Raw genomic sequence first — 57671 nt, 5'->3', positions numbered from 1 at the left:
AATTTCTAACTACAATCCTTCGGCTATTTATAACATTACAATTGTTGCTATTGCCGCAAATAATTTTGTTCCTATTCCTGGTGGTGAAGGAACAATGCAAATTGTTTTACAACGCTTCATTACAGCATTTGATTCAAATTTTTCAGCTGCTGGATCAGTTTCTGATTCGGCGATTTTAAATCAACTAAACGTTGCGATTTTCGTTTGAAGATCTTTCTTATATTATTTACCAACCGTTGTCGGAGCATTTTTCTTTCCAATCATTTTATATAAGCATTATCGCTATAAAGACCACTGGCGCGAAAAGATATCTAACAAAAAATCCACTAAAAATAATTGTTAAACAAAAGTTACTTTTGCTTAGTTTTAAAGTTTATTTATCTTAGATAATTTAAATATAAATCGACAGTATTCTGGTGTTTATTTGAAACATCTTTTTTAAAATTTTTAAAAATTTTTTCTTACTTTTAGACCATTTTTTGCATTTTATTTATTGGGAAACCAAAACCATTAATTTTAGAAAGCAAAAAAGCAACCTAATTAGTCGTGTTAAACGTGGCTTTCCAAAAACATTTTTCTAATAAAGAAGGGATTTTAAAATGGAAAACATTTCATTCGATGCTAAGAATAGTGAAACATTATTAAAAAAATTAAAAAAGGTCTTGTCAATCTACGAAGACTTTAACTGTACGATAGTTTTTAACGAAAAAGACAAACTACAAGTTAAAATAATATCAAACCAAATGACATTCGTTGATACAACCGGTTGCGGAGGAAATAAGATGACAATTGAAGAATTAGCTGCAATCGTTCGCGAAGGATTCGCGCAAACCAACAAGAGAATTGATGATGTCGAACATAAAGTTGACAAACTAGATGCCAAAGTTAAAGACATAGATCAAAAAGTCGATAAACTAGATACAGAAGTTAAAGACATAAAGCAAAGAGTCGACAAACTAGATACAGAAGTTAAAGACATAAAGCAAAAAATTCAAAACCACGACAAATTGTTTAAAGCACATGGTTGGATATAATTTTAGTTTATTTTAAAACTAGACAATAAGTATAAGCTAGTTCAAATTAGCTTTAACGAAAAAGACAAACTACAAGTTAAAATAATATCAAACCAAATGACATTCATTGATACAACCGGTTGTGGAGGAAATAAGATGACAATTGAAGAATTAGCTGCAATCGTTCGCGAAGGATTCACGCAAACAAACAAGAAGATAGATGATGTTAACCAAAAAGTTGACAAACTAGATCAGAAGGTTGATGATGTTGAAGAACACCTCAATAAAAAGATAGATGAGGTCAACCAAAAAGTCGATAAACTAGATACAGAAGTTAAAGACATAAAGCAAAAAATTCAAACCCATGACAAATTGTTTAAAGCACATGGTTGGGTGTAATTTAAAGATTTTTGAATTGATCTTTTAGTTCCATATTTTTTTATTATTTGGGTTAAACTAATATTGTTATTTCTATAGATTCATAGAAACCTAACACAATATAATTTTTGAGATTTTTGAGAGAAAATAGAAAGCTGATAAATTCTGTGAAATTTAATTTATATCAAGCGCCTTAGTTAAATCTTGATTAGCCACTACAATTAACTATGAGTGAAATTGAATCATGATTTTATAAGATAATTATGACTAAATTAGTGTTCATATTTTTAGGAATTTTTCCCTAAAAAAGCTTTTTGTTTTTATTTTAAGAGCTAGATTTTGAAAAGAAGGCCGCCTATTTAAACCATTCTTTAGTTTCAATTGGTTTGTTGCATATAATTATTTAATAATAAATAATATGTAAAAAAGGCCAATTTTCCACACCCTTAAAGAGTTTTCCACATTTTATTTATGTTATACTTTAACCCGATAGACGTAGCGTTTGTCAACAAATAGTAACCGACTTGTTTTGGCTTTACACCTTGTAAAACCGATTCAAACTCTTTTACTTTGGGTTTTTATCCATACATAATAAGGACATTTTTACTATATGAAAAAAAGAATCCGATATACATTTGCGTTCCTAGGAAGTGCTGGATTAGCTGCAGGAATCGGGTTGTCATTTTTAGGATTACCTAATAATGGTTCAACTTCGCACAATCAGCCGCAATTAGCGCCGCAAAGTTCTTCTTTAAGCTTGTCCAATCAAGCTGCTGTCACCCCAGCAATCAATTCAACAATCGGGCAAATCCGTCATTCAGCTAATAACAATTTCTCTGGAACTCAGTTAGCTGATAGCGGATTTGCCGTTTTAACGGGTACAAGTGCCGACCAAGGTTATTCAGCAACCCGCACCAATTCATTCGGTGGTGTTTTGTGGAGTTTTAATCCACAAGCTGCTCAAACTTCGTTTGCACCAGGTGTTCAAGCAGTTTACAATCAACAAGGGATTGTTGCGAATGGTGCTGACACTGGTAAAGGTGCGATTGAAATTCGCCAAGACTCACAATTATCTAATGTGTTCTATGTCTTGTTAGTTCCAACCCAAGCAATTCAAACTGATGCTAACACGGAATTAACAACCCCTACATCTGGACATACTTACGCAGATATTAATAGCAATGTTAATTTGCAAGCCACAGTTGTTCAAATTATGGAAACACCAGGACAAGAAAATCCGTACATGATTACCAATGTTGCTTCGATTCCTCCTTCAGCAATGGTAGATAATTATCCAAGCCAATGGAAAACTCCGAATGGAATGAGTTCGTTCTCAAAAGATCAACACCCGTTATGGTTCGATAATAATGCTAGTTCTACAATGGTTCTTCCGTGAGAAATGTATATTACTAATTTAGGTAATATGTTTGCTACAAACGGAACTGTTTTAATGTTTGGTGGTAACGGAACCGTTTTCAATGAACCTGCTGCTTTATCAATCGGAATGTTCCGAATAAATTTTGATACTAACGTTATTCGAAACAATAACTCAACACGGGTTATTCCTAAATTAACTGGTATTCCTTATGCTTATATATTAGCCGGAATTACTTCAGGACCTAATTCGGATTCAAACTTTGCATTTACAAATGCTCCATTAGGACAAGACGCTACTTTCTCATACGTTCCTAGAATGGCTGTTGGCGGTGTACAAGGTGCCGTTGGCAATATCCAAACAGGTAATTACATTTATATAGCTGGATCAATTACAGTTGGTCAAGATATTACAGTTCAAAAATTTGAAGGCGGATTAAATTCAACCATTGTTGGGGCAGCAGTCGAATCCAGTAGTATGGGTAGTGGAACAAATAATGCAGGTAGTCTCACTACTCCTACATCATTAGATACTGCACGAGGATTAGGAAGTTTAAATGACCCTAACTTCTTTAATAATACTACTGCTACAAATCAAGCAGACGATGGCGGTGGTTCATATGATCCTGCCGGAGAAAATGGTAGTCCAAGAACTCGATTCTTTAGACGTCTAAATGATGTTAAATCAAACAATATTCCTTCGCTTCCACAATTAGCTAACGCTACAACTGGAAATTCTGTAAACCCATTATCTGTGTTTGGGACACAATTGAATATTGCTTCATTATTGAACATTCGCTCAACTGCATCAACAACTCAACCAGCTAATACTCCATCAGCTGAAATCGACACTTTGGTAAGTGGGGATAATTCTTGACTTTATTCATTATTAAATAGTTCTTCATACAGTTTAGGTGTTAATCCTGGATTTGCATCAGCATTCTTATCGCAAAATAGCGACTTTGGAACTTTAAACCATTCAGAAGACTATGACCGAGTATCTCGTGGTTCTATTGTGGCTCGTCCCCAACAATTATGAGATTCTGGTTTAGGAATGTTTACCTCATTATTTGGATATTCTCCTAAAGATGTAGGTAATCTTGCTTCTTATTCTTCAAATGGAGCACAAGATGGTTATGTGATGCAAATTGGCGCATTCACTTATTACTTTAGTTTAAGCGGATCAGATGGTTATGTTCAAAATCAAGGAATGACTCCGGTGGTTGATACTACGCCCCAAGCGCTCCCGACTGATCCAACTACAGGAACTGATTCAGCCCAAATTGGAAGTGATAACGCTAACAAATGATGAACATTACAAATGATGCCTCAAAGTGCATACAGTTATAACATTGCGGTTTCTAAACAAACTCGGGTAACATTTGTTCAAGATGCTACTCCAGCAATTGGAAATAATCCTTTATGAATTAATTTTGTAGGTACAGCAACAACTAATGGAACATTAGCTTCTGCTACTTCATTCTGAGGTGGTGCAAGTGTTGGCAGTACAACTTTAATTAATAACTTCTCAGGTAGTGCAAATATTCCAAGAACCCAATACCAAAACTTCAGAAACGGAAGTATGCGTGTAAATGGTAACAGTTCTGGTAATTTTGCAGTTACTGTAAATACCGGTACCGCAGCAACTACTAATAATGCTCCAACAACCGTTTTACAATCATCTGTTCCAACTTCAGTCTTTGCTCAAAAAGGTAATTCTGGTTTATCAATCTTAAGTTTTAGTCCAACTACTTTAAGAGAAACTGGTTCATTTACAAATGCTGCATCTGATATTACAGCATCACTAGGATCAGGAGAATTTAATGCTAATCCTCCCGAATCATTTACAACTTTAAATGTTAATAACATTTTTGATACTGTAACTGAAAATGGAGTAACACTTAATTTATTAAAATCTAATTTAATTAGTTCGTTCTTCACTTACCATAAACCAACTCTTCAAAATCAAGCAGCTGCCACTAATAATGGTGAAGGCTTAAAAATTCGGATTGTAGTTACTAACATTAATCCAGTAGATCAATCAGCTACTTTCACTGCTCAAGTTCAAAACCCATTGAACCCTGAACAATGAGATATAATTCCATCTTCAAATGGAGTTTCTAATCAAAATTTCCCAGCTCAACCAGGTTCATTTAACCGTCAACCAAGTTATGTAATCGCTGTTGCTGTTGCTGTTCCAATTATTGCTGTAGCCATCATTATTGGTCTTGGTTTGGGTATTGGAATTCCAATGCAAAAAAACAAGAAAGCCTTGAAACAAGGATTTGAAATTTCCAACAAGAAAGTTGACACATTGACAACCGCTGTTGGTAGTGTATTTAAACAAATTATTAATCGTACCCAAATTGGTAACATTAAGAAGTCGCCTCAATTATTAAAGAAAGCTTCTCCAAGTCCAGCTGCCAAGCCAGCCGCACCAGGTGCTAAACCTGTTGCTCCAAGTGCTAAACCAGCTGCGCCTGCTCACAAGCCAGTTGTTCCAACTGCTAAGCCAGCCGCACCAAGTGCTCCAACTAAACCAGCAAGTCCGACTAAGCCGACGGCCCCGAGCAAACCAGCTAATCCAGGAGTTAATGCATAATTATGACTAAGAAATTTAAACAAAAGAAATGAATCTTTAAATTAGTTGCAGTTGCTAGCTTCTCAAGTTTACTTGCAGCCGGATCAGTATATGGAATAGTTAATCAAACTACTCACACTTCAGCTAGTCCATTTGTTTCAAATCAAGATAGCATTTCTTTAAATAACCAAGACTTTACTTCAGAATCTCAACCAACTGTTAATGACATTTATTTAGCTCCAACTAATAATCGGTTTACTCATGTCTCTACAGGAGCTAACCAACATTTAACTGATCCAAACAATAACTTTGTTTTGTCAACACAAACTCATCAAAGTATTACTACACAAAATTCTAGTGACTTCGATACTAATGGAACATTAAATGACTTTAATTCTCAATTATCCGCTGAAACAGTTCCGGGGTTAATTAAATTAAATTCATTTGGTCAAAGAATTTACGGAATTGATTTTAGTGGATACACTGGATATACAATTCGCCAAGTTGTCCAAAACTACAATAATAAAAACCAATACTTTGTTTTAGTGGTTAACGAAAGAACAGTGAATGTTAATTATGCAAACGGAGCATTTACAGTGACCGCAGGCCATGCTGAAGTTTTACAAGTTATGGATAACGGAACGGCTTTTGGTGTTACTCGTGCTTATACATTAAATGGTCCCGTGATTGATTCTAGTTTGACTGATACTTACAAGAATTTGCAATTTGATGCGCCATGAGATCCTAAAATTCAAAATGAACCAGCAAGTTTCACTCCTAATTTATTAGGTGCAAATGGTGCTGCTACTGCGGTAAATTTAACCGGTACTTGACAACCAGGAGCTAAAGTTAGTCCAAATGCTGGAACTCCTGGTCAAAATGATAGAAATTCAGTTGTCGCAGGTACACAAAGTGGAAGCGCTTACTCTTATAGTAAAAACGTTGCAACCCACTTGTATTTAAACAATTTAAACAACATGACATTTATTCGGGATGATCGAACAAATAAAGATGCTATTTACATTTTTGGAGGTTCTGATTTATCAAACCTTTGATTCTATGCATTTGATGTAGATCAATCAACTAATAATGAAAATACAATTCCAAAAACTCCTGTTAGTGCTAAATTATACGCGCAATATAGTTTGCCTTTTACAGTTCCTTTGGTAACCGCTTCTAACAGAACTCTTGTTGCAAATGCTCGAAGCCTTTCATCTACATCGTATACTGACTATTTAAGAGAAAATATTAGATCCTTCCCTCAAAATGCTTCTTTTCCAGCATATCAAGTAGCTGGCGCAAGAACTGTAACTGTTAATGGGACAACATCTATTAAATTAGAACTTATTGTTCCTAATGTTAATAATAATGGTGCAACATCTAGTGGATCATTTACAATTCGAACTACTAACTATAATGTGGTAACAGGTAAAACCGATAGACAAGTTAATTCATTTGTTAGCCCTTCATTAGATTTATCAATGTCAGTTGACCAAGCAATTCAAATCGCTGGAAACAATTCTTCCGCTCTTCAATCTAATACTGCACTTGCTACTGTTGAACGTTCATTTGTAAAATATTCAACATACAATGTGACTCCATCTAATAATGACGGTTGAGATTCGACTCAATCTAATAAGTATTTAGTTTATGACACTCGTGTAGGTTCTAATAACTTCACATTATCATTCAGTTATACAAGAACTGATTTCACAGTAACTCGTTCAGGTGGTGGACAACCAACTGTTAGTGACTCAACCACTCCACCAGCATTAGATAAAAATGCTCGTTTCACTAATTTAACTGGTGTTTCATATAGTAATGATTCATGATTTTTAACTTATCGAACTCAACAAGGTTCAGCAACTTACATTTTAAGTTATGATCCGATTTTAAATCGAACATCTTTAAACCCAACTAACTTAGGTTCAGCTAATGGTTCTACATTCGGAACAACTGATGGATCACAAATTGTTGGAATCGTTCCATTAACAAATAATTTTGTTTATGTTATTACTCGAAATCAAGCTAATAACCAAAACCAAGTTAATTTGTGAAGACAGCAAGGATCAACTGGTAATTATGTTCCAGATACTGCGTTCCAAAATGCCGTTCGTAATGGTCAAGGGACTTCAGTTGCTGGAGTACCAACCTATGCAAATCCAGATGGAACTCATACAGTTGACCAACAAGAAATTTGGGGAACTGTGGAAGGATTTAAACCAAAAGAATATTTGGAAAAAGCCGGATTCTTCCAAAACCCAGCTTCACAATTAGCTAGTCAATCCCAAGCTGTTTTAAAAACTTTAGTTGATTACAAACCATCACCTAACCGTCAAAACCAAGATTATCAAGTTATCGCTAAAGTTGTTAATGGAAATGATTTGCAATTAGAAGTTCGCTTGCAATACTACAATGGCGAATTCTTTAATCCAGATCAAATCGTTAGTGTTAACCAAGGGGTAACTAATCCGTTAGTAATGGTTTACAGTGGCTTTAGTGCTCAACCAAGTTGGGTAATTCCAGTTGCTGTAGCAATCCCAATTTTATTAGCAGCAGCAATCGTTGGTCTTGGTCTTGGTATTGGTATTCCAATGCGTAAAGCCAGAAAAATCCAAGACAAGGGATTCATTTCAACATTCAAAAAAGTTGACACTTTGACATCTGCGGTTGGTAGTGTATACAAGAAGATCATTACCGAAACTGCTTCTGTTAAGAAGAAACCACAATTATTGAAAACTGGGAAGAAACCAACTGTTCCTGCGGGTAAGCCTGTAGCACCAGTTGCTAAGCCAACAACACCAGCAGCAAAACCAACTGCTCCAACTGCTAACCCAACAAAACCTGTAGCTAGCCCAACAAAACCAGCCGCCCCTAAAGCACCAACAGCAGCACCTAAAAAACCAGTGGCTCCAACTAGCCCTGCGAAGCCAACTGCTCCAGCTAAACCAGCCTAAGCTGCGATTACCGTTCAGGAGATAGAAAATGCCTAAATCAAATAGAAAAAACAAATATAAAATCCTTGCCATCAGTGGCGGTGCCATTCTCGCCGGTGCTGCTTTTGGCGCTGGGTTTGGTTCACTAGCAACATCAAATAGTAAACCAGCCTTAAACCAAAATACTCAATCTAGTATTGTCAACCAAGCTGGTGTTACTGACAATCCGGCTTTGGGTGCGACTCGGGTTTTCAAAAATACAAGCTTTAGTGGAATTCCTGTTAAGGGAACTAATCCTGGTGCTTTAGTATTAACTGGAACTGATGCTATTACACGAACAGATTATTACGGAAACGTTTTATGACGGTTTAGTCCATCTGTTGCAGATGATGCAGCAGCTGGTGCAATTAATCCAAACGGATCATTACAACGAGGTGATCGTGGTGCATTAGTTTCACCTAATGGTGTAGCAAACTTTAGAAGTGATATCCAAGGGAAAATGGTGGTCGAAGCAAGACAAGATGCTTCTTTACCCAACATTTTCTATTTGTTATTAATTCCAAGTAATTATGAAACAGTAAATGCTGAATCAACCACTATTGATCAAATTGATAGTGCTGTTAATATGCAAGCAACTGTTTTAGTTTTAAGTGAAGATTTATCAAACCCAAACATTCCGTTCGGAGTTGTAGCTGCAAGTAATATCAAACCAAGTGATATGATTAAAAATTATCCTTCTGCTTGAACACAAAACACATCTAAATCTTATTTCAGTTTAACTAATCACCCAAACTATTTCGATGGAACATCAAATGATATTTCATTACCTTGAAAAATTTATTTAGCTTCTGTTGGTAACATGTACGCTAATAATGGGCAAGTAATTATGGCTGGCGGAAACGGAACTATTTTTGATGCAGCGAACGATCAAGATGTTTTATCAATGGGGATGTTCCGTGTGAACTTTAATTTCGCCACCATTAGTTCGAACCCATCAAATGCTAGTTTGCATGTAACGGCTGATGGTTTCCCATACGCTTTAATTCTTTCTGGAATTGTAAGTCCATTTGGTAACACAACTTTAACTAATTTACCAATTGGTCAAGATCAAAATTTCCAATATGTACCAAGAATGGCCGTGTCAGGTTTAGTGCCTGCTACTGATCCTAATACTGGTGCAGTAAGTAGCTTAAGTTTAGTTGGAACAATTACTATTGGGACAAACGCTGACCAAGGGGCAGATTCTTTTTCCGCTACTAGAAGCGGAATTACAGGTGCTGTTGCAACTAGTGATTTAGGATCCAACGCAGTTACTAACACTGCTTTATCTGCAAGTGCTGCTGCTGGTAACAGTTATACTGCTCAAACTTTATTTGAAACCTACATTAGTATTCCGTCATTTGAAAATATTCAATCTGGTTTTAACACTACTGGTAACGGAATTACTGCACAAGAATATGCTCAATTAATGTTATCTCCTACTTGATTTAGCACAGGTACATATGCAGGTTCATGAATGCCGGCGACAGCAGGATCAACAACTGCGGATTCTGTATTTAGTAGTCAATACTTGTACTTATTAACTAACGTTGGTGGTTTCTCACCTCGTGATGTTGGTAACTTAATTCCTTATACTACTCGTGAACAATCAAGTTTACGCCGTTCTTATTATTTCCAATTAGGTTCATACTTAATGAAGATGTATCAACCTAATGTGACTAATCGAAATGTAATGACTTCAATTCCTTCAATTGCCAACTCAGATTTTGCAACTACATCAGCTGCCGGTAATGGTTCTGCTAATTACAAATGAGCTGACTTTAAAGGATCATTTGCAATTGGTGCAGATAATAACACTAAATCTGATGCAAATTCTGGAAATACAGCTGGACAAGGGACTGTCATTGGATCAGGTTGATCTAACACTTCAGCCGGTGGAATTTATTACAGTAACTTTAACGGTAATTCAGCAACAGTAATTAATAATACAAACGTAATTAATGGAGCACAAACTGTTCCTAGTACAATTACAACTCCTGCCCAACAAATTGCAGGTATCACTATTAACACTGGATTGCAAACCTTGCAAGCTCCTAATTTAAGTTCAATTTTCTCATCAACAGGGATAGCCCAAACTTATTACACTGATAGTGATGTAAGTTTAAAGATTAGTGATTTCACTAACAGTGGTCTTGCATTATCAACAGCTATTTCTCCAGTAGCTTTGAGAAATGCTGAATTAGGTTTTGGACGATTTAAAACTAGGGATGAAATTAGTCAAAGCTTCTTTACTAATTCATTAACTGATGTTTTAACTCGTGATGCTAACGATGGAAGTACCATTTTACAAGTTGGGTTTAGAGGAGATGTATTTGATTATACTCTTCCAACTCGTGGTAATTTCAATCCTGATGATTGACGAATTTTAGCAACTAATGTTGACCCAGTTGCCCAAACTGCAACATTAACTGCTCAAGTTAAAAATCCCGCAACTGGTGATTATGTATCAATTCCTCAATCAGATGCTAATATTGCTGCATCAACATCCATTTCTGGATTTGGTCAATTACCAACTTACGTAATTCCAGTAGCCGTTGCTGTTCCGATTGTAATTGTTGCAATCGCTTTAGGTCTTGGATTAGGTATTGGAATTCCAATGCAAAAAAACAAGAAAGCCTTGAAACAAGGATTTGAAATTTCCAACAAGAAAGTTGACACATTGACAACCGCTGTTGGTAGTGTGTTTAAACAAATTATTAATCGTACCCAAATTGGTAACATTAAGAAGTCACCTCAATTGTTAAAGAAAGCTTCTCCAAGTCCAGCCGCTAAGCCAGCCGCACCAGGTGCTAAACCTGCTGCTCCAAGTGCTAAACCAGCTGCGCCTGCTCATAAGCCAGTCGCTCCAACCGCTAAGCCAAGTGCACCAAGTGCTCCAGCTAAACCAGTAAGTCCGACTAAGCCATCAGCGCCGACGGCCAGTGCTACTGCAGGGGGTAAATAATATGAAAATGAATAAGAAAACAAGATTAGCTAAAAAGCTTATTTGAACTCTTGCTAGTGTTAGTGCAGGGACTGTTGTTGCCGGAGTATCTTACTCGTTGATTTCAAATGTTCAACAAGTTAATAATTTCAATTCATCTAATGTTGCATTAAGTAATCAAGCTGCTTTGACAAATAGTCAAATTTCATTAGACTCATTGAATTTAGGAAACCAAACTACTGGTAGTTTAGCTAATAAGCCAATCGTAACTGCTAATGATGGATCATATATTACAACATTTGCCCAAGCAACTAATAATGGCCAAAGCGGAATAGTAAAAATTAGTCCATTCGGTGGAATCCTATACGGATTTGATTTCACATCTGAAGCAGTACCAACTGCTTCAACAGGTGTAACTTTTACTAATCAAACATTATCTGGTTACCAAGCACGACAAGTTGTTCAAAATTACCAAGATCCTAGCTTGTTCTATGTTTTGGCTGTTAATCCAACTGCAACTGTATCTGGGACGTTAAGTGCAACCACAGATAATTTAACAGTTTCAAACCCTGGTGTTATCTTGACATTCAAAGATGACACAGCTACTAACTCCTTTAGTCAAGTTGGTTCTCCAATCATTTTAGGATTACCAAACATTCCTACTGGTGAATTGTTAACTTTCTTCTCTTCTGTGCAAGTGAATCGTCCGTTCTTAACTAATGATTCAGATGGTGCAATGATTTCTAACCAAGATCCTAAAACATTTACACAATCGTGAGATGCTAATAATAGTTTTGCTTACCAAGGAATTGATACAACTAAAAACGTTGTCAGCAACTTGTATTTACAAAACTTAAAGAATATGGTTTATGCTGATGGCGCAATTGCTATCTACGGTGGTAATATTTTACCTGCATTCTGGTTCTATGCAGTTAATGTATTTAACACTCAAGATAATACGCCTGATACAAATGTGACTTCAACACGAGGTCGATTATATGCTCAATACAATTGAAATAATAGTTTAAATGCCACAAATAACGCTGGATTCATTCCTTCATCAAATAATCCACAAACTGCAGCAACTAATATTCCAATGCCTACTGGGTTAACTACTACTGGTGGAAACCGTTCTTACTATCCAGCATATTTAATTGCTGGTGCAACAACTACAGTTCAACAAACATTCTTAAGTAACGGAAATTTATCACCGAATTCAACTCCAAATGCAACAGTTCACGTTGGTGCGACAAATGCAGGATATACTGTAACAAATGGTACTACCAACAGTGTAGCTTTTAGAAACACTGCTTACTTTAGTTCAACTAATGGTTCAGACGCCGCAGTTACTTTACCTAACGGAATCTTGCCAGTTATTTCAGGTGATGGTTTAGTTTCTTCTGTTTCTGCTGTTGCAGGAATTTCAGATACTTCAACTACTTCTTCATCTACTTCGATTTTCCAACAAAGTAGTTCTCGAGCAGTTGTTTCAAGTATTAACGGTACAGCTGCAGACGGTTTAACTGAACACAATGTAAATATACTATATGCTTATGATGCTCAAGTATCTGGACCAGATTTAGTCAATGGCCAAACATTATCTTCAATTAATGCAATGTACTTAACTCGCGATCAAATTCTTCGTTCATCATATGTTTCGCAAACAGCTTTCCCTGCTTCAGTAAGAAATACATCAAATGCTGGAATCAATGCGACTACATTAGTTGCAGATCAACTTAACCCAGCTCCCGGATTTAATCAACGTAATTTATCACAAATTATGGTAAGTAATAATACTTGGTTCTTATTATTCAATAATGGAACCACATCTCAAGTCTATGCTGCAACATTGTCTCGTAGTGGAAACTTATCTGCTCCCGCTACAACTGATCCATTATTTAACAGTGATAACATTAATATAAATAATTCTGGTATTAGTGCTGGTTCTCAAAGAATCATTCACGCCTTGTTACCTTTAGCTAATCAATTTGTTTATTCATTAGATAGTAATGCAAGTGGACAAGATACTCGGGTTCGATTGAATGAACAAAAAACCGTTGATGGAACATTTGATCGCTTAGCAGCATTTGACCAATTTAACGGACAAGTACCATCTTACACTGACAATAGTCCTATTTGGGGTAACATTGTTCGTCGTGATGTTAGTGATCCATCTTATTTAAGCAACAATGGATACTTATCATTAACATCATCAGAACTTGCAGGTGATAATAACCGTTTACAAAATTTAGTTGAATACTCACCAGCGTGAGATGGTCAAAGAATTAACGTAACAGCCGGTTCTACATCTAATAACAGATCTTTACCGATCACCATTAATGTTGAATACTATAATGGTCACATGTATAATAACCAATCGTTCCAAGATGCTAATTTAGCTTTCCCAAGTAATCCAGTTGATGGATTAGCTAGCTTGCCTTATTGGGTTGTACCAACAGCTGTCGGTGTTACGATTCCATTAGCAGTAATTATTGCAGCAGTGGGATTAGGTATAGGAATTCCAATGCGTAAAGCCCGTAAGTTACAAGACAAGGGCTTTACAAGTACCTTCAAGAAAGTTGATACCTTGACATCAGCGGTTGGTAGTGTATACAAGAAGATTATTACTGAAACTGCTTCTGTTAAGAAGAAACCACAATTATTGAAAACAGGTAAACCTACTGCTCCTGCAGGAAAACCGACCGCACCAAGTGCAAAACCAGCCGCTCCTACTGCTAAACCATCTGCTCCAGTAGCTAAGCCAAGTGCACCTGCTAAACCTGTTGGTGCTCCAGTTAAGAAACCAACAGCTCCAACAGCTCCAACTAAACCAGCCGCTCCAAAAGCACCTAGCAAACCCGCTTAATCGCTCGCGTTTAATAGTTATTAATTAAATATTCTTCTAATTCTGGTCAAACTTTTTGATTAGATGATGAGGAATATTTTTGTTTTTAAAATTACCACAATAGTTTATTAATACAAATCCTGAAAGTTTAGATTTGAAAATAGAACTATTAAGGCATCACTTTTAATAAATATTTTTGGGTTTGTAGATCAAAATATTTATCTAAAGCTAACGGTTTTTTATCAAAGCTAAGAAAATGAATATTTTTCAAATTTATTAGTGTAATACAAAAAAATGAAAAATTTTTAAATATTTGTAATACGATACAAATTTTTAAATATACTTTTTATATTATGAAAACACTAATCCGACAGGTTTATTTAGATCAACTTATTTCTCTCAAAAACTAATCGTTAATCAAAATCATTACAGGCGTAAGACGTTGTGGGAAATCCTTCTTATTACTATCGTATATTGATTATTTAAAGGCTAACGATTCTAAGGCTAATATCATTTTTATTGACTTCACGAAAGTCGAATTTGAAAATTTGTTAGAGTATCACCAATTACTTAAATTTATTTCTGAGAACTGAAAACCAAATAAAAATAATTACGTTCTTATTGATGAAGTACAGATGTGTAAAAATTTTGAAATTGCTGTTAATGACTTATTTTCTTCGAATAAATATGACATTTACTTAACCGGGTCAAATGCTTTTTTATTGAGTAGTGATCTTGCTACTTTATTTACTGGTCGTTACATGAGCATTAATATTTTTCCATTCTCTTTTCAAGAGTATTTAGATATTTTTGAGATTAAAGAAAATTATCAACAAGCTTTTGATGAGTACGCTCGTATTGGTAGTCTTCCAGGCGTTTATCAATTTGAAAATGATCGTGAAAAATCAGATTATATTGAAAATGTTTTTCAAGTGGCAATTTTAAAAGATATTATTCAAAAGTATAAAATTAGAAATATATCTGTCTTGGAAAAGGTCTCAGATTTTTTGATTAATAATATCTCTAATATCACTTCAATTCACAACATCGCGCAAACTTTAGCTCAAGAAAAAACCCCAATTAATTACAAGACCTTATCTTCATATGTTAATTATTTATGTCAAGCATTTGTATTTTATTCATGCAAAAGATATGATCTAGTAGGGAAGGAATATTTAAAATCTGGAGAAAAATTCTATTTATCTGATCATGGAGTTAGATATGCAAAACACGGATTTAAAAACCTTAATTTTGATAGGATGTATGAGAATATTGTCGCAATTGAATTAATGCGTCTTGGTTATAAAGTTTATGTTGGTAAACTTTATAAAAAGGAAATTGATTTTGTAGCTGAATCCCGAAATGAAAAATTTTACATTCAAGTAGCAGATAATATTTCCAATGAAGAAGTTTTTAATAGAGAAGTCAACTCCTTGTTGCAAATTAAAGATGGCTTTCCAAAGATTTTAATTGCTCGAACTTTTCATGAGACGGCCACTTATGAAGGAATTAAAATAATTGATTTAGTCGATTGACTCAGAAAAACAAACAATTGAACAAATTAGCATTTTTTGAAGTTTTCAAATATTAGTTTTAACTAGGATTTAAGCTTCTGTTTTTTCTAATTTATTGGCTAGTTTTGCTAAAATTTAATACAACAAATAAATCCTGTTAAATGAATTACAGAACTATTTAAATCTTTCTAAAGGAAGACGATATGAGAAAAAAGCATTTTAATATGAAAGCCTGAATTGGGACTTGGAGTACACTAGGAGCGATTGGAATCATTGTTCCAGCTGTCATGGTTGTAGATTCTCGATTTAATCCTAATTCAATTTTGATTAATAATGAAGTTTTGAACACTGCTTCAGGTAACCAAGATAATCAATCTCAAAGCGCTCAAATTGCTGACTACTATGCTAAACTTCCAGCAAATTTACATTTAAAAAATAACGCTAATCAAAACCTTTTTCCTTCAGATAACTCTTTTCGTGAAATAAATACTTACGAAAAATTGAATTCTATTTTAGCTGAGGATAGTCAGATCCCTGATTTACCAGATAGCATTAGTGCAGACAATAATTTGCAAATCGTTTTACTTGCCCCGAACGATAATTCTGGGTCGATGTCAGTTCGAGTTTTAGTTCAACAATCTAGTTTTAGTCAACTTCCTTACCAAATGAATGGTGAACTTGGAACACCTAATAACTCTGGTAGAATTATTTCTATTTCTGGTTTTAAAAATGTGAATGCTGTTGCTACTTCTTGATATTCTCAACTGAAACAAGTTTTTGCTAATAATACTTCTGAAATTAATGCTCACGGAAAAAATATTACAACTCAAGTATTACTTTTGCAATTGAATGCAGAACTGATGAATAGTTCATCAGATCCGGTTAATGTAATTAACAATTATTTAGATAATAAAATTGCTGCATTCCCAAGTGATTTAACTTCACGAGGTTATAAGCCACATTTAGCCAATATCACCGCTAACCAGGACGATGGAACTTTATCTTTTAATTTAGCCATTGTGAATTCAAATGAGCAGCCTCTTAGTGTGGTTATGAATCAAGAAACTATTGCTAATGGATTAGATTTAAAACTTTCAGGTATTAAAACTGGTGTTTCTTTTGCATTGGCTGACAATTTAACCTTTACTACATTTACTACAGGTAATAGTATTAATTGACAATTTGCAGTTCCTGGAGTTAGTACTAAGGCTCAAGCTTTGTGATACTTGCAGGCTGTTGTGCATTACGGATTTACCGACCAATTTATAAATCAGGTTATAGCTAAATTAAACGAGACTAGTGAGTTAACAAATCATACCAATGGTTACATAATAACTTTTGATCCATCAAACCCTTTACCTACTAATCTCGCATACTCAAGTGATGGTTCTTCACTAGTAGCAGGAGGCCATGGTCCAAACGGAACAGCAAATGCTCCGTCTAGTTCTAACAACGGAATGAATGGATCTTGAAAACTTAATGGCATCTCCGGGGTTCAAACTGAACTACGTAATTTGTTATCATTGAGCTCATTTCAAACTATGAGTCGTGATAATCCCCATCAATCAAATCCAACTATTAGTAATGAATCAAGGATTATTGATTATTACAAAAATCTTGCGGATAGTTATGCCCTTAATCCAAACCCAGGTGGTGAATCAGATAAATTACCACAGCAATCTGGGATTACCAACCAAAGTACTTTAACTAACGTCAATAATGCATTAAATTTACAGAAAATACCAGATCTCGCTTCTGCCTTAGAAGGTTATGAATTAAAATTTGTTCCAGGGTCATTTGATAATAACGCTGGTACTTTAAAACTTCGTATTATGATCGCTGATGCTAGTGGGAACTTATATGCAACTAATGGTGGCATAACTAACACTGCAAATGCAGGTAAAGAATTAACTTTAACTGGTTATAAAGCTTTCCCAACTATTACTAAGCAATTTTATGATTCGCTTAATGTTCTTGCTAATGGTGGAAACATTTCAGTTCTTAGTACAACAACTGATAGTGCACAAGTTGCAGCTAATAATTTATTAACCACTTCAGGAGATAAGATATTAACTACGATTAATAATTACTTACCAGATGATAAGAAAATTAGAACTTTTATTCCTCCATTCACAGCAAACGGATATAAGTTATCAATAACTGATATTTCACCAAATTATACTACTGGTACTGTTTCGTTTAATTTACAAATCGTGAATGGTGCAAACCAAATAATAAAACCAGACGGAACAACCGAAATCACATCAACTGATAACAGTTTTAAAGGTCCTAAGATAACTCTTGCTGGATTAAAAACCGGATTTAATCAATTACAAGCAACCTTAGATCCAGTTATGGTCAGAATGGCTGGAGATAATTGATCTCGTTGAACAATTTATATTCAGGGAATTACAACCAAACAACAAGCATTATGGTATTTACAAGCCATTGTTGCAACTAATAAACAAAATGAATTTATTAATCAAATCGTCCAATTATTCACTAATGGACGTTCATTTACTAATGATGTTTATATGGTTTCGTTTAACCCTTTAGATAGATCAAACAGTATCCCCAATCAAGCTCCATACTCTGCAACTGGAGATAGTCTTGTTGCTGGCGGTCGTTCTTGAAATACTTCTGATCCTAATAATGGTATGAATGGAAGATCCAAAATTGATCCAAACAATAATGTTGCTGGATTGCGAAAAGAATTAACTAATTTGTTGAGTTTATCAGCATTTAAAACAGTAGATTCGAATAATCCGTTCGTACAACCTAAACAGTAAATTTTTAGTTTTGTTTTTTTGTGTTTTATACAAAAGAAACATTTAAAAAAACAATATGAATGGCTTTCATAAAACGATTTCTTTCTTAATTTTCAATGGTGTTTTTTAAAGATTTGTTTTAGGTGTTTTTGTTAAAAATCATTTTTTCTTTACAAACAATATTAATTAAAACCATTTATGCGATATAATAATATACGTATTTTTAACCCGATTTTATAGATAGTGAGCAATATTATGGAAAAACCAACAACCAAAAAACAAGGACATCCAGCCATGCACGAAGTATCTTTTACTTGTGCTTCTTGTAATGCAAATTACAAAATTACCTCAACTTTAAAAACCACAGAAACTGGCTTAGATATTTGCAGTAACTGTCATCCATTTTATATTGGATCTGGTGGTCAACAAGTTGTTAAAGGTCGGGCTGAAAAACTTTCGTCTAAATTTGAAGCTGGGAAACACACAGCAGCTACAAAACCTACTAAGCCTGTAGTTAAACAAAGTCCAAAAGATAATCATAAAGCGAAGTCTTTAGCTGATCTTTAGATTTTTGTAAAACGATGATCTGACAGGAAAATCCTTGGCGGGATTTTCTGTGCGTCAAATCATCGTTTTTTTTATGTTAATAGCCATTTTTACATTAAGGAAAACTTATGCAATATAACAAACAACTTTATGAAGCCTTAAATAAAATCGCATCCAATGCCAAAAGTTTAGAAGAAGAACTAACAACGGTTGGTAATGATCTGAAAAGAATGCGAGACATCAACCGAGAATTAAAACACAAAAAAGCGGTTTTAAATGTTTTTAATCAATACCAATCATATTTAAAACAAGCCGAAGAAGCTGAAAACATCTTAAATGATTCTGCTCAAAAAGATTTACATGATTTAGCTCAAGAAGAATTATCTGCTGCTATTCGGGAAGTTCCTAGACTTGAAGAAGAATTAAAAGTATTGCTATTACCTGTAGACCCTAATGATGATAAATCAGTAATTGTGGAAATTCGAGCAGCGGCTGGAGGAGATGAATCTAGTATTTTTGTTGGTAATGTTTATGATATGTACAAATCTTATTGTGATGCCCAAAAATGAGAACTTAAATTGTTGGAAAGTTCTGCAAGTAGTGTTGGTTATAGTTTTTTATCCTTTGAAATTAATGGAGATGATATCTATGCCAAAATGAAATTTGAATCAGGTGTGCATCGGGTTCAAAGAGTACCAGCAACAGAAGCCAAAGGCCGAGTTCATACATCAACAATTACTGTTGCTGTTTTACCTCAATTAGATGAAGTTGAAGTACAAATCAATCCTGCAGATTTAAGGATTGATACATATCGTTCAGGTGGTGCTGGCGGTCAACACGTTAATCGAACCGAATCCGCAGTTCGAATTACCCACTTGCCAACTGGAATCGTAGCAGCATGCCAAGAAGGTAAATCTCAGATTATGAATCGAGAAACTGCAATGCGAATGTTGCGTTCAAAATTATGGGAGGCAGCTCAAGCCCAGCAAGATGCTGATTTGTCTTCTTTGCGTAAGTCACAAGTAGGTTCGGGTGATCGTGCGGAAAAAATTAGGACATATAATTATCCGCAAAATCGTGTGACAGATCACCGAATTGGTTTGAGTTTAAACAATTTAGATCGTGTCATGATGGGAGATCTTGACGAATTAATTGAAGCCTTACGTGCCAATGAGCAAGCTCAAAAAATGACCCAAGTTACGAATATGTAATTTATGTTCACTTTTAATGAATTATGTAATTATTTAAAAGATTTATATTTAGAAAAATTTGATCAAAATAAAAGCATTTTTAATGAATTAATATTTTTTTATTCACAAAAAGTTAAATCTCCAGAAAATTTAATATCTTTGCGAAATGAAAAAATTGATTTTGATCATCAAAAACTTGAAAAATCACTGCAAAATTATTTTCAAGAATTCCAACCTCTTGAATATATCATTCATAAAAAAATTTTTCATGGCTTAGAATTTTATGTCGATAATCGAGTTTTAATTCCACGTGATGAAACTCAAACCGTGCTTGATACATTTATCAATGACACTAAATCGATTATTAAGCCTAATGATGCGATTCTGGACTTATGTACTGGAAGCGGATGCTTAGCAATTAGCATAGCTAAAGAATTTAATACAAATCCAGTTTATGCAAGTGACTTTAGTCAGGACGCTTTGAATGTTGCTTTAAAAAATATTGAAATTCATAATATTAAAAATTTGGAATTAATTCACGCTAATTTTTTAGATGTTTTGCAGCAGATTCCCAATCCTGTAAAGTTTGTAATTTGTAATCCCCCATATCTTGATTATGACGATCCTTTAATTCAAAAAAGTGTATCCAATTTTGAGCCTTCAATGGCTCTATATGCGCCCTTTGCTGGATTGCATTTTTATCAGGTTCTTTTCAATGAAATGCTAACTAATCACCAATTTAAACCAAAAGTTGTAATTTGTGAATTAAATCATACAATGGCTCATGCCATTCATTCGTTGGCTTTTCCTTTAAGAAAAAACTATAATATAAATCTAGTTCGCGATTTAAATAATGATCTTCGCGTGATTAAATTAATACTAAAGTAGTTATTTATGCAAATCTATGATTTTGATGAAGTCGATGAAATCGTCTTCGAATTAAAAAACGGCCGTGCGTGCATTATCGAAACAGATACACAATTAGGATTAATTTGTTATAACGGCCGTTTAATTTATGAAATAAAAAAACGGCCCCGTTCGAAGAAATTAGTAACTTTTTTACCACGTGCTAATTTTATCCAAGTTAATAACCCCTTATACAATTTATTAGCGGAAAATTTTTGACCTGGAGCATTGACGTTAGTTATTAATTCAGTTTCTTACCGGATTCCAAACAATGAGAAATTATTGAAAATTTTAAGCCGCACTGGTCCTATTTATTCCACTAGTGCTAACTTGCATAATGAACAACCTTTTGTTAATGTACTTGATTATCAAAGCATTGAGCACTTCCAAAATTATGACGATCAATTATTTTTGGTGAGCGGAAAGCAAAATTCTGTGATGCCTTCTACTGTATTTAATTTAGATAGTGGTAAAATATTACGCAAAGGTTTGTTATTTGATGAACTTTGTACATTTTTAAATTCCCATCAGGTGAAATATGACTTCTAAAAAACCATCATTACCAGTTATTTATTTTGGAGCTGATCATACCGGTTTTACTGTTAAAAACAGTTTAATAACATGATTACAAAAAAAAGGTTACCAAGTTGAAGATTTAGGTAACAATGTTGAAGATCCAGCAGATGATTATCCGTTGTATGGTTTTGCGGTTGCTAAAGCCGTAGCAAGTCATCAAAATGCCGTTGGAATTACAATTTGTGGAACTGGCGTGGGAATTTGTATAGCCGCAAATAAAATTAAAGGAGCTCGCGCTGCTTTAGTTTATGATCCAAAAATAGCAGATTTAGCTGTACGCCATGATAATGCAAACATTTTAAGCTTAGCTGCTCGCCAAACGTCCCTGAAGAAAATGCAATCAATTATTACAATTTTTTTGAATAGTAAATTCGAAAAAGGGCGACACTCACGAAGGGTTAATCAAATCATTAAACAAGAAGAAAAGACAGGTTTATAAATTATGAATATTCAGTCGCAAGTTTCAAATAAAAAAAATAAAACAAAACCTGTATTTTTAACTAAAGATTATTGAGTCAATGCTTTAGTTAAAAAACCAGGATTAACTTTAGAACAAAAAAATCGTTCTTTCAAAAAGATTACTTTTATTTCATCTTGAGTTTTTGCGTCGGTTTTAATTATCGTTGGAATTATTATGGGATTTTTTGGTCTTGCAGGATATACTGTAAACGTAACCGATGCTGGCGAAGTTAGCAATCGTGGTCTAGCGTTATATGGTCCAGGTAATATCGTCGATGGTGTTGTTCAATTTGGGTTGTTGCCTTCTAGTCATGTTACAGCAGCAGGAGAAACTGTTCGAATTGAATTTACTCCTATTGTATTAAACTATGGTGGACGTATTGCATTATCGTTTTTAGGTGCTTTAAGTTTATTTATCGGTGTCGTATTTATTTTTGTTGGTACGTTCCAAATGTTATCATATGTTAATGTTCCTGCAAAGAAACTTGCCAAATATGGAGAAGAACAAATCGCACATGCAAAATCTAAAGCTAAGAAAGCTGCTAAATAAAGAATTACAACGCCAGCAAGATTATATTGAATTGATTGCCTCAGAAAATTATGCTTCTAGTGACGTATTGGAAGCAGCAGGTAGTATCCTAACTAATAAATACGCCGAAGGTTTTCCTGGGAAGCGTTATTATGGTGGATGTAAATACGTTGATGAAATTGAACAACTTGCCATTGATTCTTTAAAAAAATTATTTAATGCCCAATATGCAAATGTTCAGCCCCATTCTGGCTCAACTGCAAACGCTATTGTGTATTTAGCTTTATTAAATCCAGGTGATAAGGTTTTAGCAATGGATTTAAATGCAGGTGGACATTTAACCCACGGTTCAAAAGTTAATTTTTCAGGGAAAACTTACGAATTTCATAGTTACGGATTAAACCCTGAAACCGAACTTCTAGATTATGCTGCAATTGAAAAACAAGCACTACAAATAAAACCGAAATTAATTGTTTGCGGCGCTTCAAATTATTCGCGGTTTATTGATTTTTCTAAATTCCAAAAAATTGCTAAAAAATGCGGTGCATATTTAATGGCCGACATTGCTCACATTGCAGGTTTAATCGCTACTAAACTTCATCCTGATGCTTTACCTTATTGTGATGTTGTGACTTCAACAACCCATAAGACCTTGCGGGGGCCTCGCAGTGGAATTATTATGAGTAATAATCCTGACTTATTTAAAAAATTGAACAGCGCCACTTTTCCGGGTTCTCAGGGTGGACCTTTAGAACATATTATTGCCGCAAAATACGTCGCCTTTGAAGAGGCTCTTAAACCCTCATTTGTTACATATCAAAAACAGGTTTTAGCCAATGCAAAAGCTCTTGCTAAGGTTTTTCAAGAAAATGGTTTTCATGTTACCTCTAATGGAACTGATAACCATTTGTTGTCTGTCAATGTTTTTAAAAAGGTTCAAGTAACTGGAGATTTAGTTGAAAAATGATTGTATGATGCAGGGATTGTTGTTAATAAAAATACGGTTCCCAACGAACCTAATTCCCCACAAAAACCGTCCGGCATTAGACTTGGATCACCAGCAATGACTACTCGAAAATTTAAGTGTAAAGAGTTTGTGCAAGTAGGTCAATGAATTGTTGATATTATTAACTCAAAAGGTGATTTGAAAACTATTAAAGACATTAAATCTAAAGTAAGGGTTTTACTTAAGCGCTTTCCGATTTATACAGGACTCAAATATTAATTAATTTATGAGATACACCATCAATCACTTTAATATTAATGTTTTAGATTTACAAAAATCAATTGACTTTTATAAAACTCATTTGAGTTTAACTGAGGTTCGTCGTAATGAAAAAGAAAATTTTACATTAGTCTATTTGTCTGATGAAAGTAAAACTTTTCTATTGGAATTAACGTATTTACACGACCGTTTAGAACCTTATGATTTGGGAGATAACGAATCTCATTTTGCATTAATGGTGGATGATTATGAAACCTCGCTAAAAAACCATCAAGCAGCTGGTGTTGTTGTTCTTGTTAATCAAGATTTAGGAATTTATTTTATTGAAGATCCTGATGGATATTGAGCCGAAATTATTCCTAATCGGCTTATTCAAATCGAATAAATCTAGAGTCTGTTTTTTTACTAGATCTGCCTAAATGTAATTTAAAAGATATATTAGGTTAAAAAAACTGTTGATAAAAAGTTTAATTTTTGTTGATAATTTAATTCTGAAAATAGACACAAACACGATATATCGTTTTCTTTTTAATCAGTGATAATTTTAGTATGCTTATTCACATTAGAAATTTTTAAAGAGGTAAACTATGGAAAATATTCACTTTAAAGCGAAAAATGCAGACATCATTCAAAAGCAAATTAAAAATGTCTTATCAATGTATGAGAAATTTAATTGTGATGTAATTTTTAATGAAAAAGAAAAACTAAAAGTTACAATAACTTCAGATTATATGATCTTTCAAGACGGTTTAATTAACGGAGAAATTAATATGACATTAGAAGATTTAGCGAAGTTAATGCAAGCTGGATTTAACAAATTAGATAGCAAGATTGAAGAGACAGAAAATCGGCTTAAGAAAAAAATTGAAGAAACAAACACTAAGATTGAAGAGACAGAAAATCGACTTAATACTAAAATCGAAGAAACAGAAAGTCGACTTAACACAAAGATTGAAGAGACAGAAAATCGGCTTAACACAAAGATTGAAGAGACAGAAAATCGGCTTAACAAAAAGTTAGATTTTCATGAAACATTATTTAAAGAACACGGTTGAATCTAGTTTGCAATGTTTGTTAAATGCTAATACAATTTATAAATCATTTAATAACTTTCTTATAGTTGTGATATACTAATATAGTAAATATGCACTAAAAGGAGCACCTTCGGGTGCTCCTGTTTAAGTGTTAACTAGCAAAAAAGGACTAAGAACGCATCTCTAATGGCAAACAAAACTGAAAGCTTTTTGAAGGCAATGGAAACTTTAGCAAGTGAGAAAAAAATAACTTCTGAAGAAATCGCTGAGGTTTTAAAAGAATCAATTGCAAAAGCTTATACTAAAGATGATCCCGACTTTCGGATTGAAGTCGATGTTGATTTAAAACGTGGAGAATTAAGTATCTTCCATCTTTTAAAAGTAGTTTTAGAAGAAACTGATGATTTCGATGACATTCATGAAATAATTTTAGCTGATGCTTTAAAAACAAAGGCAGATGTTAAAATAGGCGACGATATTAAAAGTGAATTAAAGTTTAGCGATGCTAAACCTGATTTAGCTCGTTATATTTTGCAAATATTTAAGCAACGAATTGCAGAATTATCGAATAAAAAAATAGTTGAAGAATGGTCACCAAGATTAGGTGAAGTCATTTTTGCTGAATATGAAAAACAAGAAGAAAAGGGCGGTGGAATTGTTGATCTTGGAACCACCAAAGGATTTTTAGATCGTAAAGGTGTAGTTAAAGGAGAAGTTCTTCAACCAGGTAAAAAGTATTGATTTGCAATTAAAGCGGTCACTCAACAATCTCATGGTTGGCCTGTAATTTTATCAAGAACTGATGGCGCTATTTTAAAACACATGTTAGAAACTAATATTCCAGAAATCGCTGACGGTACAATTGAAATTAAAAATATTGCAAGAATGAGTGGTCAAAAATCTAAAGTAGCAGTAATTTCGCATAATAAAGATTTTGATCCAATTGGTGCAATTATTGGTAAAGAAGGCGAAAAAATTAAACAAATTTCAAAAGAATTGCATAACGAGCTAATTGATATTTTGATTTGAAACGAAAATCCTCAGCAAATTGTTGTCAATGCCATTGCCCCAGTAAATGTATTAGGAATAAACATTGTTGAAGACAGCGAAAAAGATCGCAGCATGGAAGTTATTGTTGGAGATGATTTTTTACCCAATGTAATTGGTCGAGCGGGTATTAATGTTAAATTATTAGCACGCTTAACTGGTTGGAATATTGACATTAAATCTGAAACCCAAGCTCTTGAAGACAACATAGAATATGCTAGAAATGATTTAATTGCTGAAGGCTTTAATAATTTTGCGCGCCGCACTAAATTCATCAAGCGCGATGATTCTGGTTCACGTTTTGGATCACGAACTCGAATTTCTGATAAACTTAGCGCTAAACCGGTTTCATATACAACTAAAGAAGATGACGACAACTTAATAGAAGTCGACATGGATGTTCCTGAACCAGTGAGTAAACAATATGATGTATATGAACCGTCTAAAGTAAATGAAGGTGCTACTTTAGTTGATTTATCTGAGGATTTTGGATTACAAGATCAAACTGAATCTGAACCCACTGCACAAAAACCAGTTGAACCAGAAATTGCTGAAACTCCAACTGTTAATCCGAATTCTATCACTACTTTAATTAGTGAAATCGATATGAAAGCCGAACCTAAACGGGCAATGAAAGAAGTTAAAACACAGACTTCAGATAAAAAGAAAAAAGATAAAGATAATAAATCTAAGAAGAGTCAACGAAAATCGCTGGATGATTTTGCTTTATTAGATCTTGACGCTTTACCTTCTACGGATGAGGCGTCAAACGATGACCAAGGTCAAGACTCTAAAACCAAAGAATAATGAGAGAATGTGCGTTCTCACCAGAACTGTTCATCCTAAAAAAAATCTTATTCGGATTTGTCGAATTGATAGTCAATCGGTTGTTCTTGATCTAAAACAAACTTATCAAGGGCGGGGAATGTATTTTTCCAATATTCCCAACGCAGCCCTTAAATTGAAACAAAAAAATCTTATCAATAAAATCTTAAAAGTTAGTGTTCAACCAGAATGATACGAACAGTTAGCTGCACAATTAGACAACATTAAACAGTAATAATTTTTTAAGGAGTGTATTACTTATGGCAAAAACCGGAAATCACCAAAAACAACGGAATAAACGCCCCAATCAACGGAATGATAAACGGGATGGGATTTCTTTACAAAGTCACTTTAAAAAAGTAACAACTGGTGTCCAAAATGGTGTCTTTGTTTATACAGGGCCTTTATCATTAAGTGCTTTTAGTGAAAAAATTGGACAGCCTTCATCAGGCCTTATTAAACATTTTTTTCTGAAAGGAAAAATAGTTAACCTAAACACGATGCTGTCAATTGAACAAATTGGTGAATTGTGTTTAGAATACAATATGGATTTCCGCATGGAAACCGAAATTAATGAAGAAAACATTTTAGATGCCATTAAATTTGATGATGATCCTAGTAAATTAATGGCACGCCCTCCGATTGTTACCATCATGGGACACGTTGATCATGGTAAAACAAGTTTATTAGATGCAATTCGAAAAACCAATGTTGTTAGCGGTGAGCATGGCGGAATTACTCAGCATATTGGTGCTTATCAAGTAGCTTTAGATGGAAAGCCAATTACATTTATTGATACTCCCGGACATGAAGCATTTACGAGCATGCGAGCCCGAGGTGCTGATGTCACTGATATTGTCGTCTTAGTTGTGGCTGCAGATGACGGAATTAAACCCCAAACTGAGGAAGCAATCGATCACGCTAAAAATGCCAATGTTCCAATTATTGTTTTTATTAACAAAATAGATAAGCCAGAAGCCAATGCTGATCGTGTCATGCAGCAAATGAGTAAATATGATTTAGTACCAGAAGCCTGAGGTGGTGACACAATTGTTGTCTCGGGAAGCGCTTTTACTAAAGAAGGTATTACAGAATTATTACATAGCATTTTATTATTAGCTGAAATTAACAAATACGAAGCCAATTATAATTGTCAACCTTATGGTGTTGTAATTGAAGCTAATTTGGCGCCAGGATTAGGTCCTTTGGCTTCAGTTATTATTAATCGAGGTACTTTAAAAGTCGGCGATTATATTGCTTTAGGTGCAGCCTGCGGACGGGTTCGAACAATGCAAGATGAAAACGGTAAAGACGTCATTGAAGCCACACCAGCTAAACCTGTTAAAATTTCAGGTTTTGATATTGTTCCAGAAGTTGGCGAAAAGTTTATCGGGTCTGCAAACGAAAGTGAAATTAAAAATATTGCAGCATCATACAAACAAAAAATGCAACGTCAAAAGCACGAAAGTTTGTCAGCGACAATCCAATTAAGAGAACGGGTTGAAAATAACGAAGTTAAAAGTCTTGATATGATTTTAAAAACGGATGCACAAGGCTCTTTGGAAGCAATTAAACAAGCGGTTGGTTTGATTGAAGTTGAAGGCGCTTGTACGAATGTTATTCGGGCTGGTACTGGTGCTATTAGTGAAACCGATGTTAAACTAGCACAAGCTTCCAAAGCAATTATTTTTGGATTTAATATGGCAATTCCTAAAGCCATTAAAGAAATGGCTGATAGTGTTGGCGTTATCATTCGTTCTTATGACATTATTTACAATATGTTACGCGACGTTCAAGATTTATTAAAGGGACAATTAGACCCAGTTTATGAAGATATTGAGCTTGGTGAATTAACTGTCCGTGAAATTTGAAAACATAGTAAAATTGGGACAATAGCTGGGTGTTATATTACATCAGGTAAAGTTAAACGCAATGCGAATTGTCGCATTATTCGCGATGGAGCTGTTATTTATCGATCAAAAATAGATTCATTAAAAAGTTTCAAAGAATTTGTTTCAGAATTAGACCAAGGCCATGAATGTGGGGTTACGATTACTAATTTTAATGATCTTAAAGCTGGTGATGTCATTCAAGTATTTGAAACAATTGTACAGGAACAATAAATTATGCCAAGCTATAAGAAAGAACGTCTTGAAAACCAAATTAGCAGCATCTTGAATAGTACCATCCTAGTTGAAATTGAAAATCCAATTGTTAAGTTAGGTAGTGTTACTTATGTTAAACTATCTCCAGATTTTTCGGTTGCTAAAGTTTATTTGGATTGTTTAAACCGGAACGAGATTGATAAGGTAGTAGCAGCTTTTATTAGTGCTAGTGGCGTTTTCAAAACTGCATTAAGTAAAGTTTTAACAATTCGCCGAATTCCCCACTTGCATTTTGTGGCCGATGTTGCTATTGATAAATCGCTTGAAATTGAAAATATCTTGCGGGAAATTAAACAGGAAAATAAAGCTTAGAAGGTGTACTAGCATGAATGACAATTTAAAAAATACAAATGCCAAAAATGGCCAAGAGAATTTAAAAGGTGTTACTAAGCAAATTCGCCCCCCTGTAATCCACCATACTAAAAATATTAATTTACCAGATTCAAGTCAATCAAAGCCAGAAGAAAATTTAAAGATTGTTCCAGCAATTCGGATTTTTACAGCCCCAGCTGATTCATCAGAAAATTCGAACGATTCTCAAAACCTTCAAAAACCAGAATCTATGACTTCACATACTAATAATCACAATGCTAAGGTTATTACCCAACCTGCGGTTATGCCAGTATCTGAGCAACCCAAAACACTCGCTCGCAAACCTAAACCGGTTAAATTTAAAAAACCTAAAAACCAAAAACCTGCAAAAGAAAAAAAATATAACAAAAACAAATTCAAGCAGTGAATCCAATCAAAAAAACAAAAACGTTTAGAAAACACTAAGCCTTCAAAAATTTCCGTTTTTAACCGGTATGTTACCAACACATTAAACCAAAAAAAGAAATTACGAATTGAATGGATCTTAATCGGTTTAATTTCACTTATATTAATTGCCTTCTTTGGTACAATTTTAGGAATTATGCAACGTTTTATTGGTCTTTCTGCGCCACGTTATCCAGCCGTTGCGAATGCCCAATCTTACAATCATGTTATGCGAATTATTAGCATCTTCTGTTTCGTATTATTAATTGTTCCTTATTTTTATGTAATGGCAGCTTTTTTCTCAGGGATTAATCAAATTCACAAATCTAAATCCGTTCATTACATCATTTGATTTACACTCATTGTAAATATGCTTTTTGTGATCGTTGTTTGTATTTTGTTGATTGTTGGTTACTATGGCCTAGACGGTTACAATTTAGTTCGCAACTTGAGTTAGTTTGGTATGTCATTTGACAAAATTATTTGTTTTAACAAGCCTCGTGGTATGAGTTCAGCAGCCACAATTGCTCGAATTAAAAAAAGTTTAAATGTCAAAAAAATTGGTTATGCTGGAACTCTAGACCCTTTAGCGAGTGGAGTTTTATTAGTTGGCATAAATAAAGCCACTAAACAGTTACATCAGTTGACAAGTTTGGACAAGATTTATCAGGTTAATATTTTATTTGGAATTGAAACAAATACTCACGATATTACTGGTGAAGTTGTCAGATTAAATTATTGTTTTCCAAATCAAATAAACTTGCTGCAAACAATTGATGATTTTACTAAAAATCCGTATTGGCAACAACCACCGCAATTCTCCGCGCTGAAAGTTAATGGAGTTCGTGCATACAAGTTAGCACGTCAAAATATTCCTGTGAATTTGTCCAAACGTCTTGTACAAGTTTATTGATGTCGTCTGTTAAAATTTGATTTACCTAATGTATCGCTTGAAATAAAAGTTTCGAAAGGATTTTATGTTCGTTCTTTTATTATTGATTTGGCAAAAAAATTAAATACTGTCGCAACTATGCAAAGTCTTGTTCGTATCGCTTGTGGTGATCATAACATCAACCAGGCTCTAAGTTTTAAAGATTTCAAAACAGGGAATGAATATGCTTAATAATAATTTTTTAGTTATCGGATTTTTTGATGGTATTCATCAAGGTCATTTACAATTGTTTAAAACAGCTGTAAATGATTTTTCGATTTTAACCCTAAAAAATTTACCCAATAAAAACCACGACTTTTTGTATCCTTTTAACGAACGGGTTAAACAATTACAAAACACAAATGCTCATAAAATTTATTGACTTGATATTCAAAAGCACAATATGTCTGGCGAAGAATTTGTTTTTAATGTTTTGGATAAACTAGCAATTAAGGGAGTGATTGTCGGCGAAGATTTTAAATTTGGGAATGACCATTGCGGAATTGATTTATTAAAAAAACATTATCCTTCTTCGATTTTTTTAAAACGGACTCTTGATGCATCGCGAACCATTCGTGAAAACATCCGTCTGGGAAATTTAAAAAAAGCGAACCAAGAATTAGTTTATCCGTACTATCGAACTGGAATGGTTATTAAAGGTCAGCAACAAGGCCACTGATTAGGTTTTCCAACTGCCAATTTAACAGTTGATAAAACCCTGGTGCCTATGGCTTTAGGTTCATATTCAACTACAATTAGTTTTGATAACCAAATGTATCATAGCGTTAGTTTTGTTGGTAAAAGCAAAACAATGGATCAAAAAAATTACTCAATCGAGACTCATGCAATTAATTTCACGGGTTCATTGTATGGCAAAACTATTAAAGTTGTATTTCACCAGTATCTGCGTACTCCTTCAAAATTTGAATCGGTCCTTGAATTAAAAAACGCAATTAAAAAAGACATCGAAAAAACAAAGGAATGATTTAATAATGAAACAAAACGATAATTTGATTATTCGGAATTATGAATTAACTGATTACGATCGTTTTGCGCAACTGATTAATGTCGTTTTACAATTAGAGAAAAATCATGTTCCTATTCAAGCTAAAAAAGCACTAATAGATTTTCATATCTATAAGTACTTACAGCAAGCTACATGAATTAAAGTCTGTACGGTTAATAATCATCTAGTAGGTATTTTAATGGCCGTTAATCCACTGGACAAGGCTTTATATCGTGTGCAAACAAAGCAAAATTTTCTTAATGCTCAAAATAAGATTACAACACTAAAACAATCAATTCGTGACAAGAATGCTTATTCCCCAAAACAAATGAATGGAATACTAACTCAACTAGCAGTTCTTGAAATGATTCCCATATTTGTGCAAGAAGTTGATAAAACTTATTGTTTAAATAAATCTATTGAGATTTTATTTTTTTGTGTTGATTGAAATTATCAAGGCTTGAATATTGGCAAAAAATTGTTGCAACTCTTTAAACAAAATTTTCAATCTTGAAAGAACCAGTTTTGACTTTTAACTGATTCTAATTGCAATTGAAAATTTTATGAATATCAAGGGTATCATAAAATTGCTGAACGTGTTGTTTTTAATCTTCAACAAGAACCTTTTTTGGATTTGAATCTGCAGCCTTATAAATTAATGGTTTATAAATTTGCATAATCTCTTTTCAATTTAATATCCAGATTAATAATTAATTAATATAATTTGTCTTGCTATCTTCACTTTATGAAAATATTTGATACCCTTTCCCAAAAAATTCATCTATTAGATGATGACCCTATAAATATCTATTTATGCGGACCAACTGTATACAATCACGTTCACATCGGTAATGTCCGGCCATTAATAACTTTTGACGTTTTAAATCGTGTTTTACGTCACAAAAAAGTTAAAGTTAACATGTTACACAACATTACTGATATTGATGACAAAATTATTAAACAAGCTGTTTTAGAAAATTTATCTGAATTGGTTTTGTCTAACAATTATGCAAATGCTTATTTTGAAGTTATGAGCAAGTTAAACGTAATTCAAATGGAAAATCCCAAAGTCTCAGAAAATATTCCTGGAATTATTAATTACATCGAACAATTGATTAGTAAAAAAGCGGCTTATGTGGTTGATGGAGATGTCTATTTTCGAATTAATTCAATTCCCAATTATGGGAGTTTAGCAAAAATAAATAAAGAAGAATTACGTGCTGGCGATCGGGTTGATGTTGATCTTAAAAAAGAAGATCCGTTAGATTTTGTTTTATGAAAAAATACGCAAGAAGGAATAAAGTGAGAAAGCCCTTGGTGTGCTGGTCGTCCCGGATGACACACAGAGTGTGCTTATTTGATTAGAAACCATTTTGGAAAACAAATTACTATTCATGGTGGTGGGATTGATTTGCGTTTTCCACACCATGAAAATGAATTAAGTCAACATTTAGCTTTAACGGGTGAACCCATATCTAAATATTGAATGCATGTAGGTCATTTGAATATAGATAACCAAAAAATGTCTAAGTCATTAAATAATTTTATTTATGTTAAGCAGCTATTGGAAAAATATGATTTCCGAGTAATTCGTTGATTTTTTTATCAAAATCATTATCAGTCTCCCTTAAATTTTTCAAATGCAGTTTTGCAAACAGCAATTAAAGATATTGAAAAAATCACATTAACTATAAATAAAGCAAGAACATTTCTGACTTTAAATAATAAAACGTTACCTAGTAAGCATGAAGTAAATCACAGTTTTTTAGAAGCACTAGAAGACGACTTAAATTTTGCTAATGCAACAAAAGTAATTTGAGAAATTGTTAGCAAAATGAATGAATTTACAATGCACAAAAATTTTGAAGAATTAACTTTTGCATGTGAACAGTTATTGTGGTGTTTAGACATTTATGGAATTGAGCCAAGTAACATTCATACTAAGCCTAATATTGATTTAATTAAACAATGAAATGCAAAAGTTCAAAATAAAGAATATATTGAAGCTGATGAATTACGCACCCGCATTCAAAATAAGAAATTAATGTAAGGATATATAAATGAATCGTTCGTTTTCAAAAAAACCACACAGATCTCCAACGTATTTAATTGGTCGGAAAAGCGTTTTAGATGGCTTTGCTAATAAATTGCCAATTAAAAAAATTATGTTGTTTAAACCTGACAATTTAATAGTGGGTTTAGCAAAAGATCATGATATTGAAATCGAAATGCATTCGCTGAAATGGTTTGATACACAAATCAATAAGAATTTTAATCACCAAGGAACTGTGGCTTTAGTTGATGTTGATAATATTTTTATTAGTCCTGAGGCTTTGTTAGCTAAAACGAAAACTAAACAAAAAAGTTTAATCGTTGTTTTAGATAAAATTATGGATCCAGGTAATTTTGGTGCAATTCTGCGAACTTGTTTGGCTGCAGGAGTCGATGGTGTTATTTTTAAAACCGAAAATCAAGCACCAATTAATAACACAGTAATTAAGACAAGTTTAGGAGCGGTATTTTCCTTAAATTTAGTTAATGTAGCTAATTTAAGATATGTGATGGAAAAATTTAAATCATCCGGATTTTGAACCGTAATTTCTAGTCTTGATGAATCATCGATCAACTATACTAAACTCGATGCTGAAAAAGTTCTTTTAGTACTAGGCAATGAAGACGCAGGAGTTAGCCCATTACTAGCTAAAGAAGCTGACTTTAAAGTTAAAATTCCAATGTCAGATCAAATGCAATCACTTAATGTATCAGTAGCTGCTGGTATTCTTATATATGAAATAAAAAAACAACAAGGATTCTAATATGGATAACATGCACCCGATAATTTTAAAGTTTCGACCAGCATTATTAAATCATGTCTGAGGCGGTAACCGTTTAAAAGATCTTTTTCAATCACATTTAGATGATCAAGAACCAGTTGGTGAAGCTTGAGTAATTAGCGGATTTGAAGATATTAAACATCAATCTGTTTGTATTGGCCCAAGCCCATATTCTGGTATTTCTTTATTTGAAATATATAAGAAATATCCTAAGTTATTTAATTGTCCAAAAAGTCCTTATCCGCATTTAATTAAGTTTATTGATGCTCATAATGACTTAAGCGTTCAAGTTCATCCAGATGATAAAGTTGCTTTAAAAAAACATCATTGCTTTGGAAAAAATGAAGCATGATATGTTTTGAGCGATTTAAAAGATGACTCCATTTTGTATGGTCATAATGCACAGTCAAAACGCGAATTAGAACATTTAGTTTTGAATAAAAAATGGAATGATTTATTAGTTCAAAAACCCATCAAAAAAGATGATTTCATCTATGTCCCAACTGGTACAGTACATGCTTTAAAGAAAGGCAATTTTGTTTGTGAAATCCAACAATCAAGCGATATTACTTATCGGTTATATGATTATGATCGTTTGGGTTTAGATAAGAAACCACGTCAGTTGCATATTGAAGATAGTTTAGAAGTGATTACCGTTCCTCAAAATTTTGAAAATTCACAAGCATTGGCTAAGCATCATAATAATTATTTAATAGATAACGATTTTTTTAAATTGATTAAATTATCCCAAAATAATCAATCATTGAATTTAGAGAAAACCAATTGATGTGAAATTATTGCCATTAGTGGTTCGGGGAAAGTCAATAGTCTTGACTTTAAATTTGGTGATGGAGCAATTGTTTCTACAAACCATACAGAATTAAAGATAAGCGGAACATTAGAATTGTTAGTTCTTGTTAATTCTTAATTGTTTATAGATATCACTAGTTTTAAATCTTGAATATTTTTATTGGCAAATAATAATTTCTCATTATTAAATCATTCCGTTTACTATTTAAAATTTTCTATTTATCCTGTTTGGATGATTTCATTTCCTATGTTTAGATTTTTATTTACATTTTTTTATTATTGTATTTCTCGTATGTAACTAATTTGCTGACTAAATAAACCTAAATATTTAGCAAATATTATAAAAAAGTTTATACCCATAGACAATATTCAAAAGCCAATATTTTTTTGTATTTTTGATACCAAAAATATGTTTTTTTTTTTTTTTTTTGAAATTGTCAAGTTGCCGCCTTATAATTAACTAATAATTCTTAGTATGAATTAACTGTCATTGTTTTAGTGTAGTCGATTTTTTTATACGTAAAGGAGTTAAAATGACTAAAGATAAAGCAACAGATTTGTATCTTGGATTTGGACAGTTATCGCCCTTCTCGCAAAGACGTATTTATGTTTATTATGGACTAGTTGGTATTGTTGACTTAGCAGGAATTTGTGCTTTTCTTTATGCACTGATTTATTTGCCTGTAAATCATCACCCGATGACTTTTAATTATTTGTTTAATGGCAGTAATGATGATTTTGATAACACGAACGCCTTAATTGCTTTTGCATTTGGGTGTTTTATTACGGTCATAAAAATCTTTTATCTGATTGTAGTTTTGTTTGTCTTTAGAAATACAGGATGAAAAATGATTTATCGCATTTATCCATTTGCATTTTTTCTTCCTTTTATTGGCCTAGTTGGAGGTGTTTATTTTGCGTTAATTACTTGAAAAGCTTCCAGCATTTATCGATCTTCTACACCACCAGTAAGAACTCCATCTGGTTTCTATTAGTAGGTTTCAAGAATATGCCATTTTTTTCAGTTCCAGGTGCTTATAATAGTCCCCCGCCTTTTGTTGATCGGTCTGACGAACACCAAAAGCGCTTAAAAAATTTGGTCAAAGAGTCTGAAGTTTTTTCACAATTGCAAGACGACTATTACACCAATGAATTTAAGTGATATAAAACAACCTTTTATTATCTTGTTCAATACAAAAGATTTTTAAAAAAAATTAAGTTAACTAAAGAAGCTTTGAAACGAGTTTATGGTAATTTTCTTCTTGTTTTTTATTCGCTTATTGCGATAGGAATTGGTGCCATTATTATTGGCTGCATAATGATTATTACTTATGTTGAAGTTTCTCCGGAATTAGGCCCAAATCCAGCCTGATATGGTTACTCTATTTTTTCGTTTTGTATTGGCTTTATTCTTATTTTGTTAACAACTTTTTTATTGCCTTCATTTATGCAAAAAATTAATTCGCGATGCATGCGCTCATATGCAGTAACCACTAGAAAAGAATCTATTTTTGATCCTGGAACCAAACATGACGTATCTTATGGATTTTCTAAGGATTTTTATTAAATATAAATTTTGGTAAGTTTTTATGCTTCAAATTGCAATCAATCATTATTTTAGTGAATTTGCTATTACTGACTTTTAGACAAATTTTGGAATTCTTATTTTTGATGCATTAATGTTTTTAATCTTTTTTGCTTTTATTGGTTTTGGTTATATAATATATAGGCACATTATGTGAATAATGCGTAACTTTAAATTAGCAAGCAGGAGAGCACTTTGCTCAACTAAACTGCGCTAACGAACACGGAGGTGTTGCTTTATGGCTAAAAAAGAAGTCACAAGAATTGCCAAATTAGAACTATTAGGTGGTCAAGCTAAACCTGGACCAGCATTAGCTTCAGTTGGTATTAACATGGGTGAATTTACGAAACAATTTAATGATAAGACAAAAGATCGAATGGGAAAAGTTGTTCCAGTCGTAATTACTGCTTACAATGATAAATCATTTGATTTTGTAACTAAAACCACCCCAACTACTGTTATGTTGAAAGAAGCTGCAAAAATTGAATCTGGAGCTAAAAATCCAAAAACCGAAAAGGTTGGTAAGATTTCAAAAGAAGCTGCATTAAAAATCGCCGAATACAAGATGCCTGATTTAAATGCTAACGATATTGATGCAGCACTAAGATTAGTTGCCGGCACAGCAAAACAAATGGGTCTTGAAATTGAAGGCGTAGATCCGATTAAGTCGAAGAAGGGGAAATAGTCATGGCTGGTAAGAAATTAAAATTAGCACGTGCTAAAATTGACAAAAAGCAAGTTTATGATTTAACTCAAGCAATTCAATTGATTAAAGATCCTTCATTAACAAAATTTGATGCTTCAATTGATATCGCAGTTAAACTTAATTTAGATACAACTAAGTCTGAACAACAATTAAGAGGGGCAATCGCTTTACCTTATTACACTGGTAAGCCAATTCGAGTATTAGCTTTAACAGACAACCCACAAGCTGCTATTGCCGCGGGTGCAGATTTTGCAGGTGATACTGACAAAATTAATGATATTAAATCGGGTTGAATGGACTTTGATGTAATTATTACGATGCCTAAATTCATGGTGGAATTAGGTAAGCTCGGTAAGGTTTTGGGTCCGCGTGGCTTAATGCCTAACCCAAAAACAGGAACCGTAAGTGTGGATGTACCTGCAACTGTTAAGGAATTCAAAAAAGGTAAAAAAGAATATCGGACAGACACATTTGGCAATATTCATATGTCGGTTGGTAAAACATCTACTCCGACTGAACAAATTGAAGCCAATGTTAATACATTGCTAGATTTAATTAAATCACGCAAGCCCGCTACAGTAAAAGGGACATACATCCAAAACATTGTATTAACTTCTACGATGGGACCAAGTATTAAAGTTAAAATAGTGGCTTAAGTTTTAACTTATTTTAATGCCAAAAGATAAACCTGTACTGGTTTATCTTTTTTCATTTATAACAGATTTATGTAGTGGGCTGAGTAAATCTGTTCCTAATTATTGAAATCTGCTATACAATAAGAACATTGATGTTAGGAGTTATTATGATCGTTTCTTTGTACGAACCAATGTTAGCAAGAACAAATGCTGGAGTTACAGCTTTAGAAGAAAACCAAAAAGCAATTTATTTTGCCTTATTTGCTTTTTTAAAAGAGAATTCTCAAAAATGAAGTGCAACTCGTTTTAACTTAGGTAATAACCCAGAAGAATTTGAAAAAAATTCTGTTATTGCGAATCTTTTTAAAGAGCCCACTAATCTTCCTGTTTTTTTAATTGACAACAAAATTGTTCATAAAGGTTCTTATTTATCTTTGCATGACCTTCGGGAATTATTAAATTTAAGTACTAGTGATATCGAAATCATCTTCAAGAATGCTAAAAAATTAATAGCTGAATGAAATGACAAGACAATGGATTTTCTTCAAGATTGTGCTTGTGTGTAAGATGACATATTAAATTTATTAAGAACATCATTTTACGCTGATGTTCTTTTCTTTGTTTTTTAATATATTTTAAAAATAATCACTAAAAAACCATGTTACTTTAAATTATAATTTAAATACTTCTTAACTAGTTCAAGGATTCGCTATGCCGCAACTTTTTTGTAAATATCCTGCTGAGTACTGCAAACAACACCATACTCACTTTTTAAATAATCATATTATTTTTGGTTTATCAGCGTCTAAAGATTTAACAGAAAAAACTTGTAAATTACTTAAAGTTTCTCCAGGCGATATTTGTGTTAATCGATTTGCGGATGGGGAAATATATGTCCGTTCGGATATTTCCATTCGCAATAAAGATGTGATTGTAATTCAATCAACTTCAAACCCTGTTAATGATAATTTGATGGAGTTACTAATTGCAATTGATTCTTTTAAACGGGCTTCTGCTAAATCAATTACAGTTTTAATGCCCTATTATGGCTATGCTCGGCAAGACCGAAAGGCTCGTGGACGTGAACCCATTAGTGCAAAATTAGTTGCAGATTTACTAATGACAGCTGGAGCATCAAGAATTGCTTTAACTGATATTCATAGTGAACAAGCACAAGGCTTTTTTAGTGTTCCAGTAGACACATTAAGAGCAACACAAGTTTTGCTATGCCATTTGCTTTTAGATTATGAACCAAAGGATTTAACAATTGTTTCACCAGATTATGGTGGTGTAAAAAGAGCACGCCGAATTGCAGAAGATTTAAATCTTCCGTTAGCAATTATTGATAAGCGTCGTCCAAAACCAAATGTTGCCGAATCAATCAATGTTTTAGGGACTGTAAAAGATCAAACATGCGTTATTGTTGATGACATGATTGATACTGGTGGGACAATCTTATCAGCTTCTAAGTTACTAAAAAAGAAGGGCGCAAAAAAGGTAGCTATTGTTGCGACACACGGATTATTTAACGGGAATGCAATCGCTAACTTTAAAGAAGCAGCAGCCAAAAAAATGATTGATAAACTTTATGTAACTGACACCATTGCTCCACGTTTAGAACTTAAACAAATTTCAAATTTGGAAATTGTTTCCTTGGATATTTTTTATGCCAAGATTTTGCACAGTTATATTCATGGTGCATCAATTTCAGCGATTTACGGAGAATATGATAAATGAATCAAATCGCCAAATCTAAAAAAGATTGTCGCGGATTTATCCAAGAATCGGTAGTTGTAGAAGGCAAAACTGATACTGAAAAATTAAAAAAGTTGTTTCACGTTAACACCATTGAAACTAATGGGTCTGCTTTAGACAAAAACACAATTAACCTAATTAAAAAGGCTGCTGAAAGCACAGGAGTAATCCTTTTTTTAGACCCTGATTATCAAGGACGAAAAATACGTAACACTATTATTCGTCATTTGAAATCTTTTAAAGAATGTTTTATTAAAACGTCGGATATGGTCACTGGATCTAAAAAAATTGGCATTGCTGAAGCTAACGATGAAGCTATATTGAACGCTTTTTCAAAACATGTCAAAAAATTCGATAAAAGAGTTGAATCCATTTCTTGAAATGAGTATTTGGACTTAAAATTAAATTCAAAACAAATAAGAGCGCAGCTATGTGATGTTTTGAAGATTGGATATTTTAACCATAAGCAGTTATATAAACAATTAAATATGTTGCAAATCAACCTTGAAGAAGTTCAAACAATTTTGCTAAAGCTTCATGAAAATAAAAAACTTATTTAGTTTTAATTCTTTCCAAATACTTTTGAACAAAATTGTCTTTGCCAAAAATTATTTCACTATTGTTAATTATTTGATTTAATGCATCTGTGGGATTAAGAAAAACTATTTTTCCTTCATATTGTCGAATGGAATAACTTAATAGTTGTAAATATTTTTTAAGTTGTTGTTCGTACCAATTGGTTGAATGATTTTTAGTAGTTTTGTTTAACTTTTTAATATAGTGGTAAACCAGCAGTGGGTTAGTCGCCTTTAAAGTTATTCAGATGGAGGAAAAAATCAAGAAGATTATTCCAATAGGTCAAATAATGCGCATGTCGTTTACAAATGTTTCGGCAATAGTTGTTTGGTGCGGTATTTGTGAAACGACAACTATTCCGTTGTTTATGTTGACTGAAAATTTCGGGGTGAAGTTACTAGTTGAATAAATTCCTTGCGTGATTGCATAGGCAATGACTAGTATAAAGTAAGCGATACTATATAGTAAAGGTATTAAAATAGCCGGTTTGGTTAAATAATTTTTTAACTGTGACGATTTTTCAAAGAAGGCTTGATAATTTTTTAAATCAAATGACTTTCTATCAATGCTGTAGTGAGCTTTTGAAACCATTGTTGTTTCTACCTAAACAGTCAACTTTAATGATTAGTATTATAAAACATTTTTTAAAAGTTGATTCTAGGTCAGTATTAGAAAATTGTAATTATGTTTGAAATCTCTATGAACTAAATTTATAAAATTTTTATACTGCAGCTATGTCCTTTGATCTTTTTACTCAATTTTAATTGAGTGTTAATATGCTGGGTAGGTTTTAGTGTTGTAAAATAGTAATAAATTATGAGCATTAAAAACCAATCAACAACATTTTATGTCATCGCTAGCCCGATAGGTAATTTAAATGAATTTAGTGCAAGAGCTGTAGACTCTATGGCAGATATTCAATATTTATTTTGTGAAGACACCCGAACTACCAAAAAATTATTGTCATTATTGAAAATTGACTTCAATCATTTAAAAATGATTAGCTATCATAAATTTAATGAAGTGCAGAGAACGTCTGAATTTTTAGATTATGTTAAAAAGTATAATTGTGCTTTAATGAGTGATGCTGGATATCCAACCATTAGTGATCCAGGGCAAATTCTAATTAATGAGATTAGAACAAAATTACCCCAAGTCAAAGTTGAGGTCATAAATGGATCAAATGCTATTTTATGTGCATTGGCTGGAAGTGGTTTTCCAAGTGAACATTTCTATTTTGGTGGGTTTTTTGAACGGAATATTAAAGAGTTACACGAACAATTAAATGCAGCAAAAAAAATACCAGCCACGCTCATCTTTTATGAAGCTGTTCACAGAATTAAAAATAGTTTGTTAATTGTTGATGAAGTTTTTAAGAATCTAAAAGTCTGTGTGGCTCGTGAGCTGACCAAATTAAATGAATGTTATTATTTTGGGACCGCAAAATCCATTTGTGAACAGTTAACTTTAAAAGGTGAATTTGTGATTCTTATTGATAATAACGATGCATCAATAACGCCGTTTGAACACAACAATTTAAATGATGCAATTATTCTAATTAAAAATCTAGTTCAGTATAAAATGCGCTTAAAAGACGCATGTAAATATGCTGCTAAAGTTTTTAAATTAGAAAGTTCTAATTTGTATAATTTATTACTCCAAGAACAACTAGACAAAAATGAAAACTAAACCTCTTGCCATTGAATTAAGACCAAAAACAATTAAAGAAGTATTTGGTCAAAAACATTTATTAAACAACGATGGAATTGTATCTCGAATGGCTCAAACTAAAAAAGCCTTTTCGTTAATTTTTTATGGTAAACCAGGTATTGGCAAAACCTCAATGGCAACTGCTTTAGCAAACGATTTAAAAATTCCACACCAAATTTTTAACGCAACTACAGATAACAAAGAAAAACTAGTTGAAATCATTAAAACAGCTCAAATATCAACTGGTTATATTTTAATTTTAGAAGAAATTCATCGATTAAATCGGGACAAGCAAGATATCTTATTGTCTGGACTAGAAGGTGGTACTTTTGTTTTGTTTGCTACAACTACGGAAAATCCCTTTTTTGTAATTAATCCTGCCATTCGCAGTCGTTGTCAGATTTTGCAATTATTGCCTTTAAATGCTGAAGATGTTTATGAGGGATTAAAAACTATCGTCAAAAAATTAGAGATCAATAATATTAGCGATAAATTATTAAAAGTGATTGCCGACAAAACTTTGGGTGATGTACGAGCTGCAATCAATGTGGTTGATTTAATTAAACAACTTTATCAAGATGTCAAGATAGATAATACTTTATTAAATAGCATTATGAATCAAGCTTACGTTACAAACTCTAACTATGATGATGAACATCATAATTTGAAATCAGCATTGCATAAATCATTACGAGGTAGTGATGTGGATGCGTCGTTACACTATTTAGCTCGACTAATTATGGGTGGAGATTTGGTTGCAATTTCTAGACGCTTGCAAATGGTAGCATATGAAGATATTGGTTTAGCAAACCCTAATTTATGTATTCGTGTTTATTTAGGGTTACAAGCTGCTAAAGAGGTTGGGTTTCCAGAAGCAACCACTATTTTGGGTAATCTTGTTATTGAGATGGCGTTATCACCAAAATCAAATGCTGCTTATAGTGCGATTGCAGCAGCCATGACAGATGCTTCTAATGGGAAAGCATATCCAATTCCAAAACATTTGCAAGATAACAACTATAAATCTGCAACGAAATTGGGTGTTGTCGGATACAAATATCCACATGATTATCCCAATGCTTGAGTAGAGCAACAATACCTTCCAGATAAACTTTTGGACGCAGATTATTATAATCCGCCTAAGCATAGTGCTAATGAAGCTAAATTAACAGCATGGTTAAAATCTTTGAAGCGTTATCATGAAGAATAAAAAATTAAACTTTTCTAAAACAACTTTTTAAAAAGAAAAAATAAATTAAGCGCATTGTTCAACGAGCATACCAAGGGATGTTTTGAAACTTGAAACTGCGCTTGATTGGAAATCGGTATAAGTTTTCTTTAACTAATTTTCGGAAGCTGCGGCGTAACAAATGAAAGGCAACAAGTTCTTGACTATCATTTTTTAAAAAATCTAAACAAATTTGAACCTCAGTAAGATATCTCGAACCTTGCCATGGTAATGACATTGAGTTGCCTATACGCTTATAGTAATAGTTTCCCGCACTCTTATTAAGATGACGTATTTTTGATGCTTGGTTAATTAATTGCAATGAGTAATAAGCGTCTTGATACGGTGTTTTTTCTTTAAAATCTGGCAAATCATAAAATAATTCTTTTTTGGCGAATTTTCCCAAAGGAACACAAAAAGGAGTTTGTGCTTGATTCTTATTTTTTGGATGTTTTAAAAAGTAATCATATGTAAAAACATGAAAAACATAATGACTTCTTTTTTTATGAAAATCTGATATCACTAAATCGTAGTTATTGATGTTAATTTTCTTTAAATTTTTAAAGATATTTTTATTTAAAGTATCATCAGCATCAAGAACAGTAATATAGTCTTTAGTTGCAAGTTTTTGGTGTTTAACAAAATTTAAAACAGACCCCCAATTTTGGTTGTCTTTATAAAAATATTGCAAGTTTAGCTCTGGATGGGTTTCTTTAAATTGGTTGACAATCTGTGGAGTGTTATCAATTGATCCATCATCAATAACTAAAATCTCAATTTTGTCCAAATCATATTTTTGATTGGATATTGATTCTAATGCGGTTTTTAAATATGGAGCACAATTATATGTGGGGATGATGATACTGAATGATGGCATTTTAAATTTCTTAATGGCGTGTACAATTTTATCATATTTACCCTCTGGTTTTATAAAACGGGAGATTATGGAAAAATATTTCAATTGTTTTTTTGATGGAAAATGATCGCTTACTATTAAGGATAACTATTTTTAATCTTTTTAAGGTAAATTGTTAATGCCACAAAAAGCCCAAAATTGAATGGTTAATGTGTTTTATTTAACCGTTTTAGTAATTATCAATATGCTATAATATCAACTGTATTTTGTCGCCGTAGCTCAATTGGATAGAGCATCAGCTTGCGGAGCTGAGGGTTGCAGGTTCAACTCCTGTCGGTGACGCCATTAAAATTTAAAGGTCTGGGTTTGCCCAGACTTTTTTCATTTTTTTAATTAAGAACTTTTAATTTGGTCGGTTTCACGGTCAACGATTATAGTGTTTTTTATAAATGATTAATCCTGCTCCGATTATTAATCCTAATCCTGATATTGAGCCGATAACTCCTAGTGCAATTATTAATGCTTTCGATAGACTGCTTCTTTGTTGAGAAGGTTTTTGTGAAACATGATCAATTTTCATTTTTGTGTTTTTGCTGTCTTGAAAATCAATTTTTAAATCCGTTAGTTTTCAAGGTGTCTTTGAAAATTTTTCTTGGCTTAATTTAATGAGATCTTGTTCAATCTTTTTTTGAAATGGTTTAATGTATATGTCATTAGTTGATTTTGTTAAATTTTGTAATGGTTTAACAATTAGTTCTGGGGTTTTTGACGAATCAGCTGGCTCTTTTAATTGAATTTCTAAAGGAATTTTTTCCAGTTTTTGTTCATCTATTTGATAGGTTAACCAATAAATATTATTTACTGATGAAGGATTGATTTTAATGTAGTTGATTTCGGATTTTATAAAGCCGTATTTCATATTTTGATCTTGGTCTTGAAGCTTCATTAATTGAATGTTGAAAACGTGTTCGCTCATATCTATTGATGATTGAGCATTATTAATGCCAATTCCAAAATCGTTCAAACTCATTTCCAAATTAAATCACAATTGCATTTTTTCTTCTTGTGTTTGTGTTCATTGTAATTGGTAATCATTCGTATCTGGTAGTTTTCATTCTTGTTTTTGATTAATTAAATTATTTGCATCATAACGAAAATCAAAATATTTATTTTTGTTTAGTTGAAAATTATCGATTTGCAAATTTATCCGCTTATTTTTGGAATCAGGCGCAAAATGGATTTGATCTCATTTAATTTTAATTTTTGCAGCTTTTAGCCGCATAAGATAATAACGCAGGTTAGGCTGAGTTTTACTTTGCATAATTAACCACATTTTTTGTGTGCTTACTTCTGGGTTTAAAATTGAACCAATTTTCCTTAAATCATTTGAGTTTTTAATCCCAACAACTGCGTAAAAATATCCTAACTGATCATTAATATCAACATTAATGTTTTTGGAATTAATTAATTGTTTTAAATTTTCTTGGTATTCACTGGCAGCTAATTTTTGTTTGTTTATGATTTCAATATCTGCTGCATTGATTTGAGGAATAGTGCTGTCTGAGTTAATGTAATTTTGAACTGTTACAGCCACGTTTTGTCTCGCAATGCTAGCATTTTTTTCATTCAAGTAGCCTGAAGCAATCAAACCGATTGGATCATTTGACTTTAAGATTTTAAAGGCATCGTCTTGCTCGTTCAATATTTTTAAATCTTTAAAATCCGATCGATAATTAATTTCATAAACTAGTAAATTTTGGTTGACTACAAAAGTATTGTTTGGTAAATAATTATTCAATAAATTTCTTAAATTTATAAGCTTTCTTTTGGGGAATTTTTCATCCTGATAATTGATTATCATATTTGATAATTTAATTTGAATTATGTTGCTAGCGATGTTACTCAATGGGTTTATTGCATTAGCTTGTCTAACTTCTAATTTGTTAAAACTATTTTTACTAAAGACATTTAATGTTGTTGGTTTATTATCTCCATAATCGACTTGAGCATCTATTGTTGTTTTGTTCAAAAACTCATTTATCAATTCTGGCAAGTCATGATAGTAATTTAACTTTTCAAATGTTTTGAAGGCCCCATTTAAATTAAGATTGTTCTGAATTAAATCAAAAATACAGTTGCTTTCGTTGCAAACACTTTTTACAATAATTTTGATTAATTCTTCTTGATTGTCTAATAATTGGACAGCCTGGTTTAGATCCGTCATATTAATTTCAAAATTTCTTAGTTTCTCTAAGGCCTTCGATTTATCCTGTGATTCTTGAAATGATTGAATTTTTTTAATTAGTAAATTAATGTTATCGATTGCATTTAACACTGATGAAAAATTTTGATCTAATCCAAATTGTAGGTTTATTTGATCTTCGTCACTTTGGGTATATACATTAGTAACTGGTTTAGCTTTTTTTGTAACACCGGAATTTTTTAAAATACGAATTTTCTCCGCAATTAAATTTTCAATTCCTTCATATTGACGAAACGAATTGGATAAAACTTCTGTTGTTAAGTAATTTTGAACATTTGTCGAAAGCCTTTCTGGAACCACATAGTTATATTGATAAATTTCGTAATTAGGATTGACAGGTATTTTTTGTAACTTTAAAGCATTAGAGGTTATATTTTCAACGTTTTTTGATTTTGCAGTTGTTGCATTTTTATAAGATTCGTTTTCTTGCAAATTTTTAATTTGTTCAAAGACAGCTCTCCTTTTGCTAAAGTAAGTATTTTCCCCCACAATAGTTTGACTGCTGGAAGAAACAAAAGGAAGATAATACACTGAGTTTGATTCGGTTGCTTTTAGATCCTTATTTTGTAGTTGGTAGTTTGTTGTATCTAATGATACATTAGGTACTACTTCACCTTTTACTTCTAACCCGAATCGATAAAAAGATCTTCAAGATGTTGAACTATTTTCAACATAAGGTGCTCTGCCATCATTAGTTAAACTTATTATGAATGCAAATTCATTACTGCCGCCATAACTTCGTTCAGGTAGATCTAATAAGTCATTTATTTGGGGAATTTTAAAATCAAATTCTGTTCCATTAAATTTAAATTTTATTTTTCCTTCTTTATATGATTTTCCAGAAAGATCAAATGAAAAGTCTTGGTTGATATCTTGATAATTTGTTCATTGGTTTCCGTCTAATGATTTGAACTTAATCTGTGCCTCATAAGTATTTTGGTTAAGCCAATTTGACGGACCAATCATAATTGATTTTCCGGTCGGTAAATAACCAGATGATCCAGTCACCATATAATATGAGTGTCTTTCATAAGCAAGATCATTAGCGAATGATTCTCTAGGTTTCATAGAATCATAGACAGATGTTCCTGTAGCTTGGGCGATGGGTTTGATTCTTGTAATTTTTACATAATTGTTTATTTGAGCTAAATTATCATTTACCTTTTTTTCAAAATCGTTCACAAGTTTATTGTTTACTGAATTTAATGCATTACTAGTTTGTGTCTGGAGATTGGTGAAATCATCTGGTTTGTAAATATAACTATTATTTTGAAATTCAACTTTTTCACTTTGTATTGAGTTAGCATCGTGAACTAAAAAATTTTCGAATATTTTATCTTTTTGCTTGGTAACTTGATTGGATTGAATTTTCTTTAAAAATAAATCTTCTTGCTTCTGTTGTGTTGTAGAGTTGTGATTAACAATCTGCATTTCATTATGAGAATTTGGTAAATCATTTTTAGTATATGAAAAGATAACCGGAATTGAAAATGCTGTTGTTAAAAAGGGAATTAATCAGCGAATGTGTTTTTTCATTTTTGTTCTCCTACATAATATAAATGTCGAAAACAAGCAAAAAGTGAGAAAAAAATTTTTAAATATTTTTAAAAACATCACTTACTTTTGGTTTCAATCTGAATAATTTTTTGTATTGTTTTATTTAAATTCTAGATATTGAAATTTAAAATAGATTATTGTTATTCATATAAATGGGATATTAAACGAGGTAAAAAAATGCAAACTAAACAAGGGATTGGCGCATCAGACGGGATCGCCATTGCTAAAGCATATAAGTTAGAAACACCGGTTTTTGAAATTAGCCAAGCTAAAATTAAAAAAAGCCAAGTAAAACAAGAAATCCAAAAAGTGCAATCAGCTTTTGCTAAAGCAGCAGAGCAATTAAAAGAAGTTAAAGAAATTGCTACAAAAAAATTGGGTGAAGAACAAGGCAATATTTTTCAAGCTCATATCGAAATGATTAATGACCCTACTTTAATGGCCCAAATTACAGAAGCGATAGAAAATAATTTAAAAAATGCTGTTTTAGCAACAGATGAAGCATTCGAAAAAACGCACGAATTATTTTTGTCTTTATCAGATCAATACTTCCGTGAAAGAGCGGCCGATATTAAAGATATTAAAACTCGCGTATTGGCAATTATGACCGATACTGAATTACCAGATTTATTGACTATTAATTCTGATGTAATTATCATTGCAGAAGATTTATCACCTTCGCAAACATCTTTACTAGATAAAAAATACATTAAAGGTTTTGCTACTAATATCGGTGGTCGGACAAGCCACGTTGCGATTATTTCAAGGACTCTTGAAATTCCATCTGTTGTAGGTCTAAAAACAATTACTAAAGATGTTGCCCAAAACCAAGAAATTGTAATCGATGGACATGGTGGAGTTGTCGGTTGGGATTTAAGCGAATCTGACAAAAAAGAATACCTACAAAAGCAAGCCAAATTTCTTGAAGAAAAAGAAGTTTTATTACAATTTGTTAAGCCAGTTGCTATCACAAAAGACGGACACGAAGTTTCTGTTGCTGTTAACATTGGTACTCCAGATGATATGGCTGGAGCAAAACAATATGGCGCTAAAGGTGTTGGTTTGTTTAGAACAGAATTTTTATACATGCATGCAAGTGAATGACCAAATGAAGAAGTTCAATTTGAAGCATATAAAAGTGTGTTAGAACAAGCTAATAATGAATTAGTAGTAATGCGTACTTTAGATATTGGTGGGGATAAAACTTTAAATTATTATACATTCCCTAAAGAAATGAATCCATTCTTAGGATATCGGGCGATTCGTTTAACTTTAGACCAACCAGAAATTTTTAAAACACAATTAAAAGCTTTACTTCGAGCATCTGCATTTGGAAAGTTGGGAATTATGTTTCCCATGGTTGCTACCGTTGATGAACTTAAAAAAGCAAAAGCGTTATTGCAAGTTTGTCGCGAAGAATTAACAGCCCAAAAAGTTAAATTTGGTAAACCACTAGTTGGAATCATGGTGGAAATTCCTTCAGCTGCAGTTCTAGCAGATGTTTTAGGAAAACATTGTGACTTCTTTTCAATTGGAACCAATGATTTAATCCAATATTCGTTCGCCGCTGACCGAATGTCTAAATCGGTAAGTTATTTATACCAACCATTGAATCCGTCCTTATTGCGTTTAATTAAAAACACTATTGATGGTGCAAATCTTAATGGAATTTGAACAGGGATGTGTGGAGAAATGGCCGGAGAACCATTAGCTGTTCCTTTGCTTTTGGGTCTTGGCTTGAAAGAATTTTCAATGAGTGCTCCTTCAATGCTTAAAGCAAAATACATTATTTCCAAATTAAATTATCCTGATTGTCAAAAACTAGCCGAACAAGCAATTCGTTTAGGAACAGCTGAAGCAGTTGGTGCTTTAGTTGAAAACTTTTTGAAAAAACACAAAATCAATTTTTAACTTATAAAAACATAATTAATCGCACATGAACAAAAAGAAAGAAATACTGATATTAATTGCCGGAAACTTTTCCATTCTTGCAATTATTGCTCTTGTCGTTACAGTTATTGTTTTTCAATCTTTCTTTTATCTTGTTGTTGTTATTGTTTGTTTTTATGTTCTACAAGTATTATTATCTTTTTACTTACTTAATTCCCGCCGGATTGTAAATGTCAAGATGTGCTGGATTTTTGTAATATTAGGACTACCGGTTTTTGGTTTCTTCTTGTTTGTAATTTTTGGGATTAACCCGTTATTGCGCTTTAAAAGAAAAGATTATTTGTCACGTCAAGCCTCGTTCATTAGACATGAGGATTTTGACTTTACTAATGAATTTTTAAATGAGGAATCTGAAAAAAATGATTTACTAAAACAAATATTTTATTTTGGCGTTAATTCCCAACGCCGCCCAGTGTATTGTAACAACGAAGTTTTCGTTGTTCAAAACCAAAAGAACCTTTATCACGAATCATTAAAATTGATTGAAAAAGCTAAACACTTTATTCATTTACAATACTATATCATTTCGGATGGTGTGTGATTACGCAGTATTGCTAACGCTTTAATTGAAAAAGTTAAACAAGGGGTTAAAGTTCGTTTTATTTATGATTGAGTTGGTACTTATAAACGGGGGGCTGCTGCAATCTTAAAAGAGTTGAAAGAAGCAGGGGTTTTAATTGGTGAATTTAATCCAGCTACGTTTACTAGATATACATCAAAAACGAATTTTCGTTGTCACCGAAAATGTTTAATAGTCGATAACGTTTATGCTCTTTATGGCGGATCTAATCTTGCCGACGAATATATTCGCTATGAAAAATGGTTTAATAACTGGGAAGACAGTAATGTCATTATTAGTGGCCACATTGTTAATACTTTAAACATTATTTTTTGTTTAGATTGGTTAAGTTATTGTGGTTTATCCAAAGATCAAAGAAACCAGGATGATTTATTAGAAAACCGGGATTTTTATTTATCCTTAAAAAAACCTGAATTGGTATCTACTGAACGAAAGGTAATTGCCCAAATTGTCGAATCATCACCTGGCTATAACGAAAAAACATTACATGATATGCTAATCTCACTTTTTGCTAAAGCTAAAAGTAAAATCAAAATTATTACCCCTTATTTTGTTCCTACTGAAGGAGTATTAACGGCCTTAAGAACCGCTTCTTTATCAGGGATCGATGTTCAAATCATTTTACCAGGTATGCCTGATGATAAGGCTTATATTTTGACAATGAACCGCTTTCAATATGAGAAATTAATCGATGCTGATATTCGGATCTACGAATACCAAGGCTTTATCCATTCTAAAACAATCATGATTGATGATGACGTGACTGTTGTGAGTACTTTTAATTTAGATTTCCGATCATTATTTATTAACTATGAAAGTGCGTTAATTGTTAAAGATAGTGAAACTGTCAAAAATTACACAAACATTTTTAATAATTTAATTTCCCAAAGTACAAAGATTACCCCCAAGACATTTAGCAAACATCAAAAACGTATTATTAAATGGAAAATGGCTTTTATGAATATCTACCATCCACTTTTGTAAATATTGCTATAGTCTTTATTATCAAGAAGTTAGAACACTTATTCATAATTCTTCGGTGAAGTTTTTTTTCTTTAAAACATATTAATCTTAATCAAATCTTATTTTTCACAAGTTCTTAGGATTTGCTTATTTTAATTTTGACTCGGAAATATATTTTTATCTTCTCGTATTTGTTAAAATTTAAGAACTTAGATTTAATCTAAACCGAATTAATCTAAATTTAGATTAGATAAAATTTGTTATTTTTTATTTAGCCCATAGATAGGAGTCTTATGAAAGACATATTCGATAAATGTTATCAAATAAGTGACGCAAAACTTGCCAAATCCCTTGATATTTATCCATATTTTCATCAACTAGAATCAAAACAAGATACCATTGTGAAAATGCAAGGCCATGAAGTGATCATGCTCGGATCAAATAATTATTTAAGTTTAACTAGTCATTCTGAAGTGATTGAAGCTGGAATTAACGCTTTTAAAAATTATGGTTCAGGGGTTTCTGGATCAAGGTTTTTAAATGGAACTACTGATCTTCATATTAATCTTGAGCAAGACTTAGCATCATTTCTAAAAAAACCAAGGTGCTTAATTTTTTCTTCAGGCTACACAACAAATCTAGGGGTTTTGTCATGTATTGCTTCGCGTAGTGATGTAATTTTATGTGATCGTGAAAATCATGCTTCTATTTATGATGGAATTAAATTGGGAAATGCCAAATTTGTTCGCTATTATCATAGTGATATGGAAGATTTAGAAATGCGCTTAAAAGAAATCCCAGAAACTAGTGGAGCATTAATTATTACAGATGGTGTATTCAGTATGTCTGGTGAAATCTGTAAACTTCCCGAAATTGTTGCACTTGCTAAAAAGTATGGTGCCAAAGTTATGGTAGATGACGCTCACGGTTTAGGTGTTTTAGGCAAAAATGGTCGTGGTACAGCCGAACATTTTGGTCTTGAAGATGACGTCGATCTGATTATGGGAACATTTAGTAAAACTTTGGCAAGTATTGGTGGTTATGTTTGTGGTTCTAAAGAAGTTATTGAATTTATTATGCATCAGTCTCGCCCGTTTATTTTTAGTGCAGCATTACCTCCAAGCGCTATTGAAGCGGCCCGTTGTGCATTAGGGTTATTAATTAAAAACCCTGCACTTGTTAAAAAAGTTAATGATATTTCAAATTATGCGAGAACTAAAATGCTTCAAAACAATTTAAAGATTGGAGGACATACTGATATTCCTATTATTCCTATTTATTCATATGGTAAGATGCGTACGCTTTTAGCAGCTAAAATTTTGTTTGAACAAGGCGTATATGTTAATCCAGTGATTCCGCCCGCAACATCCGAAAACGAATGCTTACTACGAACTAGTTACCAAGCAGAACATACTAAAGAACAAATTGATAAAGCAATTGGAATTATTACTAAAGTTTTAAGTGACTTACCAGTTACTGAAACCGAGGTTTTAGATTTATTAACAGCTCAAGCTAAAAATAAAAAAAGCCGAATAGTTTAGTTATAAAACTGTTTAATTTTAGTTTATTAAGAATTTAAAAAAAGAAGCAAAATAAAGTTACAGAAGTGACTGTTTTTGTTTCTTTTTTTGTATCGAAACAAGAGACAAACTTTTTAACATATTGCAGGATAATTTTCCTTGGAGGAAAACCAATGAAAACAAAATTAAATAAAATCCAAGTTGAAATTGACAATACAGATCCAAAAACCTTTAATCAAGCATTTCAAAAATATCGCTGATATTTGTTAGTTACTGTAAGAAACATTTACTCAAGTTATACAAATATTCAAGATCATTTAGAAATATCTGAAATGGATTCATTAGTATATGTTTGTATGAAACTAGCTTGAAAAACATACGATGTAACTAAGAAAATGAAATTTTTCAGCTTTGTTAAAATGTTTACTAAAAATTATATTCGTAATTATTTTAAACACCTGTTAATCCATCGCGAAATCTATGTTCCTCCAGAACGTTTATCTGCGATTCAAGATTACGAAAATACTACGCTTTGTAATCGTCCAAAGACACCATCAGACATTGCTCACGACGTCGAAACAAATGATTTTGTTAATGGATTAATTAAAAAGTTTAAAACAAAAGATCAAAGGATTTTGAAGTCGATGACAGGCGCTTTAAGTTTTAAAGAAATAGTTAAAAATCACCATGTTCCTAAACACAAGATTTATTATTTGAAAAAACGTTTTATTAATAATTATCAGACCTCTTTAAAAAACCAACAAAATTTGAATTTTGTATAATTAAAAATGTGGAGTGATCCACATCTTACGAAAGATAACTAGAAGAAAAGCAAGCAAGTGCATTCGTCTTTAAGCTAGAACTAGGTTTAGTTTAACGCTTACGTTACAAGGCTAATGGAATCGTTACTTGATTGAACACTTAAATCGTAAAGATTTTTACAGGCAAATCTAATTAAACTAAAAACAGAATAATTTAGAAAAGTTTGTGAAAATAGTTGTTATGTATTTAAAAACTAAATTTTGATAACCTTTGTTTGTGAGTTCGACTAGATCTATTTAGTAGTAATACCGTTTTTGCTTTATAGTTAATCTGTGAAGCCTTAATTAGAAATAACCCGGCCGTTTGCTGGGTTTTTTCTATTTTTAATCTAATCTAGTATGTTGCTTACGAGATCAGATTAACAAAACAAAAAAAGAACGAAATAATTTTCGTTCTTTGTGTAAAAGTTGATATAAAGGGTAAATTATCGAACAATATGAATAACAGTTTGTATTTTTAAACCTTGTACTCTTTTTACTGTAGCTGCTAATGGGCAGCGTTCTTTTGCACTTTTAATAATTTTGCTTACTGCTTCATTGCTTTCTTGAGTTTGAATATAAATGTGTTCTGTTATTTCTGTCAAGCCAAAATAGTGGTCATCTCCACCTAATGAATCACGTTGTGATTCCATTACAATTTTGGCATTAGAAAATTCAAATCCTTCAATTGCAGCATGAGCTTTAATTGTGGAAAGTTCACAAGCCGCAACCCCATTTAGTCATGCGTCAATTGGGCTCATTCCTTGACCACCCTTACCACTATTAGATTTTGCATCTATTGTGATGTTAAATCCGCGAGCAGTAGCGTTGATGCTGCCATCTTCATTTAAAACAGCTTCAGTATTGTAAGTTTTTAACATAAATTTATCCTTAATTTATTCAATTTCATTAGGAATTATTATAATATGGAAAAATGAAAAATTGAGAAATGAACATGAACATACAAAACATAGCTGGATATTTACCTGTCGATAATAATGCTCAAATATATTATGAAGTTAGAGGAAACCCTGCCGGAATCCCTGTAGTATTTTTACATGGAGGTCCTGGTGGTGAATTTAACGAGCAAAGTTTTCAGTACTTTGACCTTAATGTTTATAAAGTTATTGCTTTTGAGCAACGCGGTTGTGGTCGGTCTGTGCCTCAATTTAGTTTAATTAACAACACAACCCAATATCTTGCTAGTGATATTGAAAAATTACGTATTCACTTGAGAATTAATAATATGGTTGGTATTTGGAGGAAGTTGGGGCACAACTTTGGCTTTATATTATAGTGAAACCTATCCAACTAGTGTTCTTGGCATTATCTTGAGAGCAACTTTTTTAGGTCGCAGAAGAGATTGAGATTGGTTGTCAAATCCTGATGGTGCTGCTAGAATTCGTCCCTTAGGTTATCAAGAACTAGCACGGATAGTTCCGTATGAATATCGTAAGTTTCCGACATCTTGATATTATCAAGTTTTAAAAGAAAATCCTTCGGAATTTAGAAAAGATGCAGCTCATAGATGAACTAGATGAGAAGCTTCACTGTTATACGCAGATGGCCGCGAAGTTGGTTATGATGAACGGACTGATTACCAAACTGCATTAATGGAAACACATTATGCTGTCAACGATTCATTTATGCCTGACAATTATTTGGTCAATAATGCAGCTAAAATATCTCATCTTCCTGTTTGGATTATTCATGGTAAAGAAGATTTAATTTGCCCGATTGATATGGCTTATGAATTAAAAAGTGTTTTACCCAATGCATCTTTACAAGTAATTCCCTATGCTGCACATGCTGCTAATGAACCTGGTATTAAAGCAGCGTTAATAGAAGCAACAAAAAATTTTGCTATCTGATATTGAAGTAAACACCCTCGTTATTATTAGTTAAGCCATTGGTAATGGATTTATGAATAATGGTCACCCATCATAAAACTTAGCTTGCTTACCTGTTATTTTTTCGTAGTGGGTGATGAAGTTTATTTCGCCTAATAGAAATTCCTTATTTTGATATACTTCAAATAATAACGTAGCAGTTGAAATATTCTTTAAATTGTTTTGTTTTAAATAATGGATGCAAAGTGCTCTCAAATAAAAACTGTAACGCCCTAATTTTTTAGAATATCACTTTTGGTTTCATTTTGGGTTTGTTACATTCATTTTTTTAATAATATCTCTACCATAAAGTCTTGGTAGTACCAAGAGCATAAAATAAGGCATAATAATAATTAAAATAATTGATAATATACCAATGAAAATTGGTATCAAGAAGCCATATGGTACGCCATAAACTCCGCTTGAACTATGCACTGAAATTAGAATTATTGACGCTATAATAATAGCTAAATCATAAACCATCGTTAAAATAAAATATGTTCAAAAAAATGAACTGAGATATATCAATTTTTTATCACGACTGTCTTCGTGTAAAAATTCTTTTAAAGAGTAAATGTCAAAATGTTCCATTTTTATTACTCCTTCGGTTATCGTTAAAAATAAATCAGCTTTTGAATAAGTTTAGTATTAAGGGAATTTATTTAAGTTTATTCAAAAAATATTTTAGAAGAATTGACTAGATTTAAGTTTAAATTGTAATAGTTGATTACGTAAATGATTATATCTTTATATTGTTGATTAGCTGGATGCTTTGAAATTATTCATATGCTAATAATGAGAAGAGATCTTTTAGAGCATTCAATTATCTTTGTCATTAACTGTTAAAATAAAAAACCATAGGATTTTTTCCTATGGTCAATTTCTTATTTGCTAGCAGTAGTTGTACTAGGTGCTAAACGTTTTTGTTTTTTTAAAGTGCGCATTGTTCTTGCAGTCACTTTAACTTTAACAACTTTGCCATCATCTGTTTTAACATTGGCTTGTTGTAAATTAAGGTTTCACCGGCGTTTGGTAATGTTCATTGCGTGCGAACGATTATTTCCGCCTAGTGGTCCCTTGTTTGTTAAATCGTCACGTCGTGCCATGAGGTACCTCCAGTTAAAAGCGTATTATATTATACCTAGATTTTCAAATTCTTTTAATCTTAAAAACCATTTTTCTTGAAAAGATGCTATTTTCAGATTAAGAAAATTTACCTTTTATTCAGTACTAATAGATTTTAGTGTGTTAGTTTAAAGCACTTGTGGTTTGAAATATTAATAGGTTTTTTTGTTTAGCTTTCTTAGTAAAATTAAATCATTAAACACCAAAAATCCCAACTGGAGGTTTTTGAATCTTGTAAAGTCAATGAATAGTTTGTTTACGGAAGTGACGAAAAATCTATATTCAAAAATTTTTATTTTAATAAGTGAACCTTATTTTTAATAGTTAGTTTTCTTAAAAAAACAAGATTTGTGAAATCTAGAACTAGTTAGCGCTAATAAATTAATAACATTAGATTTTCATAAATAAGATGATTCAGATTTAGGTAGTAATGAAATAAGTGTGTTAAATTGGCATCGTGTTAAAATTCAAATAATTAATTAAGGATGATTAACAAGATGGCAAAGAAAATAACTCCAAAACCACCTAAATCTGAAAATTATCGAAAAGTAATGGACCAATTTAACCAATTGGTACTAGGAAACCCAGATATTTTTGATGCTAGCAGTGCCAATAGTTTAATTAAATCAATGACAGAAGTATTTTCTGAACCACTGAATGCACTTCTTAAAGCCGAAATGGATGAACATTTAGGAAGAAGCGAATACGAGCGTTCTGAAAACTCCAATCGCCGGAATGGTTT

Annotated in this window: 51 protein-coding genes and 1 tRNA gene (1 of these 52 running past the window's edge); 46 read left to right on the top strand and 6 right to left on the bottom strand. The window is 32.5% G+C overall.

What is annotated here, in order from left to right:
• The 36 genes from T384_RS0101930 to rnmV form a co-directional block, all read left to right on the top strand.
• A protein-coding gene (locus tag T384_RS0101930; protein WP_027119619.1) for a lysylphosphatidylglycerol synthase transmembrane domain-containing protein crosses the window boundary here: on the top strand, positions 1-343 show its final stretch. 881 nt of this gene lie to the left of the window's left edge; 343 of the gene's 1224 nt are visible here — the last part of the coding sequence; its start codon lies beyond the left edge, outside the window; its stop codon occupies positions 341-343.
• 256 nt (positions 344-599) lie between these two features.
• On the top strand, positions 600-1034 hold the full coding sequence (locus tag T384_RS0101925) for a coiled-coil domain-containing protein (protein WP_027119618.1): 435 nt from the start codon (positions 600-602) through the stop codon (positions 1032-1034).
• 135 nt (positions 1035-1169) lie between these two features.
• The gene (locus tag T384_RS0101920) at positions 1170-1412 is read left to right on the top strand and encodes a hypothetical protein (RefSeq protein ID WP_027119617.1); all 243 of its coding nucleotides are present in this window, start codon (positions 1170-1172) and stop codon (positions 1410-1412) included.
• A gap of 589 nt (positions 1413-2001) precedes the next feature.
• The gene (locus tag T384_RS0101915; RefSeq protein WP_027119616.1) at positions 2002-5367 is read left to right on the top strand and encodes a hypothetical protein; all 3366 of its coding nucleotides are present in this window, start codon (positions 2002-2004) and stop codon (positions 5365-5367) included.
• Positions 5368-5369: 2 nt separating this feature from the next.
• The gene (locus tag T384_RS0101910) at positions 5370-8303 is read left to right on the top strand and encodes a hypothetical protein (RefSeq protein WP_027119615.1); all 2934 of its coding nucleotides are present in this window, start codon (positions 5370-5372) and stop codon (positions 8301-8303) included.
• Between the two features lie 28 nt (positions 8304-8331).
• Positions 8332-11286, top strand: coding sequence for a hypothetical protein (locus T384_RS0101905; RefSeq protein WP_027119614.1), 2955 nt, complete (start codon positions 8332-8334; stop codon positions 11284-11286).
• Positions 11287-11293: 7 nt separating this feature from the next.
• A complete protein-coding gene (locus T384_RS07590; RefSeq protein ID WP_156933110.1) occupies positions 11294-14131 on the top strand; it encodes a hypothetical protein in 2838 nt (945 codons plus the stop codon).
• Positions 14132-14523: 392 nt separating this feature from the next.
• Positions 14524-15675, top strand: coding sequence for an ATP-binding protein (locus tag T384_RS06170; RefSeq protein ID WP_307128442.1), 1152 nt, complete (start codon positions 14524-14526; stop codon positions 15673-15675).
• A gap of 152 nt (positions 15676-15827) precedes the next feature.
• A complete protein-coding gene (locus T384_RS0101890) occupies positions 15828-18413 on the top strand; it encodes a hypothetical protein (protein ID WP_027119612.1) in 2586 nt (861 codons plus the stop codon).
• Between the two features lie 234 nt (positions 18414-18647).
• The gene (gene rpmE / locus T384_RS0101885; RefSeq protein ID WP_052663419.1) at positions 18648-18959 is read left to right on the top strand and encodes a 50S ribosomal protein L31; all 312 of its coding nucleotides are present in this window, start codon (positions 18648-18650) and stop codon (positions 18957-18959) included.
• 107 nt (positions 18960-19066) lie between these two features.
• Positions 19067-20149 (top strand): peptide chain release factor 1, encoded by a 1083-nt coding sequence (gene prfA / locus T384_RS0101880; protein WP_027119610.1) that lies wholly within the window; start codon positions 19067-19069, stop codon positions 20147-20149.
• 3 nt (positions 20150-20152) lie between these two features.
• Positions 20153-21016 (top strand): HemK family protein methyltransferase, encoded by an 864-nt coding sequence (locus T384_RS06960; protein WP_052663418.1) that lies wholly within the window; start codon positions 20153-20155, stop codon positions 21014-21016.
• Positions 21017-21022: 6 nt separating this feature from the next.
• Complete coding sequence (locus T384_RS0101870) at positions 21023-21583, top strand: L-threonylcarbamoyladenylate synthase (protein ID WP_027119609.1); 561 nt, start codon at positions 21023-21025, stop codon at positions 21581-21583.
• Positions 21573-22049: an RpiB/LacA/LacB family sugar-phosphate isomerase gene (locus T384_RS0101865; RefSeq protein WP_027119608.1), complete on the top strand. Its 477-nt coding sequence runs from the start codon at positions 21573-21575 to the stop codon at positions 22047-22049. The genes T384_RS0101870 and T384_RS0101865 overlap by 11 nt, the downstream gene beginning before the upstream one ends.
• 3 nt (positions 22050-22052) lie before the next feature.
• Positions 22053-22619 carry a hypothetical protein gene (locus tag T384_RS0101860; protein ID WP_027119607.1) on the top strand — a complete coding sequence of 189 codons (567 nt, stop codon included), beginning with the start codon at positions 22053-22055 and terminating at the stop codon, positions 22617-22619.
• On the top strand, positions 22564-23823 hold the full coding sequence (glyA, locus tag T384_RS0101855; RefSeq protein ID WP_156933109.1) for a serine hydroxymethyltransferase: 1260 nt from the start codon (positions 22564-22566) through the stop codon (positions 23821-23823). The genes T384_RS0101860 and glyA overlap by 56 nt, the downstream gene beginning before the upstream one ends.
• A gap of 7 nt (positions 23824-23830) precedes the next feature.
• A complete protein-coding gene (locus tag T384_RS0101850; RefSeq protein ID WP_027119605.1) occupies positions 23831-24208 on the top strand; it encodes a VOC family protein in 378 nt (125 codons plus the stop codon).
• Positions 24209-24410: 202 nt separating this feature from the next.
• Positions 24411-24884 (top strand): hypothetical protein, encoded by a 474-nt coding sequence (locus T384_RS06955; protein ID WP_052663417.1) that lies wholly within the window; start codon positions 24411-24413, stop codon positions 24882-24884.
• 159 nt (positions 24885-25043) lie between these two features.
• Positions 25044-26711 carry a transcription termination factor NusA gene (nusA, locus tag T384_RS0101840; RefSeq protein ID WP_027119604.1) on the top strand — a complete coding sequence of 556 codons (1668 nt, stop codon included), beginning with the start codon at positions 25044-25046 and terminating at the stop codon, positions 26709-26711.
• Entirely contained in the window at positions 26677-26964 is a 288-nt protein-coding gene (locus T384_RS06155; RefSeq protein ID WP_169734572.1) for a YlxR family protein, read from the top strand. Before nusA ends, T384_RS06155 begins: the two co-directional genes overlap by 35 nt.
• Positions 26965-26989: 25 nt before the next feature.
• Positions 26990-28852, top strand: a complete 1863-nt coding sequence (infB, locus tag T384_RS0101830) for a translation initiation factor IF-2 (RefSeq protein WP_027119603.1) — start codon at positions 26990-26992, stop codon at positions 28850-28852.
• Positions 28853-28855: 3 nt separating this feature from the next.
• Positions 28856-29206, top strand: a complete 351-nt coding sequence (rbfA, locus tag T384_RS0101825) for a 30S ribosome-binding factor RbfA (RefSeq protein ID WP_027119602.1) — start codon at positions 28856-28858, stop codon at positions 29204-29206.
• A 13-nt stretch (positions 29207-29219) separates the two neighbouring features.
• Positions 29220-30107, top strand: a complete 888-nt coding sequence (locus tag T384_RS07530) for an MPN157 family protein (protein WP_245595151.1) — start codon at positions 29220-29222, stop codon at positions 30105-30107.
• Between the two features lie 6 nt (positions 30108-30113).
• The gene (truB, locus tag T384_RS0101815) at positions 30114-30773 is read left to right on the top strand and encodes a tRNA pseudouridine(55) synthase TruB (RefSeq protein WP_027119600.1); all 660 of its coding nucleotides are present in this window, start codon (positions 30114-30116) and stop codon (positions 30771-30773) included.
• Entirely contained in the window at positions 30766-31590 is an 825-nt protein-coding gene (ribF, locus tag T384_RS0101810) for a riboflavin biosynthesis protein RibF (protein WP_027119599.1), read from the top strand. The genes truB and ribF overlap by 8 nt, the downstream gene beginning before the upstream one ends.
• Positions 31574-32266 (top strand): GNAT family N-acetyltransferase, encoded by a 693-nt coding sequence (locus T384_RS06950; RefSeq protein ID WP_027119598.1) that lies wholly within the window; start codon positions 31574-31576, stop codon positions 32264-32266. The genes ribF and T384_RS06950 overlap by 17 nt, the downstream gene beginning before the upstream one ends.
• A 66-nt stretch (positions 32267-32332) precedes the next feature.
• Complete coding sequence (cysS, locus tag T384_RS0101800) at positions 32333-33637, top strand: cysteine--tRNA ligase (protein WP_027119597.1); 1305 nt, start codon at positions 32333-32335, stop codon at positions 33635-33637.
• 10 nt (positions 33638-33647) lie between these two features.
• Positions 33648-34403, top strand: coding sequence for a 23S rRNA (guanosine(2251)-2'-O)-methyltransferase RlmB (gene rlmB, locus T384_RS0101795; RefSeq protein ID WP_084266103.1), 756 nt, complete (start codon positions 33648-33650; stop codon positions 34401-34403).
• Between the two features lies 1 nt (position 34404).
• Positions 34405-35349, top strand: a complete 945-nt coding sequence (locus tag T384_RS0101790; protein ID WP_052663415.1) for a type I phosphomannose isomerase catalytic subunit — start codon at positions 34405-34407, stop codon at positions 35347-35349.
• Between the two features lie 415 nt (positions 35350-35764).
• The gene (locus tag T384_RS0101785; protein WP_027119594.1) at positions 35765-36226 is read left to right on the top strand and encodes a hypothetical protein; all 462 of its coding nucleotides are present in this window, start codon (positions 35765-35767) and stop codon (positions 36224-36226) included.
• A gap of 14 nt (positions 36227-36240) precedes the next feature.
• Positions 36241-36798 (top strand): hypothetical protein, encoded by a 558-nt coding sequence (locus tag T384_RS0101780; RefSeq protein ID WP_027119593.1) that lies wholly within the window; start codon positions 36241-36243, stop codon positions 36796-36798.
• 256 nt (positions 36799-37054) lie between these two features.
• Positions 37055-37501 carry a 50S ribosomal protein L11 gene (gene rplK / locus T384_RS0101775; protein WP_027119592.1) on the top strand — a complete coding sequence of 149 codons (447 nt, stop codon included), beginning with the start codon at positions 37055-37057 and terminating at the stop codon, positions 37499-37501.
• Between the two features lie 2 nt (positions 37502-37503).
• Positions 37504-38178: a 50S ribosomal protein L1 gene (gene rplA / locus T384_RS0101770; protein ID WP_027119591.1), complete on the top strand. Its 675-nt coding sequence runs from the start codon at positions 37504-37506 to the stop codon at positions 38176-38178.
• 146 nt (positions 38179-38324) lie between these two features.
• Positions 38325-38723: an arsenic metallochaperone ArsD family protein gene (locus T384_RS0101765; protein ID WP_027119590.1), complete on the top strand. Its 399-nt coding sequence runs from the start codon at positions 38325-38327 to the stop codon at positions 38721-38723.
• A gap of 145 nt (positions 38724-38868) precedes the next feature.
• Positions 38869-39948 carry a ribose-phosphate diphosphokinase gene (locus T384_RS0101760; RefSeq protein WP_084266101.1) on the top strand — a complete coding sequence of 360 codons (1080 nt, stop codon included), beginning with the start codon at positions 38869-38871 and terminating at the stop codon, positions 39946-39948.
• On the top strand, positions 39891-40472 hold the full coding sequence (rnmV, locus tag T384_RS0101755) for a ribonuclease M5 (RefSeq protein WP_036498795.1): 582 nt from the start codon (positions 39891-39893) through the stop codon (positions 40470-40472). The genes T384_RS0101760 and rnmV overlap by 58 nt, the downstream gene beginning before the upstream one ends.
• On the opposite strand, the gene T384_RS0101750 is transcribed toward rnmV, so the two are convergent.
• Complete coding sequence (locus tag T384_RS0101750) at positions 40465-41079, bottom strand: hypothetical protein (protein WP_027119587.1); 615 nt, start codon at positions 41077-41079, stop codon at positions 40465-40467. The two genes, rnmV and T384_RS0101750, sit on opposite strands and share 8 nt — an antisense overlap.
• A gap of 225 nt (positions 41080-41304) precedes the next feature.
• Here T384_RS0101750 and rsmI point away from each other — a divergent pair, with 225 nt between their 5' ends.
• Both rsmI and T384_RS06145 read left to right on the top strand, forming a co-directional pair.
• On the top strand, positions 41305-42177 hold the full coding sequence (rsmI, locus tag T384_RS0101745; RefSeq protein ID WP_027119586.1) for a 16S rRNA (cytidine(1402)-2'-O)-methyltransferase: 873 nt from the start codon (positions 41305-41307) through the stop codon (positions 42175-42177).
• Positions 42167-43408: a replication-associated recombination protein A gene (locus T384_RS06145; protein WP_052663414.1), complete on the top strand. Its 1242-nt coding sequence runs from the start codon at positions 42167-42169 to the stop codon at positions 43406-43408. Before rsmI ends, T384_RS06145 begins: the two co-directional genes overlap by 11 nt.
• Before the next feature lie 4 nt (positions 43409-43412).
• On the opposite strand, the gene T384_RS0101735 is transcribed toward T384_RS06145, so the two are convergent.
• Positions 43413-44303 (bottom strand): glycosyltransferase family 2 protein, encoded by an 891-nt coding sequence (locus T384_RS0101735; protein ID WP_036498793.1) that lies wholly within the window; start codon positions 44301-44303, stop codon positions 43413-43415.
• Between the two features lie 247 nt (positions 44304-44550).
• Here T384_RS0101735 and T384_RS0101730 point away from each other — a divergent pair.
• Positions 44551-44627 (top strand) — tRNA-Arg (locus tag T384_RS0101730).
• A 58-nt stretch (positions 44628-44685) separates the two neighbouring features.
• Here the strand turns inward: T384_RS0101730 and T384_RS0101725 are convergent.
• Positions 44686-48081 (bottom strand): hypothetical protein, encoded by a 3396-nt coding sequence (locus tag T384_RS0101725; RefSeq protein ID WP_027119584.1) that lies wholly within the window; start codon positions 48079-48081, stop codon positions 44686-44688.
• 198 nt (positions 48082-48279) lie between these two features.
• Here T384_RS0101725 and ptsP point away from each other — a divergent pair, with 198 nt between their 5' ends.
• The 4 genes from ptsP to T384_RS0101705 all read left to right on the top strand — a co-directional run bounded on the left by ptsP (position 48280) and on the right by T384_RS0101705 (position 53897).
• Entirely contained in the window at positions 48280-50013 is a 1734-nt protein-coding gene (gene ptsP / locus T384_RS0101720; protein ID WP_027119583.1) for a phosphoenolpyruvate--protein phosphotransferase, read from the top strand.
• Between the two features lie 25 nt (positions 50014-50038).
• Positions 50039-51616, top strand: a complete 1578-nt coding sequence (gene cls, locus T384_RS0101715; RefSeq protein WP_027119582.1) for a cardiolipin synthase — start codon at positions 50039-50041, stop codon at positions 51614-51616.
• 272 nt (positions 51617-51888) lie between these two features.
• Complete coding sequence (locus T384_RS06140; RefSeq protein ID WP_084266100.1) at positions 51889-53136, top strand: aminotransferase class I/II-fold pyridoxal phosphate-dependent enzyme; 1248 nt, start codon at positions 51889-51891, stop codon at positions 53134-53136.
• A gap of 152 nt (positions 53137-53288) precedes the next feature.
• Entirely contained in the window at positions 53289-53897 is a 609-nt protein-coding gene (locus T384_RS0101705) for a hypothetical protein (RefSeq protein WP_027119581.1), read from the top strand.
• Between the two features lie 464 nt (positions 53898-54361).
• Here T384_RS0101705 and T384_RS0101700 read toward each other — a convergent pair whose 3' ends face one another.
• Positions 54362-54796, bottom strand: coding sequence for an OsmC family protein (locus T384_RS0101700; RefSeq protein WP_027119580.1), 435 nt, complete (start codon positions 54794-54796; stop codon positions 54362-54364).
• Between the two features lie 74 nt (positions 54797-54870).
• Between T384_RS0101700 and T384_RS06945 the strand changes: the two genes are divergently transcribed.
• Positions 54871-55212, top strand: coding sequence for an alpha/beta fold hydrolase (locus tag T384_RS06945; protein ID WP_169734571.1), 342 nt, complete (start codon positions 54871-54873; stop codon positions 55210-55212).
• The gene (locus tag T384_RS06940; protein WP_052663412.1) at positions 55196-55816 is read left to right on the top strand and encodes an alpha/beta fold hydrolase; all 621 of its coding nucleotides are present in this window, start codon (positions 55196-55198) and stop codon (positions 55814-55816) included. The genes T384_RS06945 and T384_RS06940 overlap by 17 nt, the downstream gene beginning before the upstream one ends.
• Here T384_RS06940 and T384_RS0101690 read toward each other — a convergent pair whose 3' ends face one another.
• Together T384_RS0101690 and rpmB are read right to left on the bottom strand one after the other, a co-directional pair.
• A complete protein-coding gene (locus T384_RS0101690) occupies positions 55817-56395 on the bottom strand; it encodes a hypothetical protein (protein WP_027119579.1) in 579 nt (192 codons plus the stop codon). It abuts the gene before it with no gap.
• A 293-nt stretch (positions 56396-56688) separates the two neighbouring features.
• Positions 56689-56910, bottom strand: a complete 222-nt coding sequence (rpmB, locus tag T384_RS0101685) for a 50S ribosomal protein L28 (RefSeq protein WP_027119578.1) — start codon at positions 56908-56910, stop codon at positions 56689-56691.
• 516 nt (positions 56911-57426) lie between these two features.
• Here rpmB and T384_RS06130 point away from each other — a divergent pair.
• The coding region (locus T384_RS06130) for a transposase (protein ID WP_036498791.1) at positions 57427-57671 on the top strand (245 nt) is incomplete at its 3' end.

The sequence above is a fragment of the Mycoplasma testudinis ATCC 43263 genome, from assembly GCF_000687795.1.
GTDB lineage: Bacteria > Bacillota_I > Bacilli_A > Mycoplasmatales > Mycoplasmoidaceae > Mycoplasmoides > Mycoplasmoides testudinis.
The sequence above is the reverse complement of the archived record's forward strand: the minus strand, read 5'-3'. Positions and strand labels throughout refer to the sequence as shown.